Source organism: Mycobacterium sp. NGS51 (genome assembly GCF_059812525.1).
Genome location: NZ_JCALCV010000001.1, coordinates 392,448 through 447,593, shown reverse-complemented (window position 1 = coordinate 447,593; position 55,146 = coordinate 392,448). Strand labels below are relative to the sequence as shown.

Below are 55,146 nucleotides of genomic sequence, written 5' to 3'. Positions count from 1 at the left end.
CGAGCACGCTCACGAATGCGTTCTGAATACCCAGCATCCGCACGGTGCGGGTCACTCCACCGCCACCGGGCAGCAGCCCCAACGTCGCCTCGGGCAAGCCGATCTGGCTGCCCTTGACGTCGGCGGCGATGCGGTGGTGACACGCCAGCGCGATCTCCAGGCCCCCGCCTAGCGCGGCCCCATTGATGGCGGCGACGACGGGTTTGCCGAACGTCTCCAGGGTGCGCAGATCCTTCTTGACCCGCTCGACGGTGTCGAAAGCCTGCCCGGCGTCTTCCGGACCGAGGTTGATCATGCCCTTCAGGTCACCGCCGGCGAAGAAGGTCTTCTTCGCGCTGGTGATCACCACACCGGTGATCGAATCCGCCTCCGCGACAAGACGTTCGACGGCTTTGGTCATCGACTCGGCGTAGTGCTCGTTCATTACGTTGGCCGACCCGGTCGGGTCGTCCAGGGTCAGCGTGACGATGCCGTCGGCGTCCTTGTCCCACTGAATCGTGTTCTCAGGCATGTGAGTTAAACCCTCTCAGACTCGTTCAACGATCGTCGCGACGCCCATGCCGCCGCCGATGCACAACGTGACCAATGCGCGCCGGGCGTTGCGGCGCTCCAGTTCGTCGACCATGGTGCCCAGGATCATCGCGCCGGTAGCACCCAACGGGTGACCCATCGCGATCGCACCGCCGTTGACGTTGAGCTTCTCGTCGGGGATGTCCAGGTCCTTCTGGAACTTCAGCACCACCGAAGCGAACGCCTCGTTGAGCTCGAACAGGTCGATGTCGTCGACGGTCAGCCCGGCCCGGTCGAGCACCTTGCGGGTGGCCGGCGTCGGGCCGGTCAGCATGATCGTCGGCTCCGACCCGCTGGTGGCCGTGGCCACAATCCGGGCCCGCGGGGTCAGCCCCTGCGACTGGCCCGCCTTCTCGCTGCCGACCAGCACCAGCGCGGCGCCGTCGACGATGCCGGAGCTGTTACCGCCGGTGTGCACGTGGTCGATCTTCTCCACCCAGTGGTACTTCTGCAGCGCCACGTCGTCGAAACCGCCCAGCGCCGCAACGCCTTCGAAGGCGGGCTTGAGCTTGGCCAGGCCCTCCATCGTGGTGTCGGGCCGCATGTGCTCGTCGTGGTCGAGGATCAGCAGGCCGTTCTGGTCGCGGACCGGCACCACCGACTTGGCGAAGTAGCCGCCCGACCACGCCGCGGCGGCCTTCTCCTGGCTGCGCAGCGCGTAGGCGTCGACGTCCTCGCGGGAGAATCCCTCGATGGTGGCGATCAGGTCGGCGCCGATGCCCTGCGGCACGAAGCCCAGGTCGTAGTTGGTGGCCGGGTCCAGCGCCCAGGCGCCGCCGTCAGAGCCCATCGGCACCCGGCTCATCGACTCCACGCCGCCGGCCAATACCAGGTCGTCCCAGCCGGAGCGCACCTTCTGGGCGGCGGTGTTGACCGCTTCCAGGCCCGACGCGCAGAACCGGTTGAGCTGCACACCGCCGGTGGTGTCGGGCAGGCCCGCGGCCAGCACGGCGGTGCGGGCAATGTCGCCGCCCTGGTCGCCGACCGGCGAGACGACGCCCAGGATCATGTCGCTGATCAGGTTCTCGTCGAGGTCGGGGAACCGGTTGCGCAGCTCGTCGACCAGGCCGACGACCAGGTTCAGCGGCTTGACCTCGTTCAGCGACCCGTTGCGCTGCTTGCCTCGCGGGGTGCGGATGGCTTCGTAGACAAAAGCTTCTTCGGACATGGCTGATTCCTCTTCACACGTGGGTTTCGGATCCGTCCATCGGGGACGCTAGTCCTCTGCAGGCCAGCCTAACAGTACGGCCGATCAACCTGTTGGTTGGGAGATCGTGCGACGCCGAGCGTGAAGTTGGGTTCACTTTCGGCGTCGAGCGTGAAGCTACGTTCACGCTCGGCGCTTTAAGCTCGACGACCATGACGGTGTCGCGGCTGCGGCCGTATGCGACGACGGTGTTCGCCGAGATGTCGGCGCTGGCCGCGCGCATCGGCGCGGTGAACCTCGGGCAGGGCTTTCCCGACGAGGACGGGCCGCCGGGAATGCTCAAGGCCGCGCAGGACGCCATCGCCGACGGCGTCAACCAATACCCCCCGGGCCGGGGTATGGCACCGCTGCGAGAAGCCGTCGCCGCGCAACGCAAACGGCACTTCGGCATCGACTACGACCCGGACACCGAGGTGCTGGTCACCGTCGGTGCCACCGAGGCCATCGCGTCGGCGGTGCTCGGCCTGGTCGAACCCGGCTCCGAGGTGATCCTGATCCAGCCGTTCTACGACTCCTACTCGCCGGTGGTGGCCATGGCGGGCGCCCAGCGGGTCGTCGTGCCGTTGGTGCCCGACGGCCGCGGCTTCGCGCTGGACACCGACGCACTGCGGCGTGCAGTGACACCGCGGACCAAGGCGCTGATCGTCAACTCGCCGCACAACCCGACCGGCATGGTGCTGACCGAGTCCGAACTGACCGCCATCGCGGAGATCGCCGTCCACGCCGATCTGCTGGTCATCACCGACGAGGTCTACGAGCATTTGGTCTACGACGGCCGCCGGCATCTGCCACTGGCCGGCTTCGACGGCATGGCCGAGCGCACGATCACCATTTCCAGTGCCGCCAAAATGTTCAACTGCACCGGCTGGAAGATCGGATGGGCTTGCGGCCCAGCCGAGCTCATCATCGGGCTGCGAGCGGCCAAACAGTACTTGAGCTACGTCGGCGGCGCGCCATTTCAGCCGGCGGTGGCTCACGCCCTGAACACCGAAGAGGGCTGGGTGGCTGCGCTGCGAGCCTCGTTGCAGCAACGACGCGACCGGCTCGCCAACGGGCTAGCTGAGATCGGCTTCGAAGTGCACGACAGCTCGGGCACCTACTTTCTGTGTGCCGACCCGCGCCCGCTCGGCTACGACGACAGCACCGCATTCTGCGCGGCGTTACCGGAGCAAGTCGGCGTGGCGGCGATACCGATGTCGGCGTTCTGCGAACCGGACGCCGGCAAGCTTTGGAATCACCTGGTGCGCTTCACTTTTTCCAAACGCGAAGACACTCTCGACGAGGCGATCCGCCGACTGGCGGTGCTGGGCGACGGTCCCGCTAGCTCGGCGCGCTCTCGCCACCCATGACCCGCTTACGCAGGCCCTCTGTCGCCGCACCCAACACAATGTTGCTGGCCCGCTTGACGATGAACTCCGGGACCGGTCCTGAGGGTTCGACGGTGATGTCGAAGCGCACCCGCGTCTTGTCGACTCCCTCACGCGTGAGGCTGTATTCGACATGCTGTCCGCGCTGCTGGAAAGTCGCTTCAGCATCCCAAACCACCCAGTCGGGACCCCAGTGATATTCCAGGATCTCTTTGTCGACCAGCCCGAAAATCTTGATAGTTGCCCGCACATGATGCGGCCGACCGTCCTCGTAGCGGTCGAGCACTTCGACGCGTCGGTGCACCGTTGACCACGACGTCAACGTGCTGACATCGGCAAGCGCCGCCATGACGACGTCCGGCGGCGCGTCGATGATGATTTCCCGCGACGCTTGTACGGCCACCGGTCCGGCTCTCAGCCCTGCTGATCCGGCCGGCCGACACCCATCACTCGCCTGCGCAGCCCCTCGGTCGCGGCGTGCAGGATCCTCTTGCGGGCGCGGTTGACCAGAAACTCGGGCAGCGGGGCCGACGGCTCCAGGGTGATGTCGAATCGCACGCGCGTTTTGTCGTCGCCTTCGCGTTGCAGCGTGTACTCGACGTGTTGGCCATGTTGTTGGCCCGTTTTGCGCGCATCCCACACGACCCAATTAGGGCCCCAGTGGTATTCGACTACTTCCTTGTCGACAATGCCGACCACCTTGACGGTGACCTTCACGTGGTGGGGCCGACCGTCGGGATAGCAGTCAAGCACCTCGGCCCGTTTGTGAACCGAGGACCAGGACGGCACCGAGCCAATGTCAGCTAGCGCGTCGAGGATCGCATCCGGCGGCGCGTCGATGACGATTTCGCGTGATGCTCGTACGGCCACTGGCACCAAGCTTATAACCGCAGCGGGTCTGTGACCGTGATTACCAGCCGATGCCCTCCAGTGGTGTCGTCCCGGTCGGCGGCGGCTGCACCGGACCGGCCGGCGTGCGCCCGCCAAGGGCCCCGCCGTCGCCACGGCGTCAGCCCTTCTTGACTTTGAGCACCTGTTTGCGCAGTCCGTCGGTGGCGGTTTCCATGCCGCCCTTCATGGTGCGTTTGAGCAGAAATCCGGGGATCGGCACGGACGGATCCACGTCCATGTCGAATCTGACCTTGGTCGCCTCGCCCTGGGGCGTCAGCGTGTACTTGGCGTCCTGGGCCTTCAACTGCCCCGCGGACACCAAAGTCCAACTGACGCTGTCGGCTGCCCAGGTGTATTCGACGACCTGCTCGTCGGTGAGGCCGGCGGCCTTGATTTTCATCTTCACCCGACGCGGCCGACCGTTGTCGTGGGTGTCGAGTATCTCGGCGCTCTGGTACTGCGGCGACCAGGACGGCGTGTTCTCGACGTCGGCGATGACGTCGAGAATCTCCTCCGGGCTCGCTTCGATGACGACTTCGCGGGAATCCTGCACTGCCATGGTCGCCCACCATAGCGAGGCAGCGTCTTGCCCGGTGGAGTTTTCGGCGCAGCGTAGCGTCGGTCTGGTGACTGCCTATACCGTCGGTGACTACCTGCTGGACCGCCTCGCCGAACTGGGCGTCGGACACGTCTTCGGTGTTCCCGGCGACTACAACCTCGAATTTCTCGACCACATCGTCACCCACCCCGACCTTCGTTGGGTCGGTAACGCCAACGAACTCAATGCCGGCTATGCCGCCGACGGCTATGGCCGGCTTCGCGGAATGGCAGCTGTGGTAACGACGTTCGGGGTCGGCGAGCTATCTGTGGCCAACGCGATCGCGGGCAGCTACGCCGAGCACGTTCCGGTGGTGCACATCGTCGGCGGCCCGTCCAAAGACGCCCAGGGCACGCGGCGGGCACTTCATCATTCGCTCGGCGACGGTGATTTCGAGCACTTCCTGCGGATCAGCCGGGAAATCACCTGCGCCCAAGCCAGTCTCATGCCCGCAACGGCGACCCGCGAAATCGACCGGGTGCTGTCCGAAGTACGCGAGCAGAAGCAGCCCGGCTACCTGCTGCTACCCACCGATGTGGCGCGCTTCGAAACCGAGCCGCCCACGGCGCCGTTGCCGCGTTACACCGGCGGCACCAGCCCGCGCGCGCTGTCATTGTTCACCGTTGCCGCAACCGAACTCATCGCCGAGCATCAGCTCACGGTGCTGGCAGACTTCCTGGTGCACCGGCTGCATGCGGTCGACGAACTCGAGGCGCTGCTGGCCGCCGATGTGGTGCCACATGCCACGCTGATGTGGGGCAAAAGTCTGGTCGACGAGAGCTCGCCGAACTTTTTAGGTATCTACGCCGGCGCGGCCAGCGCCGAGCCGGTACGCCGGGCGATCGAAGAGGCGCCCGTTCTGGTCACCGCGGGTGTGGTGTTCACCGACATGGTCAGCGGATTCTTCAGCCAGCGCATCGACCCGGCGCGAACCATCGATATCGACGCCCAGCAAAGCACCGTGGGCACACAGGTTTTCGCTCCGGTGGAGTTGTCCGCGGCGTTGGAGGCACTCACCGAAATCCTGGCCCGGCGCGCCGTGAACTCGCCGGCGGTCGTGCCCACGTCCGACGATGTCAGCCGGGATCCGCCCGAGCGGGACCGGCCGTTGAGCCAGGAAATCTTGTGGGACAGGCTCTGTGATGCGCTCACGCCGGGCAATGTGGTGCTCGCCGATCAGGGCACCTCGTTCTACGGTATGGCGGCGCACCGGCTTCCGCGCGGGGTGACCTTTATCGGACAGCCACTGTGGGGGTCGATCGGTTACACGCTGCCCGCCATGCTCGGCGCCGGGCTGGCCCATCCGGATCGCCGACCGGTGCTGCTGATCGGTGACGGAGCAGCCCAGCTCACTGTGCAAGAACTCGGCGTCATCTCCCGCGAGGAGTTGTCCCCGGTGGTCGTGGTGGTCAACAACGACGGCTACACCGTCGAACGGGCGATACATGGAAAGACAGCCCCCTACAACGACATTGCGCGCTGGGACTGGTCGCAAGTCGCCGGCGCGCTCGGTGTGACCGACCACCTGACATTCCGGGCGGAAACCTACGGTGAACTCGACGACGCCCTTACCGCCGCCGCCGAACATCAAGACCGGATGGTGCTCGTCGAAGCCGTCGTCGGTCGCTTCGACATTCCGGAGCTGCTCACCGAACTGGCGCGGCCCACGTCGCCGGACGGCACCGCGCGCCGCTAGCGGCGATCGCAAGCGCCGGGTAGCCGGTCGCTGCCGGCCGCTTCGAGAATGGCACGCAAGGTGTGCCGGCAACGACCGCAGTCGGCGCCCGCGCCGCACGCACCGGCAATTTCCTTGGTGGTCGACGCTCCGTCGGAGACCACCTCGGCCACCATCTGGCTGGTGATGCCGTTGCACAGGCAGACGAACATGCAGCGGTCCGTTCAGTCCTCGATCCGCATCATGTCCATGAACCTGCCCACGAACAACGGCGGATAGGCTCCCCTCCCCCGGCCGGTCATCCACTGCGCGGCAGCGTCAGGATGGTCGATCCAGCTCCGCACACTGTCCTCGTCGTCGAGTTCCTGCAGGATCATCACTTCCTGCCCGTCGTCGAAAGCCTGGAAAAGCCAGGTCTTCCGAACGCCCGCAGTGGTGAAGTTGTCGAGCGCGCGACGTACGTCCAGCGTCATCGCCGGCACGTTGTCGACGGCTGCGATCGCGGCGACCACCACACCGGGTGCCCGCGGCTTGGCCGGCGGCGACGATTCGAAACGATCGACGATCTCCCCGGCGAAGACCGCTGGAATGTCGTCGACGCCCACGGCATCGAACCACTCGAAGAAGACCCGCGACCGTAGCAGCTCCACGATCGGCTCTCTGCTGTGCACTCCGATCATCACCAGCACGCGCCCGTAGTCGTGGATGGACTTGTAGACCAGCACATGGTGCGCGCCGATATCCGCGAGTGCCGATTTGCGTCGTTTCAGCAGCGGCCACACCCGGTCTGGATTCGGAACTCGGTAATCCGATGCGATCACCATCGAATGCGGGTGCGGCTCGACGGCGCTCACCGAAGTTTGTCCTTCATCACCTTGCCGGTGGCGTTCAGCGGCAGCTCGTCGAGGAATTCGATGTATCGCGGCGCTTTGAAGCCGGCCATCCGCTGCCGAGACCACGCGAGCAAATCACCTTCGGACACCGGTGTTTTCGGCACCACGAAGGCTTTGCCCACCTGGCCGAGTCGCTCGTCGGGAACACCGATCACAGCGGCCTGGGCAACTGCGGGATGTTCCAGCAGAAAGCCCTCGATCTCGGCCGGGTAGGCGTTGAACCCGCCCACGATGAACATGTCCTTCTTGCGCCCGTCGATCCGTAGCCGACCCGCCGCGTCAAGCGTACCCATATCGCCGGTGTGCAACCATCCTTCGGCGTCGATTGCCTGCGCGGTCGCCGCGGGCTGGTCCAGGTAGCCCTGCATGACGCCGTAACCGCGGGCCAGCACTTCGCCGTCGTCGGCGATGCGCACCTCGACGCCCTCGCAGGGCAGGCCCGCCGTTGTGGCCACGGCCTCGAAGGAATCACCGGGCCGGGACAAGGTGACGTTGCCGGCCTCGGTGAGGCCGTAACCGGTCATCAACGTCTCGAAGGGCAGTTCATCGTGTATCCGACGGACCAGTTCGACGGGGATGTCGGCGGCGCCGGTCACGCCTGCCCGCAACGTCGACAGCTTGGCCTTGTCGGGCACTGCCAGCAACGAGTGGTAGAGCGTCGGTGGCCCGGGCAGCATCGTGATGCGTTCGCGGTCAATCAGATCCACGATCGTGCCGACGTCGAACACCGCGACCGGAATCATCGTCGCGCCGCGGAGGAACGATGCGACGAGGCCCGCCTTCAAGCCGAACGTGTGAAAGTAGGGGTTGATCATCAAATAGCGGTCGGCCTCGCGGAGATCTGCGAGAGTGGCCCACTCTTCGTACATCCGCAGCGTCTGTTGATGATTCATCATCGCGCCCTTTGGGCGGCCGGTCGTACCCGACGTGAAGATGATGTCGGCGATGTCGGTGCCGCTCACCGCCCGCTCGAACGGAGAACCGTGGGACAGCATGTCGGATTTCAGATCGACCACCGGTACCCCCGCCGGTGCGGTGTACTCCTGGCCCAGGAAGCCCTGCTGCACCAGGACCGCCTTGGCTTCGCTGCGGGCGATAATGTCGCCGGCTTCATCGGCCTTGAACCGCGTATTGACCGGCACCAGCACACCACCGGCGGTGAGAAGCCCGAACGCCGCGATGATCCATTCCGCGCAGTTCGGCGCCCAGATGGCCACTCGATCGCCCTTGTCGATACCGAAGTCAGCGAAAGCGCCTGCCGCGCAGCGGATTCGATCGACAACCTGAGTGAATGTCAAGCGCAGCGGACCGTCGACAATCGCTTCCGCGTCGCCGAAGCGTTCCGCCGCGCTCACAACCATCTCGGGGATGGTCCGCCACCGCGCGTGATAAGTCACACCGTGACGAGCCGACCGAGGTTGCCGCCCATGATCTTTGCCTGGTCGTCAACTGACAGGTGCGCCAGCGCGTTGACGTAGTAGGTCGGCTCCGCCAGTCCTTCCGGGTGCGGCCAATCCGAGCCGTACAGCACCTGATCCACGCCGACGAGGTTCACCAGATCGTCGATGCCGTCCTCGAAGAACGGGCTGACGTGGATCCGGTTCTTGACCATCTCGACCGGGTCGCTCGGGAAAGCTTCCGGGGCCTTCCGGAACACCTCGGCCAAGCCGTCCAGCAACGGCGTCATCCACTTCGAACCGGCCTCGACGATCGCGACCTTCAACTTGGGATGGCGGTAGAGCGCGCCGTGGATCACCCACGAGCCCACCGAATCCTGGATCGGTCGCCACTCGTTGAGGATGCCCATCGCGTTGGTTTGGAACGGCAGCATCTCCTGGTCGGCACCGTCCCATTCGGAGGTGTACCGGGAATAGCCACTGTCGCTGGAGTGCATCCCCACCAGCAAGTCGTGCTCGACGACCCGCTCCCAGAACGGGTCGAACTCGGGCAGCGCAAACGACCGCGGGCCACGGAAGCCGGGAACCGGCGCCGGGCGGACCAAAATGCAGCGGGCACCACGCTTGACCACCCACTCCAGCTCCTCGATCGCCTTCTCCACGATCGGCAGGGTGATGACCGGGGTGGTGAAGATCCGGTTCTGGTAGTTGAAGCCCCAGACCTCATCGAGCCACTGGTTCAGCGCATGGATCAAGACGTGGATGGCGACCGGATCGTCGCGCAGCCGCTCCTCGATCAAGCTGGCCAGCGTGGGGAACATCAGGGTGCGGTCCAGGCCCAGCTCGTTCATCTTCTCCAGGCGCGGACCGGGCTCGAAGAAGGCCGGGATCGCGCGCATCGGCTCACCGAACAGCTCGCGCTTACTCTTGCCGTCCGGGTTGCCGTACTTGAAGTACTCCTCCCAGGCGCCCGGCCTGGCGACGACCTCGAAGGTCGGGTTGGGAATGTAGTTGCTGATCACGCCGCGCAGCGCGATCTTGGTCCGCCCGTTGATCTGCACGTACTGGACGAAGTTCTTGTACTCCTTGGGCAGGAACTTGGTCAACGCTTCCGGCGGCTCGTAGAGATGGTTATCCGCGTCAAAGATCGGAAACGGGACATCTTCCCGATGCGACAACTGCCCCATGAAATCCTCCTTCGCAGTTTGCGAGAATACTATTCTCACCCAGAGGTTAGCGCAATGCTCTCCCGGACCAGCCTCTTCTGCACCTTGCCGCTCGCCGTGCGCGGATAGTCGTCGGCCTCGAGTAAAACCTCGGGCCACTTCTGCCGGGCCACTCCCCGCTCGGCGAAGTGGTTGCGGACTTCTTCGACGCCCTTGGGATCACTGGTCGTGCCGGAGGTGACGGCGATCAGGCCCGGTCCGGCGGGATCGGCGGCGCCGATGCCGCGGGCGTGCAGCCCGGCCGCCAGCCGACGGGCCACCCGCTCGACGTCGCGGAAGGTTCCCGACCACGGTCGTACGGCCGAGTAGACCCGAAATCCCGCGTCGGGCGTCTAGCTTGCGGGCCAGCACCTGTCCGATGGTTTCGCGCGTCCACCAGCCCGCCTGCTCATACCGCGCGACGAGTTCGGCGGGAATTGTGCGCATGGGGGGCTCCGACCGGCAAAATGTTGGGATCCTTCGACAGGCAGGGGCGGTGTTATTCTCCTGCCAGGAGAATGCCAATATCGCGATGGAGAGCCGCACATGGTGGACCTGGAGTTTGACCAGGGTCTTGCCGTGCTCACCATTGACCGGCCACACGCCCGCAACGCCATCGCCCTGGACACCATGGACCAGTTGGACAAGGCGATCGACGCGGCCGAGGGCGCCAGCGCGCTGGTCATCACCGGCGCGGGTGATCGGGCGTTCGTGTCGGGCGGAGACCTCAAAGAACTCAGCGCCATCAGGACCGAGGACGACGCCGCGGCGATGGCGTGGCGGATGCGGTCCATCTGCGATCGCCTCGCCGGATTCCCCGCGCCGGTGATCGCCGCCCTCAACGGGCACGCGCTCGGCGGCGGGGCCGAAGTCGCCGTGGCCGCTGACATTCGGCTGGCCGCCGACGACATCCGGATCGGCTTCAATCAAGTAGCGCTGGAGATCATGCCGGCCTGGGGCGGCGCGGAGCGGCTGGCCGCACTGGTCGGCAAAAGCCGGGCGCTGCTGCTGGCTGGAACGGGCACCGTGCTGGACGCTGCCGAGGCCGAGCGCATCGGATTGGTCGATCGGATATTGCCGCGGTCCAGCTTCGACGATGATTGGCGGCAGATCGCCGGCCAGTTGGCACACCGCGCGGCCGGTGAGATCAAACGGGTGGTGAAAGGGGTGTCCGCCGACGATGCGGTGAAAGCCTTCGCCCGACTGTGGGTCAGCGACGCCCACTGGGCGGCCGCCGATCTGGTGATGAACCGCAGCGCCAAAGGAGGTGCGAGATGAAATCTCTGCTGGGTGCAGGATTGGCGATGGTGGTGACCGCGACAACATTCGCCGCGCCGTCACAAGCGGACGACCCAATGCATGAGGTCAGGTACGTCATCACGTCAGCCAATCCGATCTATGCCGACATCTATTACCTGGATCAGCAGCCGCCCAAGTTTTCCGACTACAGCCACAACCCCTACCAGTTCACTCCCCACGTGAACGCCGATATCGCGCCGGGTCACCCCTGGGTTTCGCCTCCGGTCATGCTCTCGACGCCCGACGTGTACGCCATGGTCGTAGTCAGCACCGGTACCGAACCCGGCACGCCACAGTTTCACTGTGCTCTGATCATCGACGGGAAGGTGGTCGTCTCGAACGACGGCGCCAAGGGCGTGATCTGTTCGCAGCGCACCTGGTGACCCAGGCGCCCGTTACCGACTTGCGCGGCTGTTGGCTCGCCGGCAACTGACAGCGGCCTCACACCACACGTCACGTCGGCAAGTGTGTATTGGCAACCGGTGAGTAGCACGTGGTGCTACACAGTGCTACCGCGGTCGCGTGACTGCGCAACCCGAAATCACTCAACGCGACTTGCGCACACGATCCAAGGAGATCATGAATGCATGCAGTCCCCGACCGCTGGCCACCGGGCAGTCATACCCGACGGGTTCTGCTGCGATCGAATCAACGACGAACCAGTGCGATGGAGCACCGGTCAGCCGCCGGCATCGGCGGACGCGGTGTTGTGGGCGACAGGGCGGGTGCGGGACAACGACCCGCTAGCACAGCTCAACTCAACCAGCGCTCAGTGAGTCAGGGAGTCGCCGACGCACCGTCCGGGACGGGATCGCCCTCGAGGCGCTGCAGGTAACCCTCCACGAACGCCGCGGTTTCAGCGTGGCCCGCAGACATACCCAGCGCTTGTTCCATGACCAGCACCCGGGACACGCTCGTGATCAACACCGACCATACCAACGGCGGCACCTCGGCGACAGCCATGCCGTAGCGCTCCATCACCGCTGACACCGCCTTAGCCTGCTCTTCACGGAAACGCTCTGCGTAGTAAGCGATTTCGGCTTTGAGTGCCTTGCGATGATTGGCCAAGGCAACGTACTCCATGGTCACCGCGGTGGCCGCCGGATCGAGACTGAACCGCCACAACGCCCATAGCGGTTGCGGCGACGCCAACGCCCGCGCATGCAACTCGAGGCCTTCTTCACCACGGCGGCGAAACGCCGCCAGGAACAGATCGTCCATTGTGCGGAAGTAATAGTGCACGAGTTGCGGTTTCAGCCCGGCCTTCTCGGCGACACGGCGAGACGTGACTGCGGCATAACCTTCTTCGAGCATGAGCTGCTCCGCCGCGTCGAGCAGTACGCCGCGGTTTTTCGCGTCGGGCGCTCCGATTCTGCGTGCGGACGTCATCCCTCTCCCGATCCTTGATGAACTCGCCGATCGTAGCGTCGACCTTGACCACGACCTTAACGCCATGCTAAGCAGTTGCTCAGCACTTTGACGATCTCGTACGCGGGCGGTGCTACGTCTCGCCGCGACACACAGCCCAAGTCTGAAGGAGACGCGTAACACCATGACCACCACCTTCGAGTCGATCGACTTCTTCACCGACCCGTCCCTGGTCCCCGATCCTTACGCTTACTTCGACTACCTCCGCGACCAAAACCCGGTGCTCAAGCTCCCGCACTACAACGTCGTCGCCGTCACCGGCTGGGAAGAGGCGAACGCGGTCTATAAAGACACCGACTCGTTTTCGAACTGCGTGGCGCTCGGAGGGCCGTTCCCGCCGCTGCCGTTCGAAGTCGATTGCGATGACCTCAGTTCGCTGATCGACTCCCACCGCGACCAGTTTCCGATGTTCGAGCACATGGTCACCATGGACCCGCCAGACCACACCCGCGCCCGGTCGCTGCTGAGCCGGCTGTTGACGCCGAGCCGGCTCAAGGAGAACGAGGACTTCATGTGGCGGCTCGCGGACCGTCAGCTCGAGGAGTTCCTCGGTGAGGGCAAGTGCGAATTCATCGCCGAATACTCAAAGCCCTTCGCCACCTTGGTGATCGCCGACCTGCTCGGAGTCCCAGAAGAAGACCACCAGGAATTTCGCACCATCCTGGGAGCGGATCGTCCGGGCGCACGGGTCGGTGCGCTCGACCACGAATCGGTCGGCGTCAACCCGCTGGAGTGGCTCGACGACAAGTTCTGCTCCTACATCGAGGAGCGGCGCAGTGCGCCCCGCGACGACGTGCTGACCGCGTTGGCGACGGCGAAGTATCCCGACGGAACTACGCCTGAGGTCATCGAGGTGAGCCGATCGGCAACCTTCCTGTTCGCGGCCGGTCAGGAAACCACAGCCAAGCTGCTCTCCGCGGCACTGCAGGTGCTCGGCGACCGGCCCGACATTCAGCAGCAGCTGCGAAAAGACCGCAGCCTGATTCCCGGCTTCATCGAGGAATCGCTGCGGATGGAGAGCCCAGTCAAAAGCGACTCAAGGCTGGCACGCAAGCCCGCCACGGTGGGCGGCGTCGACATCCCCGCTGGCACCGTCGTGATGGTGTTGCCCGGTGCGGTCAACCGCGATCCGCGCCGGTTCGACAATCCGCACGAGTTCCAGCTGGACCGCAAAAACGTTCGCGAGCACATGGCGTTTGCCCGTGGCGTGCATTCTTGTCCCGGTGCGCCACTGGCGCGGGTGGAGGGCCGCGTCTCGCTCGAGCGCATCCTGGACCGGATGACCGACATCGCGGCCAGCGAGGCAAAACACGGGCCGGCCGGTGAACGCCGCTACACCTATGAACCGACCTACATACTGCGCGGGCTTTCCGAACTGCACCTCACGTTTACCATGACGGGGTGAGCCGCGCCAGCCGGCGAGAACGTCGTCCGCGGTTCCTGGGCGTCATGTACCGCACGCCGGTGCGGCATCTCACGTCGACCGCCGAACAGGCAGCAGATCAACTGATCTGGCGTTCCACCGGCACGCCCGGTGTCGACTGGAAAAGCGGCGAGCACTATCTGAAGCGCCACATTGCGAAAACGAATAGACATGCCCACGATGCCGAACTGAGCCGCAACCTGTGGGACCGCAGCCTCGCCATCGTCGACAGCTAGTGAGCGGGCGTCAAAATCTGCGTGGCTTCCGAGCGTCCACGCAGCACCGTGGAACCATGAGCCACCCAGTGCTGCCGCTCGGCCTCGTCGGCACGTGTAAGGGCGGCATCCGAACAAAGCACCCGGCGCTCCGAGGTTTTCGCGAGGTCGGCCAGTCGCGCCGCTTCGTTGACCGCATCGCCGACCACCGTGTATTCATAGCGGTTTTCGGCACCGATGTTGCCTGCAAAAACCCGGCCGGCCGATATCCCGATACCGAAGTCCGCCACCGGCAACTCGCGCAACCGCGTCTGCAAGGCGCGCGCAGTTGCCAAAGCAGCCGACGCCGCCCTGCTGTTGCGGAGCGGCGCGCCGAAGACCGCCAGCGTGGCGTCACCCTGAAACTTGTTGATGAAGCCCTGCTGTTGGTCGACCGCTCCGACTACGATCCGGAAAAATTCGTTCAGCACACCGGCGACCTCATCAGGCGGTCGACTGGCCGCCAGCTCGGTCGAACCCACGAGGTCCACGAACAACACCGCCGCTTCTCCTACTTCGCCGGATAGCGATGCACCTTCTTCTACTGCACGACGCGCGACGTCGACCCCGACATGCCGGCCAAACAAGTCGCGGAGCCGGTCCCGTTCGGTGAGTCCGCCAACCATACGGTTGAATCCGCTTTGGAGAAGCCCGATTTCGGAACGCTCGTAAACCCTGACGAACGTGCCAACTTGCCCATGCTCGATTTCTGCCATGGCGTCGACGACGTCGCGTACGGGGTCCGAAATTGATCGGGCCACCAGAATCATCCCACGCAGGCCCAGCATCACCGCGACAAGGGCAAGCACCAAAACGGCGGTCTCGACAGACGCGGTCTTCGGGATGATCCAGCCGTTCGACCGCAAGATGATCAGCGTCGCAATCCCCAACGTCGGGAGCCCGCTGGATAGCAACCACATGCCTATGAGTCTGGCCAGCACGCCCGGCGCCGTCACAAAACCCTCGAAATCCGTTGTGGCAGCTGCAACAATCGGCCGGAGCGGACGTTGGCTGAGTAGTACGGCGGTGCCTGTCGCTGCGGAGCCGCCGAAAACGATGGCCATACCAGTCGCCACCGCGACTGTGAGGCCGCCGTCATCGCGGTTGAGCAATACGAAGATCGCGCCGCTGGCCGCCCACGTCGACGCTAAAATTACCGACTGATTCCGGACCAGGTCCATCGCCGCACGCCGTTGATCTGGGTCAGGCTCGTGGTGGGGAACGAACCAGCGCAACGAAGGAATGATCAGCAGGAACCCGGCGGCCAACACGGCAACCGTGCCCAGGGCGATCACTGTCACCGATGTGATGATGTACTTCGCATCGAAGTCCGGATGGAATGAGCCGAGCGTGTGACCGGTTAGTGCGACGACGACGATAAGAACCTCGGCGACGCTGAGCAGGTGCGCGAACGCCAGGCCGACCGCATACCGAGTCGATGATCTGGCAAATGTGCTTCGCGTCGCGTCGGCCAGCCTGCTCACACGACGAAGATAGCGAGGCTACGCGTCGCCGCGCACCCTGTTGTTGCCGCAGAGACCGGATTGCTGAGTTCGGTCGACCTCCCGTTGACAATCCGGCGCACTGCGTTTGTCACGCAACCAGCGCCGGATGGCGCAATTGGTTAGTCCTAGTAACGCACCAACGAAAACGGGAAGCTCACGGTCCCGCCCGGAGCACCTCCGCAGCCGGCGTCGAAAGTCGAGTCCACCGAACCGGCCAGCGTCACCGGATCCCAGGAATACGTGTCGTGCGATGGCAGAAAGTACACCGTGCAGCGCACTCCATCGGGCACATCGATGACCATCGTGTAACGACCATTCGCGAGGTTTGCGTCGGTATTCCAGGGCGCCGCCTGGCCATTGGGTCTCGGCAGGGCGTCTACATGGACGCAGTCCGTGGTGGGCACGACCGTATCGCGGGCGCACGGCGCGACCGACCAGATCCACGAGTGGCCCGGATCCCGCGGGGTCTGTAGGACGAAGTTACCGAACGGCATCCTGGCCGCGGCAGTCGGCGCGAGGGCTAAAGCGGTTGAGACGAGCACGACACTGACTACTGCGATCTTCGGGGTCTTCACGGTCTCTCCGTTCTTTATCGCCCGCGGGCTTTGGCCGACTATTGGGTGCGGACGGCAAAGACTTTTCCGGCTATGTGTCGGCCCGCACCCAAGTAGTGACACCGTCATGCCCTATGCACACCAGGAAGAGACCATCAGGCGCCTGCGCAACATAGTTCTGGTACCGCAGCCCGCATTCGGCGCCTTCGTCCTTGATTCCGGCCATCGGAGGTGACCGGAACCATCGCGGCTGATATTGCCTAGGCGAGCCGCAGAACATCAGCCGTCCAGGTTGGGTGGCGGGCACATAACCCCCGGAAACGCCGAATACGTAATAAGTGGTGTTCTCGCACGGAGCGCCGAGAACCATATTCGGGGCGATGCCCGGAGTGCAGGCCGGATAGTCGCACACGGTGGGCCCCGCGGCAGCGGGCGGAATCGACATGCCGACACCGATCAGCGGGGCGACCACTGCCACGATGAATCGCACCAAGCTAGCCTGGCATAGCCGATAAGAAAATTCTCTTTTTTGGAGAAGGTCGGCTCCGAATGCAGCGCCCCACCCGCCGCGTGTTCCTGCAGGACCGCAACTGCGCTATGGCCGCAATGGCACGTGCTCAAAGATCTGGACATTGGTGATGGCTTCCGTGCTCTGACACACGTGCTGGTAATGTCATTCTCCGTGCGTGGTTGGAAGTTGTCAGACCGCCACGACTCGGTTGCGCCGGCGATGGTTGGAGGCAAGTGACCGATTCCGATACGGACCCCGCGACCGGCCCCGAGCTGTCCGCCTCGCTAGCTGAAGCCGAGGAAGAGGTCATCCGTGCAGAGGCGCGCGCCGAGGCGGCCCGCGCACTCGCAACGCAATTACGCCAAGATGCCGAAGCCGACTGCGGCGACCAAACCGGCAACGTCGAGGAGACCGAAGACGACGCTGATGTGGACGGGCCAACATTGGTAAGAGCGCGACGTTGGCGCCCACCACGGGTCCGTCGCCCTAGCCGGAAAGCGGTGGCTGTCGGTGTCGGGATTGTGCTCATCTGCGCCTCGCTCGGCGCTAGCGGCTATATGGTGTGGCAGGACCACGCCATCGCGCACAAACAGCAGCTCGCCCCGGAGTTCGCTGCGGCCGCACGTTCTGGGGTCACAGCGTTGATGACCATCGACCCAAAGCACGCCAAGGATGACATTCAGCGCAGCATCGACGCGTCCACCGGCGAGCTCAAGACCCAACTGGAAGCGCGATCGGGATTCATGGCTCAGCGGGCCGAGGAATCGAAGGTGATCAGCAAGGTCACGGTGGAAGCCGTCGGTGTCGAGTCATGGACCGAGAATTCGGGCGTCGCACTTGTCTCGGTGAAATCCGACGTCACCGATCCGGACAACTCGAAACGGCCCCCGATGTTGTGGCGGATCAGCGTCAAAATCGAGCGGGACGGTGGTCAGCTCAAGATGTCCGGAGTTGATTTCCTGCAATGAGTGTCGAGCAAGAGTCGTCGCCAGACAGCGTGGAAACTCCGCCCATCGGCGAGGCGGAGGAAGTATCCGCTGGCGAGGGATCGGTGCGCGCCAGCGGATCGTCAGCCACCGGGCGCCTCGCCCGCCGATGTCTAGCGAGGTGGCGTCCAATTTTTGTGACGGCGTTGGTCATTGCCACGATCGCGGTTGCTGCCGGTTTGTTCTTCTTCCAGTACCGTCCGGCTCAGCGGATCGGCGGCGCGGCCACACATCAGGCAGTCCAGGCGGCTTCGGACGGTGCCGTCGCGGTGCTGTCGTATTCCTATGACAATCTGGACCACGACTTCGCCCGGGCCAAGTCACTTTCGACCGGAGAATTTCTGTCCTACTACAGCAGGTTTAGTCAGGACTTCATCGCGCCCGCGGCGCGGCAGGGGCATCTTATTGCGACGGCCAAAGTGCTGCGGGCAGCCGCAATTGAGATGCATCCGGATTCGGCGATCGTCTTGGTGTTCATGAACCAGAACACCGCAAGCAAAGAAAAACCAGAGCCGTTGACGACAGCCAGCAGCGTCGTGGTGACGCTGACGAAAGTCAATGGATCCTGGCTGATAGCGAAGTTAGATCCATTGTGATGGCCGCGACGGTCGGTTATGCGGATCGGCGACTTAGCGGCGAAGCTGGTGTTACTCTTCACGCTCAGCGACGCCGCTGCCGGCACCGGAAAGCCCGTATCTTCTAGTTGGGTCAAGGAACACGCAATGCGTTCAATGGAAATAACCGCCGCCGCGATGCTGGTGGCCGCCAACGTATTCGGTACTTTCGGCCCTGCCTCACCGGCGGGGGCGACTACCAAGGAGGACGTCGCCCTCAACGGGACGTATCAAGTCACGTCCAACGGCAATTTGGCCAAGATCAACCGTCAGTTCAATCAAGAGGCGGTCGTCACCACCACGTGGACGATCAGCTCAACCTGCACCACCTTCGAGGAGTGCACCGGTACGGTGCACAGCGCGCAGGGTTGGACTGCACCGATCCACATACGTGACGGTCTCATGTGGTACGTCACGCACGACGTGCCCGACTGGGAAAAATGCGAGGACGGTACCGCATTCACCGGCCGCCAGGAATTCACTTTCTGGCCGGTCGACCCGAACGGAAGCGGTCAAGTAGTGACCGGATCACCGACGCTGGCTGGCAAGGACAAGACAATCGGGCCAAGCGGCGCCTGCGGCCAGAACCAATGGCTCACCGTCGAGATGCCGGTGCGGCTCGACAAGATCGGCTAATCGAGCATTCGAGCCCGGGCTTCAGGTCGGCAGCATGTCCCGCCACGTTTTGGGCGCAGCCGGCTTCACCAAATCTGACTGCTGGTATACGTGGCCGTCACGACTGACATATCGACCGGTACGCGGATCGTATTGTGCCGTCGCGACGGCCGCCAGCGGGCCGGCTATCTTGGGCGCGAATGAGCTGTGAGCCGCCCGCGGCTGATCACCATTGACTTTGTCGGGTGGTGAGGGAAGCGGGGCCGGCGCGGGTACGGCCGCGGGTTGCGAAACTTCGCCCGGCGCAGGAACATCCAGCGGCGCTATCGGCGGATAATCGGCCGCCTGTGTCGACATGTAGCCCGACGACGGCACCGGCGGCGAAGCATGCCCCGGCCCCGGTGGTCCGTACGTTCCGCGCGGACCCGGCGGCGTGCCGCGCGGGACCGCCCCCGGCGGCAGCGGTGTCCCCTCGAGTGGCCCGAAAATTCTCTGGTCCGAGGTGACTCGGTCGTCGGGCGGAATGCCCTGCGACAGTAGGTTCGGGTCCAGCGGAGAGGGACCCAGAACGTGTTGGCGCATCGCCAGCGGCATGTATGGCTTGTCGCTTTTGCAAATTTCGACGGTCGGTGCACGCTTTCCGGGCTTGTCCATGCACGGATAGTTACGGGCGCCGCGCACCGAGAGCGGTGAGTCCTGCGGCAGTTTGCAATACAGCCCGTCCGGAGTGTCGATGTCGGTTTCGTCGTCCGGCGATCGCCAACTGCTCTGCGGCAGGAAGCCGACCGTGCAGATCGGCGGATCGTCGATTGTGAGTGCGAAGTCGCCATGGGCGAGACCGTTCGGCCAGTTTATGCCGTTGGCCGTTTGCTCGATGGCGACCAGTGGCGGCAGTAGTACCAGCAGTTGTTCCAGCCCCGGGTGGTAGGTGACGCCGATCTGACCGATGGTGGTGAGGTTGGCCAGCAGAACCGGCAGCGTCGGTTTGACCTGCTCGAGAAGCCGTGACGCCTCGTTCGCGGCCTCGGGGCCATTCTGCAGCACCGTACGAACTCGCGAGTCATCGTTGGCGAGCACGTCCGAGATACCGGCGAAGCTGCGCGCCCACGTTCGGATCGCGTCGGTGGTCTGCGCCTGGGAGTCCAGGAACGGTCCGCTGTCGTCGATCAGGGTTCGGGTGCGGTCGGCAATAGCGTTGGAGTAATCCGCAATTCGGGAGGTCGAGTCCGAGAGTGATCCAACGTCGTAACCGGAGCCGTTGAATGCCTGGAACGTCTCGTCGAGTAATTGGCCGAGCTTTTGCTTGGGGATGCTATTGACGAGCGCACTGACTTGATCGAGCATGGGCCCGACCGCCTGTGGAATCGTGGTGTCGCGCATGACGATTGTTGAGCCGTTGCGTAGGTACGGGGCCGAGTTGGTTCGTGGCCGCAAGTCCACGTACTGCTCGCCGACTGCCGAGACGCTGCGCACCTCGGCTTGCAGGTCTGCCGGGATCTTGGGCGAAGCGCCAAGAGACAGCGTCGCTTTCGCGCCGTTGGGCGTCAGGCTCACCGCGGTCACCTTGCCGACTTGCACTCCGCGGTACGTCACGTTGGAAAACCGGTAGAGGCCGCCGGTGGCGGGCAGCTCCAACGTGACCGTCATCCGTCCGATGCCCAGCAGGGTCGGCGCTTGGATGTAGAAGAGAACCATCGCGACCACACCGATGATCCCGACCGTGGCGAAGATCGCCAGCTGGATTCGGACGAAGCGCGACAGCATCTATCCGCCACCTTCCGTCGGCGGGATTCCCGGCGGCGAAGCAGCGGGCCCCGGCGGGGGAGCAGGCGACGGCGCATCCGCCGGGGACCCCGGTGGCGGCCCGGCCGGTGGCGGAGGACCAGGCAGCGGCACAGCGTTAGGCGGCGGCGGAGCGCCCGGTGGTGCCGCACTCACGCCAGCATGCAAGGGATCGAGTGTGTAGTTCAGGTAAGGCGGCTCACCAGGCGCCGGTGGTTCGCTGGCGCCCAGCTGTCCCCAGTGGGTTCCCAAGAACGGTCCTTGCTTGAGCCGGGGAATCGTGAGGTCGAGCTCCGGAGAAACGTTGAAGTAGTCACCGCGAACCGCGCGATCGATGAAGTTCTGCCCGAACGGGAAGACCGACGCCCACGCGATAGCCGCGTCGAGATCCGGTCCGACGTCGGCAAGCGCACGTATCGTCGGCTCCAGGTTTTTCAGGTTCCTGACGAGGTCGGCCTGGCTGTCATTGACCAGCTTGGTAGCGGTATCGCTGAACACCCGAAGTTTGTCCAGGGCTTCCGTCAGGCGCGGCCGCTCTTTGATCAGCACCTCCAACGCCGGGGGGATCTTGTGCAGCGCCGCAGTGATGACCTCGCGTTGCCCGGCGAAGCTGTCGGCAAGCCGGTTCAGCGCCTGGATGGACGCCACGATATCGTCGCGCTGTTGGTCGAGCGTGCCCACGAACTTGTCCAGGCGGGTGAGCAAATCCCGCACGGCGCCCGCCCGACCGGACAGGGCCGCGCTGAAATTGTGGACGATCTCACCGAACTGCCCTAGCCCGCCGCCGTTGACGACCACCGATAGCGACGAAAGGGTTTGCTCTGTCGTCGGATACGTCGACGCCCGGTTCAGCGGGATCGTGGCGCCCGGTTGCAGTCGCCCGACCCCCGGCTGACCGAGCGGCGGATTGAGCTCCAAGTGCATCGACCCCAGCAGGCTTGTTTGACCGACACTTGCTACCGCGTTGGCGGGGATGACGACATCGCGTTTTACCGAGATCTGGACGTCGGCGTGCCATCCCTTCACGGTCATCGGGCCAACACTGCCGACCACGACATCGTCGATCATCACCGGTGAATTCGACTCCAGCGTAGCGACATTAGCGATCTCAACGTGGTAGGTGTCGGCACCTGCCCCGCGTCCCACCGCGCCGGGCAGTGGCAGTGAATTCAGGCCGTGGAATGCGCATCCGGTTGCGGTCAGCACCACGCAACAGCCAACGGCGAGCACTCGCCGAACGCCAGCCCGGACGGTCATGGCTCCGGCCGTTCTGCCGGCAGCGGGCCAGGTGGCGGAGGTGGTGGTGGCGATTCCATCGGCACTGTCGGCGCCGGCGGCAGCGGCATCGCCGCTCCGGGTATCCGTGGGAGCGGTACCGACGGCGCCGGCCCGGGCACAACCGAGTCACCGCTCAATCCGGTATAGGCGGACACCGCGGGCGGGATCTCGGGCGGTCCGGGCTTGGGGCCTTCACCACCGGGCGCCAGGCGGGGCTCGGCATAGATGATGTTTTCCGGGTTCGCCGACGGCATGAGGACTGGGTTGATGGGGATCGGCGACTCGTTGTAGTTCAGCACCCGCAATCCGGGGCCGAGAAACAGGGCGCACAACTTGCCCGATTCGACCGCGGTGACAGTCTCGACGGCTGCCATCATCGAGCAGCCGGGAATCGGCAACGGGAGAATCGCACCCGACGCCGTGGAATTCGCGAAGGGTACGATTCCGAACCCGCCGTTGATGGTTCCGGTGTCGGGGTTGTAGTCGTTCATGAAGTTAGCGATCGCCGTCGGGGCGAGGTGTAGAAGGTTTTCCAACGCCATGTGGTTGTCGACCAACGGCTGGGTGACGTTGGCCAATCGCGTTATCTGCTCGCTGGTCTGGTCACGGGTTTCCGCGATGAACCGCTGCACCTCGCCGACCGCCGTGGACAGGTTCGTCACCGCCGCGTCCAAATCGGATTTGCTGTCGTCGACCACGCTGGTAAGCGTGGCCAGCCGATTGTTGAACTGCACCAGTTGGACGTTGCTGTCGCGCAGCGCGGTGACGAAGGTCTGCAGATTCTTGATGATGTCGACGATGTTGCCGCTGCCGTCCGCCAGGATCCGGCCCACCCCGGACAGTTGGGCCAACGCCTGATGTAACTTCTCGCCGTTGCCGTTTCCCAATGCGTTGGCGGCGCTGTCGATGAACCGGCCCACCGATGTGTCCGAAACGCCGCCTTTTGGCCCCAGATCCGTTGCCAGCCGCATCAATTGGGTCTTGACCTCGTCCCACTCGACCGGTACCGCGGTACGCTCGACCGGTATCGTCGCGCCGTCGGCCATGACGGGTCCGCTGTCCCGGTAGGCGGGTGTGAGCTGAACGTAGCGGGCAGCAACCAGGTTCTGCGCGACGATCACCGCTTTCGCATCCGCTGGAATCGGCACGTCATGGTCGACGTGCAGGGTCATCTTGGCCCGCGTGCCCTCGGGTTGGATGGACTTGATCGTGCCGACTTTGACGCCGGAGACGCGCACTTCGTCACCGGGATAGATCGCGGTCGTCGTCGTGAAGTACGCGGTGACGGTACGCGGGCGAAAGAAGATCTCGCGCACAACCACCGCCCCGCCGGCAAGGACGAGTCCCACCAAGGCGATGGCGAGCCACATTGACAGCCTGGTGCGCCGCATCATTGCGTCCCTCCGATCCGTCCGCCCAACGTACAACCAGGGCACTCTGGAATCCCGTTGTAGGGGAAGGGGACCAGCGACCGCGGTAGGGGCGACGGGAAGCCAGGACCGCGAGCCGGGTCGAAGGTGCGGAACCCCCACAAATATTCCATGAACGGCCCGAAGATTTGGGGGACAGACAGGTTCGGCACGAACGCTGAGTAGGAAAACATGCTGGAAACGGCCTCGCCCAACGTAATCGCAAACTTTGCGGCACCCGGCAACGCCTTGGAGATGTTGTCGCGGTTCTTCTCCAACATCGCGGTCACCGAATTCAGCTTCTCCAGCGTCGGCGCCAGCTTGCTCTCGTTGTCGTGTACCAGTCCCGACAACTGCTGGGCCACCGCCGACGTGCTGGCCAGCAACTCGACGATCTCCTGTCGCCGCGCGACCAATATTTGGAGCAGATCGTCGGAGTTGAGGATCAGCTGGTTCACTTGCTGGCTGCGTTCGGAGAGAATGTCGGTGACATCGCCGGCACTTTTGAGCAGCTGGCCCAGTGATTGGTTGCGGCCGTTGAGGGTTCGCGACAGCCGGGTCAGGCCGTCAAAGGCCGGACCCAGTTGCGGCGCGATCTGGTTGAGCGTCGCAGCCAACGTGTCCAGCGACTGGTTCAACGATTGGGTGCTGGTCCCGGTGGTGTTGGTGGTGAGGTCGCTGACTGCCTCGCTCAACGAGTACGGCGACGACGTCCGCGACACGGGGATTACGTCCATCGGATGCATCACGTTGCTGCCGGCCGACTCCAGAGTCAGCATCCGCGCGCCGAGCAGCGTACCGGTCCTGATGTGTGCGGTGGTGTCGGCGCCGAGGGGGATGTTGCCCTTCAGCGTGAACGTCACCAGTGCATCGCCATGGCGCAGAGCGACACTCGATACCGAACCGACCTTGATGCCGGACACTGTCACGTCGTTGCCTGGCGCCAGACCGCCGGCTTCGGAAAACAACGCCTGGTATTTAACGGCCGTCGCCATCGACACCAGCCGGTCGGGCGACAAGCCAACCAGGATCACAAGCGCGATCACGACAGCGCCGATGAATCCGGCCTTGATCAGCCCAGCTCCGCGGTACTTATGCATTGGGTTCCTTGCACCTTCCCGCTTCAGACTTGAACAGTGGGGCCACTACGGTCTTGCCTTGCAAATCCGTACCCCGGAGCGTTAGCAAGCAGAAGTAGTACGGGATGGTGGCACCCATGACGCCCAGTCGTGTCAGCTTGCGGAAGTTCTTCGGCATCCGCTGGATTGCGGCGTCGATTCGGTCTTTGTCTTGATCGAGCAGCGGCGCCAAGCGACTCAACTGATCCACCGTGCCGGCCAGCGGAGGCCGTGCATTGGACAGCAGATCGGCGAGTGATGCGGTTCCCTGGCTCAACGAGTCGATCGCCGTACCGATGGTGTCGCGGTCCCCCGACAATCCGGTGACCAATCGCTCAAGGCGATCGATTGCGCCCGAGAATTCGTCGCCATCTTTTGCGAGGGTGGCCACCACGGTGTTGAGGTTGTCGATGAGATTCTGGACCGTTTGATCGTTGTCGGCCAGGGCATTTGAGAACGATGTCGTTTTCGAGAACAACGACTGCAAGTTTTCGCCTTCGCCCTGAAAGACCTCGATGAGCGATGCAGTCAGCGCATTCACGTCTTGCGGATTGAACCCCTGGATAACGGGTTTCAGCCCACCGAGCAGCAAATCGAGATCAAGCGCCGGCGCGGTGCGGTCGACCGGGATCTGCCCCCCGACCGGCAGTCGTTTAGTGGATCCCGGGCCGTCGACGAGCTCCAGATAGCGGTCACCGACCAGGTTGAGGTAGCGAACCGCTGCCCTGGTGCCCTCGGTGAGCATGATATTGCGGTCAGCGTCGAACTTCACCGCAACCTTCTTGTCTGGGCGCAGCGAAACACCGTTGACAGTGCCCACCCGGATTCCGGCGACCCGCACCGAATCTCCGACCTTCAGACGTGAAGCATCGTTGAAGATCGCCGAATATCCAGTGACCGCGCCGGTGCGGTACTGGCCGAAGATGAAGAACAAGAAAGCGGTCAGCACCGTCATCACGATCCCGAAGACCGCGAACTTGATCACCGTCGCACGCAACGAACCTCTCATCCTTGTTGTCCAACCTGAGCGGGGTTGCGCGGCGGCCCGTCAATCGGCCCGTAGAGCAACTGCTTGAGCCCGTCGAAATTCAGCAGCATCTGTGGGTTCCCGTACTTCCACGGGTTGGCACCGGTGTCGCCGACCACATACTTCGCCTTGGTGTTGAAGGGCAGCTTCGGAAGACCCGTACACTGCGGGCCACCGGTGGCCGCAACCTTGGGCAAGTCCGTCGGGTACCGATAACGTTCAGCGCCGAGCAGTAACGTGGCCGATAGGTGAATAGCCGGTTCGAAGAGCGGCGGAGAGTGTGACAACGTGGCGAGTCCGCCGAAACCGCAGTTGAAGGCCTTGTTGTAGGCATTGGTGAGATCGGTGGTCGGCACCAGCAGATGTAACGCATCCGTCAGCGACTTGCGGTTGGTGCCGATGACATCGTTGCCGGTGTCGGCCAAACCGATCGCGCTGATCAGCAGCGCGTCCAAATTGTGTTGCTCCTCGACGATCGCCTTACTGATCGTTGTCGCATTGGCGGCGGTTTTCACGAGGTTCGGCGCCGCGTCGGCGTAGGCGTCGGCTATCGCGGGGAGGACAGCGGTATCGTGGCTCAGTGCGGAGAGGCTTGGATCCAGCTTCTCCAGAAAAGAATCCAGGTCGCTGAGCGCCTGTCCGATCTTTTCACCGCGGCCGCTGAACGCCTTCGCTAAGGCGCCAAGGGTTGCGTTGAGCTTGGCCGGATCGATCCTGTCCAATACCGACGTGAGTCGTTGGAAGACGGTGTTGATTTCGACCGTGACGTGTTGGCTGTCGAGCACCTGGCCGGCGTGCAGGGATTGCGCTGACGGTTGCGCCGGCGGTACCAGATCGACAAACTTGGCGCCGAAAACTGTTGGCGACGTGAGGTCGACGAGCACATTGGACGGAATCAGGTGCATCTCGGATGGATACATCGCCAAGTGCAGCACCGCCTGGCCGTTCGGCCGCGCCTCGATCGAATCGACCTTCCCCACTTGCACGCCGCGCATCTTCACCTTGGCGTCCGGGTTCATCACCAAGCCGGCACGCGGCGAAAGCACGGTAACCGGCACACTTTCGGTGAAGCTGCCCTGGAACAAGCCCACCGCAGCGGCGACAATCGCGGCGATAATCGCCACGGTCACCAGACCCGTCAGTGCGCGTATCCCAGTGTGTTCCATCGGATCCTTTCCTATCCCGAGAGGTTGAAGTTTCCGTTCGAGCCGTAGATCGACAGTGAAACCAGCAGCGTTACCGATATCACGACGATGAGCGAGGTGCGGACGGCATTACCCGTAGCCACCCCGACACCCTCCGGTCCACCTGAGGCGAAATACCCGTAGTACGTATGTAACAACAGGACGGCGACCGCCATCAAGACCGCCTGCAAGAACGACCACAATAAGTCGATGGGGTTCAAGAAGGTATCGAAGTAGTGGTTGTAAAGGCCACCCGATTGGCCGAACAAGACAACCGTGGTGAATTGGCTGGCCAGGAACGACAAAATAACCGCAATGCTGTAAAGCGGTGTGATCGCGAGCATCCCGGCGATGATCCTGGTGCTGACCAGGTACTCGACGGGCCGGATCGCCATGGATTCCAGTGCATCGATCTCTTCGCTGATCCGCATGGCGCCCAGTTGTGCGGTCACACCGGCACCGAACGTGGCCGCCAACCCGATCCCGGCAATCACCGGCGCCGCGATGCGGACGTTGATGAATGCCGCCAGGAAGCCGGTCAGCGCTTCGATGCCGATATTGCCCAGCGAGCTATAGCCTTGGACGGCGAGTGTGCCGCCCGCGGCCAGCGTCAGGAATCCAACGATTACGACGGTTCCGCCGATCATCGCCAAAGTTCCAGCACCCATGCTGATTTCGGCGATAAGGCGAATGACTTCGCGCCGATAGTGGATGACTGCGTGCGGCATCCCGGCGATCGCCCGGCCGTAGAACAACGTGTGATCACCCAGCTCGGCCAAAGCGCCGACCGGCCTACGCCATTGGCCGAGGGCACGGGTCGTCCGGGGATAGGTGGCTCGCAGCGTCCGCGCAGTCATGACTTGCTCGAGAATCGGATGCCGATGGCGGTGACCACCACGTTGATGACAAAGAGCGCCATGAATGCGTACACCACAGTCTCGTTGACCGCGTTGCCCACCGCCTTGGCCCCCCCACCGGAGATGGTCAGGCCCCGATAGCACGCGACCAAGCCGGCAATCAGTCCGAAAAGTGCTGCCTTGACGCAGGAGATGATCACCTCGGGCACGCCGGTCAACAACGTGATGCCGGCGGCGAACGCGCCGGGATTGACGTCCTGGACGAACACCGAGAAGATGTAGCCGCCCAGAATTCCGATGATCACGACGAGGCTGTTGAGCAGCAGGGCCACTAATCCCGATGCCAACATGCGCGGGGTCACCAAGCGCTGCACCGGGTTGATGCCCAGTACCTCCATTGCGTCGATCTCCTCGCGGATGGTTCGCGACCCCAGGTCGGCACACATTGCCGTCGCTCCCGCCCCGGCCACGATCAACACGGTCACCACCGGACCGACCTGGGTGACCGCCCCGAACGCGGCACCCGCGCCGGACAGGTCGGCAGCACCTAGTTCACGCAGCAAGATGTTGAGAATAAAGCTGACCAGCACGGTGAACGGTATGGCCACCAACAGTGTCGGCGCCAATGAGACCCGCGCGACGAACCACGACTGTTCCAGGAACTCGCGCCATTGAAAGGGCCGGCGGAACACGAATTTCACTGCGTCAGCAGACATCGCGAAAAGCCCTCCGACGGCCTGCATTGCGCCGGAAAGGCCATTCGGCAAGCTGATTCCGGTGGACCAGCGCTCCGCCCCCTTACTTGCCATCGGCGCCCGGTCCTTCCACAATGGTGACGGCCGATACTGCCGTCGGACCACCGATATTGTGCGCCAGTCCAATACGCGCACCATCCACCTGATTGGCAGCCTCACCGCGGAGCTGCTCGAAAAGCTCCACGCATTGTGCCACCCCGGTCGCGCCCGGCGGATGTCCTTTGGACTTCAGGCCGCCGCTCGGGTTGACCGGCAGTGCGCCGCCGACGCTGGTCACTTGCTCCTCGACGAGTTTGTGCGCGCCGAACCGCTCGGCGAATCCGAGGTCCTCGTAGCTGATCAGCTCGATACCCGTGAAGTAGTCATGGACTTCGGCGACGTCGACGTCCGCCGGCGTCAGGCCGGCCATCGTGAACGCACGCTTGGCAGCGCGCACGGTGGCCGGAAACGTCGTCATGTCCGGCTTGTGCTGGTGCATCACCGAATCCAGTCCGAGGCCGACACCGCGGATCCACACCGGCCGGTCGGTGAACCGGTCGACCACATCTTCGGCGGCGAGCACGAGTGCCGCAGCACCGTCACTCTGCGGCGCGCAGTCGTAAAGACCGAACGGGCTGACCACGGTCGGCGCAGCCAACGCCTGCTCGAGGGTGATCTCGAAGCGCAGTCGCGCCTTGGGATTACTGACTCCGTGGTGGTGGTTTTTGACCGCCACCATGGCCATGTGCTCCTTGGTGGCCGCCGACTCGTGCAGATAGCGCGCGACGTGCAGGGCAAATCCGGCGGGCGCGACCAGGCCCAGCGGATAGTCCCATGCCATGTCCCGAGCCATCGCCTCCCACTCCCACAGCAGGTCCTTCGACGCGGTTTCGCGGAGCTTATCCGCGCCCATGACCAGTGCGACGTCGAATGCGCCAGATGACACCCCGAAAAGCGCATTGCGTACAGCGTCATTGCCGGTGGCACAGGAGTTCTCCACCCGGGTGACGGGGACGTCGGTCAGGCCCAGAGCGTCGGCCAGGATGCCCGACGGGAATCCGTCGGTGGTGCCCATCGCGCCGAACCAGGCGGCCTGCAGATCGGTTTTGGCCAGACCCTTGTCGACGCTGGCCGCGCAGTCGGCGAAGGCCATCGGCAGCAGGTCCTTGATGCCCAACGCGAAGTGTTCGGCGAACGGCGTCATGCCCGCGCCGACGATGGCCACTGGCCTCATGCGCCGCTCCTCAGCATCGCTGCGTCCCCCTCACCGCTGCGCGGCTGGGGGTGCCCCCGCTGCATCGTCGCCGGCCGCCTCATGCCGCCGCCTCCTCGGGTTCGAAGGCGTAACCGTAGTCGGGAACACCCGACCGCACAGCGATTCTGCGCAAAACCAAACGCCCGTGATCGCCGATCGCGATCGTGTCCGGCTCGGCGCCGGTCACCTTGACCAGTGCGCGCACCTCCGAGTCGTCGAGCTCGACGATGGCCAATGCGTAGGGCGTGCGCAGGCCGGGCACCGGCATGTGCACCGAAACCGCGGTGTAGACGGTGCCGGTGCGCGGCAGCGGCACCAACTCGTAGTCGGTGGCCAATGTCCCGTCGTCGCCGACCTGGTAGCGCGGCGGAAAGTCCAGTTCGTCGCTGTCCGCGTGTTTGCCTGCCTCCCAGCGGACTTTGGCTTCGAAGGCGCGTTCGTAGGCGGCCAACGAAATCGCCAGATCGCTACCGGCGATGAACGTGGTCTCGGGCATCACCCGGGCAACCGGCTGATGACGGTAGATCCGCGCCTCCCCGCCGACCACCGTAATTCCGGACAGGCTGGCCTGTTCGACGGCGACCAGGCGCCCGGTCATCTGCGCGGCTGACAGGTCGGCCAGCGCAAACAGCCCAGAACTCGAGCCGACCGTGGGCAGCCGGGGCTGCTGACCGGCGGACAGCTCAACGGCCTGCTCATGTTCCACGCCGGCGACGGCCAGCGGGGTGTCGACCCAGGCCGCCTTCAATGAGGCCACCACGCCGCGCTGCTGCAACAGCCGCGGGTCGCCGTAGTCGTGCACCACTCCCACGGCGTTGCGGGTGCGCACCGGCAAGCTGCGAGCGATGCGGGCGGCGGTGCGGACATGCAATCCGTCCTCGGCGGTGACAATCGCCGCCGCGCCGGCCGGGTCGAGATCCACGCCGATGATCAGCGTGCGCGGACGGGCCGAGCTCAGCGCGTCAAGCGTCGCCGGCGCTCCGCCCAGCCGTTCGTCAACTTCCAGCTCGGGATCCAGGCCCAACCCGGCCAATAACACCGCGGCGTTGCTGCTTTCGGTCAGCGGCAGGCTGCGGCTGACCACGATGACCTTTTCCACGGCGCCGCCACCACGTAGCGCTGCGCGGCCGGCTTCGACGGCCAGCGTGATGGCGTCCTCGTCGTCACCCGCCGTCCGGTGATAGGGGGTGCCCCAGCACGGCAGGTAGGTGCCAATCGCAGCGACGTGCGGCATCGCGGGTCCCCTCAGGTGACGGCGCCGGCCGTCTTGAGCTCGATGATCCGGTCCCAGTCAAAGCCGAGGTCCGCCAGAATCTCGTCGGTCTGCTCGGCGAATCCGGGCGCCGGCCCCGATGCGGGCGCCGCGACGTCGAACTGTACCGGGTTGGCGACCAGTTCGAGTTCGCCTGCCTGTATTACATATTCATTAGCCCGGATCTGGGCGTCGTCGGCCGCCTGCAAGGTGTCCTGCACCGGCGCCCACGGGCCCGCCAACGTCGCGAAGCGCTCACTCCATTCGACAAGAGTGCGGGCGGCGATCGCGGCACTCAGGATCTCCACGGCTTCGGGCGTGTGTGTGGCGATGTCTTCGACGGTGCCGAAACGAGGATCGTCGGCCAATTCGGGGCGATCGATGTGCTGGCACACGTCGGCCCAGAACTTGGTCGGTTGCATCATGACGAAGGAAATGTAGCGGCCGTCCTTCGTCGCATACAGCCCCACCAATGGGTTATTGGGGGCGCCGTGCACACCGGGCGGCAGCGCCTCCAACCGCTGTCCGAGATGGACGGTCAACGCCACCGTGTGCCCCATCGACCACAGACCACTACCCAGCAGCGAGACGTCCACGACCGACGGCTCGCCGGTGCGCTCGCGTTTGAGCAACGCCGCCGCGATGCCCCCGGCCAGGTTGGTGCCCGAGATGGTGTCGCCGTAGGCCGGTCCGGGTGGACCGATCATTCCTTCCATACCCGCCGGGGTGATGGTGGCCGCAGTTCCGGCCCGGCACCAGAAGGCGGTCATGTCGTAGCCGCCCTTCTCCGACTCCGCCCCGCGCGGGCCCAGCGCGCTGCCGCGGGCGTAGACGATCTTGGGGTTGACGGCGCGGATGTCGTCGACGTCGATGCCGAACTTCTTGCGGTGTCCCGGCAGAAAGCTGGTCAAAAAAACATCGGAGCGGCGAGCCAGCTCGTAGAGCACTTCCTTGCCCTCGGGAATCGACATGTCCAGCCCAAGACTGCGTTTGCTGCGGTTGGCGTGCTCGATGTTGGGATTGGGGTCGCCCTCCACCCGCAGCATGCCGGTCTGGCGCAGGCCACGCTGCGGGTCGCCGGTCACCGCGTGCTCAACCTTGATCACGTCGGCGCCCCATTCGGCCAGCACCGCACCCGCCGACGGGACGAACCCGTACATGGCGACCTCGAGAACTCGGATACCCTCCAGCGGCCTCATGCCGGCGCCCCCACGACAGGCATCGCGAACGTCTTGCGTTCGAGGAACTCTTCCAGTCCGGCCACCCCCATCTCGCGGCCCACACCGGACTGTTTGAAGCCCCCGAATGGACTGTCGGCGGCGAAGTAGTTGCCGCCGTTGATCGAGAACGACCCGGTCCGGATCCGGCGGGCCACCGCCAGCGCCCGATCCTGGTCGGCGCTGAACACCGCGCCGGCCAGACCATAGATGGAGTTGTTGGCGATGCGCACGGCGTCGTCGTCGTCGTCGAAGCTGATGACCGCCAGCACCGGTCCGAAGATCTCTTCCTGCGCGATCTCGCTGTCCGGATCGACGTTGGTCAGCAGCGTCGGCGCATAGAAGTAGCCCGGATCCAATCGCTCGCCGCCGGTGACCAGGGTCGCGCCGGCGGCGACGGCCCGCTGCACCATGCCGTCGACCTTGTCCCGCTGGCGGTCGTTGATCAGCGGCCCCATGTAGGTTTTCGGGTCGGCCGGGTCGCCGTGGCGCACGTTGGCGAAGTGCTGCGCGATCAGCTCGACAATCTGATCGTGGTGCGTTGTGGGCACCAGCAGCCGGGACGTCAAGGCGCAACCCTGACCGGCGTGGGTGACCATGGAGAAGGCTGCGAACATGCTGGCCATGGTGAAGTCGGCGTCGTCGAGCATGATCACGGCCGACTTGCCGCCCAGTTCGAGGAAGACGCGCTTGACCGTCTCACTGGCCGCGGCCATGATCTTTCGGCCGGTGGCGGTGGAGCCGGTGAAGGTGATCGCGTCCACGTCGGGGCTGGTGGTCAGCGCGGCGCCGACGGCGGGGTCAGACGAGCTGAGCACGTTCACCACGCCGGGCGGGATGTCGGTGTGGTTAGCGATCAGCTCGCCGAGCGCCAGTGTGATCAGTGGTGTGTCCGGCGCGGCCTTGAGCACGACGGTGCATCCGGCCGCCAGCGCGGGCGGCAGCTTGGCCAGCGCCAGCTGATTGGGGTAGTTGTAGGCGATGATCGCGCCCACCACCCCGGCGGCTTCCTTTTCCACCCAGCGGTGATGCTGCATGCCGCGCGATTCGATTTGCCCCAGGTCCTCGCTCATCGGGTAGGTCCGCAGCAGGTCGGCGTAATACCGGACGATGCGGATCGGCTCATCGAGCTGCGGGCCGTGGGTCAGCGCGCGAGTGGCACCGACTTCGGCGATCGTCAGGGCGCGTAGCTCCTCGGCGTGGTCGACCAATGCTTGGTGCAGCTGATCGAGACACCGGATCCGCAGCTCGACGTTGGTGGACCAGTCGGTGGTGTCGAAAGCACGCCGCGCCGCGGCGATCGCGGCCTGCGTGTCGTCGATGCCGGCGTCTGGTGCGTGGCCAAGCACTTCGCCGGTGGCGGGATTGACCGAGGGGAAGGTCTGTTGTGCGGTGACGAGGCGACCGTCGATCAGGAGTCTGCGGTCGGCCGCCGATGACTGCGCGGGGCTATCGCCGGGGACGGACTGCCGATCTCCCTCGACCGTCGCCACGGTGTCCTGCGCACCCATTTCACCCTCCTCGACACATGGATAATTGCATTCTCATACCGGGCGAATCATACATTCCAGGTACGAGAATTCAACCAAACGGGAGAAACGAGACTGCCGTACTCGTGGGGGTTCACGACGCCCCAACCCCGCACTGTCTTCGCAGGCCGAGCGCGGTTTCTGCCCAGCCTTGCGGCCAACCTCAGTCTGAGAGTAGGGTTCTCATAATCGGAAGGGAGATTCTTGGTGTTCGAGACGGTCTCTGACGGAGTCGGGACGTGAGGACCGCCGTCGTCACCGGCGGCGGATCGGGTATCGGCCTGGCCGTCGCGGAGCGGTTACGCGCGGGCGGCTACCGGGTTGCCACCGTCGACCTCAAACCGTCCGAGACCGAGTACGCGTTCACCGCCGACGTCACCGACCGAGCACAAGTCGACGCCGCGTTGTCGGCGATCCGCGAGCAACTGGGCCCGGTGACCGTCCTGGTCAACGCTGCCGGTCTCGACGGGTTCAAACGCTTCACCCAAATCGAGTTTCCGGACTGGCAGCGGATCATCGACGTCAACCTCAACGGGGTTTTCCATATGATCCAGGCGGTGCTGCCGGACATGCTGGACGCCGGCTGGGGCCGCATCGTCAACATTTCGTCGTCGAGCACACATTCCGGCACCCCCTACATGTCCCACTACGTAGCGGCCAAGTCCGCGGTCAACGGGCTCACCAAATCGCTGGCCCTGGAGTATGGGCCCAACGGAATCACGGTCAACGCGGTGCCGCCGGGTTTCATCGATACCCCGATGCTGCGCAAGGCCGAAGAACACGGTCATCTCGGCGATGTCGAGAAGAACATCGCCGCGACACCGGTGCGCCGAATCGGCAGGCCCGAAGACATCGCCGCGGCGTGCGCCTTCCTGATCTCCGAGGAAGCCAGCTACATCACCGGTCAGATACTCGGTGTCAACGGCGGTCGCAACACGTAACCGGAAGGAGCACTTGTGGGTCGGGTAACAGGGAAGGTCGCGTTCGTCACCGGCGCGGCCCGCGGCCAAGGTCGCAGCCACGCGGTGCGGTTGGCCGAGGAGGGCGCCGACATCATCGCGGTCGACCTCTGCCGTGACATCGAAACCATCGGATATCCGATGGCTCACCCCGAGGATCTCGACGAGACCGCCCGTCTCATCGAGAAGACCGGCCAGGCTGCGGTGATCGCCCAGGCCGACGTGCGCGAGGCCGCTGAGTTGCGCACCGCTTTGGAGAGCGGTCTGGCCGAGTTCGGCAAAGTCGACATCGTGGTGGCCCAGGCCGGCGTCGCGGGTATGAAAGGTCAACCGCCGCTGCAGGCTTGGTGCGACGTGATCAACACCAACCTGATCGGCACCATCAACGCCATTCAGGTGGCGCTGCCGCATCTGCGTGAAGGCTCGTCGATCATCGCCACCGGCTCCACTGCGGCGCTGATGGACACCGCCAAGAAAGACAACCCGGGCAACGACCCCGGCGGCATGGCCTACGTGCACTCCAAGCGCGCCCTGTCGACCTACGTGCACGATCTGGCGACCGAGCTTGCGCCGCTGGGGATTCGCGCCAACGTCATCCACCCGACCAACACCAACACGCCGATGCTGCAGAGCGACCCGATGTATCAGTCGTTCCGGCCGGACCTGCCGAACCCGACCCGCGCCGACGCCGAGCCGGTTTTCGGTGTGCAGCAGGCGATGCGGATTCCGTTCATCGAGCCTGAAGACATCAGCAACGCCGTGCTGTGGCTGGCCTCCGACGAGGCCCGGTACGTCACCGGTGTGCAATTGCGCGTCGACGCCGGCGGCTACCTGAAGTGGTACGACTTCAGCAAGTAAGGGGAGAAACGTGAAGGTTTGGGTCGACCCGGACCGCTGCCAAGGACACACGCTGTGCGCCATGATCGCGCCGGACTCCTTCGTGCTCGACGACATCGAGGGACATTCCTCGGCGGTCACCGAAGACGTTCCGCCCGAACATGAAGCGCAGGTGCGAGAAGCCGCCCAGTCTTGCCCGGAGCAAGCCATCTGCATCGAAGAGACAGGGAATTAAGGGCCTTGAGCGTCGACGACGTCGTCAGCGACAGTGATCGCAAGAAGAACACGTATCACTTCGACCGGCACACGCCGGAATACCGAACCCAGTTCGAAACGATCACCGAGGAGATCCACGCGAAATGCCCGATCGCGTGGAGCGAGACCTACGATGGTCACTGGGTCGCCGGCGGCAGCCAGGCCGTCTTCGAGCTGGCCCGCTGCCCGCATGTCTCCAACGACCATGACGTCAACGGCGAACGCCGGGGCTACCAAGGCATTTCGATCCCGAAAGCCAAGCGGGCAAGCGGCGTACGCGGCGGCATCCTGGAGATGGACGAGCCCGAGCACCGCAACTACCGCAATGTGCTCAACCCGTACCTGTCGCCGGCCGCGGTCAAGCGTTGGGCGCCATTCATCGACGATGTGACACGGGCTTGCCTCGACGAGAAGATCGAGGAAGGCCGCATCGACTTCGTCGACGATCTCGCCAACATCGTGCCGGCGGTGCTGACCTTGGCGATGATGGGTATCCCGCTGAAGAAGTGGGCGATCTACAGCGAGCCGACCCACGCCGCGGTGTACACCCCGGAGCATTCGCCAGACCTCGAGCGGGTCGTCGCCATGCACCGCCAGATGGGCCTTGATCTGCTCAACAACATGATCGAAGTCCGGGACAATCCCCGTCCCGGCATCGTCAATGCGCTCGTCCAGGCGCGGATCGACGGAGAACCGGCACCAGATTTGGAGATCCTGGGCAATCTCGGCCTGGTGATCGGCGGCGGGTTCGACACCACTACCGCGCTGACCGCGCATGCCATGGAATGGCTTTCGCAGAATCCCGACCAACGGGAGTCGCTCAGTCGTCAGCGGGATACCCTGCTCGATTCCGCCACTGAAGAATTCCTGCGCTACTTCACCCCCGCGTCCGGCGACGGACGCACCTTCTCCGACGACGTCGAAATCGAAGGAACCCAATTCAAAGAGGGTGAGCGGCTATGGATCTCCTGGGCGATGGCCAACCGCGACCCGGCGGTGTTCACTGAGCCAAACAGGATCCTTCTGGACCGGAAAGGCAACCGGCACTTCAGCTTCGGGCTTGGCGTGCACCGCTGTATCGGCTCCAACGTGGCACGCACGGTGTTCAAGTCCATGCTGACCGCAGTGCTCGACCGGATGCCGGACTATCGCTGCGACCCCGACGGCACGGTGCACTACGAAACGATTGGGGTCATCCAGGGCATGCGGCACCTGCCGGCCACCTTCAGCCCTGGGCGTCCGCTGGGCGCCGGTCTCGATGAGACGCTGGAGAAGTTGCAAAGAATCTGCGACGAACAGGAACTCGCCCGCCCGATCACCGAGCGCAAGGACGTCGCCGTCATCGACTAGGGCTCTCCCTCGGTGGGCCTTAGCCCACCACCATGCGCAGCCGCTCCCAGCCTCGTACGGTCGAGGTCGGTGCCAGTTGTGCGGTCTGGTAGTCGATGTCCCAGTCCGGCCAGCGGTTGAGCAACTCGTCGAGAGCGACGCGGCCTTCCAAGCGCGCCAGGTTCGATCCGAGGCAGAAGTGCACGCCCTTGCCGAAGGTCAGGTGTGGGCCGTCGTTGCGGTGGATGTTGAACGTAGCGGGATCGGTGAATCGGCGCGGGTCGCGGTTGGCAGCGCCGAACAACAACAGCATCGCGCTGCCGGCCGGCACCGTCGTGCCGTAGCACTCGAAATCCTTTGCCATCCAACGTGCCACGTGCGGACCGGTCGGCTCGAACCGCAGCGTTTCGTTGATAGCACGGTTCAGCAACGACCGGTCCTCGAACACGTCGCGGCGTTGCTCGGGGTGCTCGGCGAACACCTTGGCCAACCAGCCGATGAGCCGTCCGGTCGTCTCGTTACCCGCCCCGGCGACAACCTGGGTGTAACGCAACACTTCGTCGCGGGTCAGCTTGCGGGTCACACCGTGTTCGTCTTCGAACTCGACGTTGAGCAGCACCGTCATCAGGTCGTCGGAGGGATTTTTCGCCCGCCAGTCGATGTAGTCGGCGTAGATCCGCCCGTCGGCGATCCGGTCGGCGTCCATCACCTTCATCGGCGTTCCCGCTTTAGTGCGCAGGTTGGCATCGTTGGCGTCCCGGACGCTGACTTGGTCAGCCTCCGGGATACCCATCAACATGCCGATTACCCGCATTGGCATCATCGAGGCCAGTTCCGCGATGATGTCGAATCCGTCGGAGCCGACGTGCGGATCCAGGCAGCTCGCGCAGAACCGCCGGACCTGGTCCTCGATCTCAGCCATCCGGCGCGGTGTGAAGACCCGTGACATCACTCCGCGCAGCATGGTGTGCAGAGGCGGATCCTGGAACATCATCACGCCCGGCGGCATGTCGAAATCGGATTGCACGAGTTCGAGAATGTCGCCGCGGCTGTTGGAAAACGCTTCCCAATTCGACAGCGCCCCCTCGACGTCGGCGTATCGCGAGAGCGCCCAGAAGTCGTAACGCTCGTTGTAGTAGATCGGCGCCTCTTCGACGAGCCGAGCGTAGACCGGGTAGGGATCGACGACGATGCTGACGTCGTACGGGTCGTAGTAGACGTCGGTATCATTCGCGATTGTCACGGTGAGTTTCCTTTACTTCAGGCAGCTTCCGGCGTCGACGGGAAGCGTGACGCCGGTGATGTAGCGGGATTCATCGGAGGCCAAGAACAACACCGCGTTGCTGATGTCCTCGGCGTGCACCCACGGAATCGGCAGGACGTGATACGTCTGGCAGACCGGTGCGAGATCGTCGGGACCGGGGTGGTCCAGCTCCGGCCGAAAACCGCGGTAGGTGCCCTCGTTCAACAACAGCGGTGTGCAGACGTGCGTGGGATGCACACAGTTGACGCGGATCAGCTGTGGGCCCAATTCCACGGCGAACGTGCGCATCAGGCCGACGACGCCGTGTTTGGCGGCCACGTAATGGCCCATGTAGGGGTAGGCCTTCAAACCGGCCACTGAGCTGGTCAAGATGATCGAGCCGCCTCGGCCACCGGCCAGCAGATGCGGAACGCCGGCCTTCACCGTCTTCCACACACTGCTCAGGTTGACGTCGATCATCTCCTGCCACACCGGTTCGCTGGTCTTGTGCAATTTGTCGGCCATCGTGCCGATGCCGGCATTGGCGACGATGATGTCGAGCCGGCCAAACTGCTCCACGCCGCCGTCCAGCGCGCTTGAGAGGGCGTCGAAGTCGCGCACATCGACCTCGGCGGTCACGATACGTCGGTCGAGGTTCTTGACCAGCTCGGCCGTCTCGGCGAGATCCTCGAGTGTCGAGCCCGGCGCGGGCGAGTTGGCGAACCCCTCGCAGATGTCCACGGCGATGATGTCGGCACCCTCCTGGGCCAGACGTACCGCGTGACTGCGGCCCTGCCCACGCGCCGCGCCGGTGACAAACGCGACCTTGCCTTCAACACGACCCGCCATTACGTCCTCTCCTTGTTTGGGCGATCGCCCAATTATTATGCTGAGCCCATGTCTAGCAGCCCTTCCGCCGGGCGGTCAAGAGTTGGCGTCCGCGATTCGTCGACCCGACGCTCGCTGATCCGGGCGACAGCCGAAGTGATCATCGACGAGGGCTACGCCGCCGCGACGTCGCGGCGGATCGCCACCAAAGCCGGCGTCAGGCCGGCGCTGGTGCACTACTACTTCCCGAGCATGGATGACCTCTATGTGGCTGTCCTGCGGGCCGGGGCAGAGGCCACCCTGCAGCGTCAAAGTCAAGCCATGACCGGCGACGCTCCGCTGCACACGTTGTGGCGGCTCAACAGCACACAGGGCGCCCAGTTGATGCTGGAGTTCATGGCGCTGGCCAACCACCGCAAGGCGATTCGCAGCGAGATCGCCGCCTACGCCGAACGGTATGGCGACATGGAGTCGGCCGCGTTGGCCGAGGCAATGGCCGCCCACGGCGTCGACATGAACGAGTTCCCGCCGGTGGTGATGTCGATGATCTTGACGAGTCTGGCGCGCATCATGTTGCTCGAACAAAGCCTCGGCATTACCCGCGGCCACGATGCGACCCGTGACTTCATCGAACGCTATCTCGACCGCTTCGAAGTGCGCTCCGCTGACTAGCGCGGCAGGCCCAAAACGCGCTGGGCGATGATGTTGCGCTGGATCTCCGACGTGCCACCGGCGATGGTGCCCGAGAAGCTGCGGGCATAGCGCTCAAACCAACTCGCGAAGTAGTGATCGAGGTTCATCGGCGCATACGGTCCGGTCAGCGCAGGATGCAACAGTCCGTCGGCGCCCGCCGACGACAACGCATGCTCGCTGGCGCTTCGCTCTGCCTCGGAGCCAAGCAGTTTGAGCACGGAGATGACCGCCACGTCTTCCTCGCCGCGCGCGGCGCGGGCCAACGCCACCGAGCCCAGCAGTCGCAGGGCTTGGTGATCCATCGCCAACGTGGCGTACTGGTCACGCTCAAGCGCCGTGGCGGGGCGGAAATCGGCGAGCAGGTTATCCAGCCGATCAGCGAAACCCAGCCACATCATCGTGCGCTCGTGGCCGAGAGATCCGTTTGCCACCCGCCAGCCCTGGTTCTCCGGCCCGACCAGGTTCTCGGCCGGCACCCGCGCATCGGTGAAGAACACCTCGTTGAAATCGAGATCATCGATCGAGCAGATCGACGGGAACGGGCGGCGCGCCACTCCGGGAGTATCCGTCGGGATCAATAACGCGCTGATTCCCTTGTGCTTTGGAGCGTCCGGATCGGTGCGCACAAAGGTCAGCAACACGTCGGCATCGTGCGCCCCTGACGTCCACACTTTCTGCCCGTTGACGACGAAATGGTCACCATCGCGCACCGCGCGGGTACGCAGTGACGCCAGATCGGAGCCCGCGCTGGGCTCGCTCATACCCAGCGACGCGGTGATTTCGGCCCGAAGGATTGGCACCGCCCAGCGCTGCTTTTGTTCGTCGCTGCCGAACGACAACAACGATGCGGCAATGATGTTCACGCCCTGCGGATTGAAGCTGTGGTAGATGCGCCGACGGCACAGCTCCTCGAGGTGGACGAACTGCTGCAACACCGTCGCGTTGCGGCCGCCGAATTCCGGGGGCTGACCGGGCAGCAGCCAGCCGTTGTCGAACAGCAACCGCTGCCAACGTCGTGTCCATGCCGGCATGTGCGACACCGACCGTGGGCGCTCCAGCGTTTCGGCTTCGGCAGGCAGATGCTCGTCGAGGAAGGCCGAGAAGTCGGCGCGGAACGTCTCGACGTCGGGATCAAAGGTGAGCTGCACGGTATTCCTCTGCGATCATTGCGCGATGCTCGGCGGCGCCGCCGAGCATGTGCTCGCCGGCCTTGGCGCGCTTGAGCGCGAACTGCAGATCGTTCTCCCACGTGAAGCCCATCGCGCCGAACGACTGCAGTCCGTGCCGGAACACCAGCGACTGACACTCGCCGGCCGCGGCCTTGGCCATCGCCGCGGCCAACCGGCGGCGCCGATCGTCTTCAGCGATCGTCAGCGCGGCGAAATAGCCCAGGGCACGGGCGCGTTCGATTGCGACGTGCATATCGGCGGCCTTGTGCTGGATCGCCTGGAATGAACCGATCGGCACTCCGAACTGCTGACGGCTGCGGACATGCTCGAGGACCAGATCCAAGATGCGTTGGCAGGCACCGACCATCGTCATGGCCATACCGGTCAGCGCGACATGACGCGCCCGCTCGGTGTCGATGCTGACCCTGTCCGTGTCGGGGACCCGAGCGCCGGCGAACGTCACGTCGGCGACATGCAGCACCGGGTCGAACACCGAAGTGCGCCGGGCGGTTACCCCGCCGGCGTCGACGATGAACACCGCTGCGTCGGTGACCACGGCCAGCCGCTCGGCGCGATCCCCGTCCAGCACGTGGCGGGCGGTGCCGTCGAGCACCCATCCGTCGTCGTCGCGGCGCGCGGACACGCCGGTGTAGACCGCAGTCCCGGAGCGATGCGGGTCGAACCGATCGGCTGCCAACGGCGCGAACTGGGTCATCGTCGCCAGGAACGGGGTGGGGTCGGTGGCGCGGCCCAACTCTTCGGTCGCGATGGCGAGTTCCACCGCGCTGGCCGCATCGTTCAGTTCGGTCCAGCCGAGATCGACGTAGACCTTCCAGACCGGGCTCGGGTCAGCGTCGTCTTCAGCAACGCTTCGCACCAACGCCGGCGGACACTGCTTGGCGACGACATCGCGCACGGTTTCCTGCCACAGCCGCTGATCAGCATCGAACTCCAAGAGCATTCGCGCGCCTCCTTGCTGCTGTGGCCAACCGTTCGAGAATAGCATTCTCGTTATCGAAAGTAACCATCTCAGCTGCGGCGAAACCGCTTGTGGTCGAAGCATCGGCATGCACCGCGGCTATCAGGCGAGAAGCCCGCGCGACGTGGACCGGCCGTCGCAGGCTGGATCAGAATGCTATTCTCGGATTGGAAGAATTTTGCTTACAGCAGGTCTCCGGCAGCAGCCCCATGATTAATCGAATCGCTTACCGGAAATCCGTTGATTGGCGGTAAACGAGAATGTTAGATTACCTATCGACAGGCAACATGGGCCCGGCCGGTCAAACCGCTGCAGCCGGAAGGTGGCCTTCGTGATCGAGCACGCTGACGGGACACGAACACCGGTTATCGACGCGAGTGTGCACATTTTCTCCGCGTCGACGCCCGACCTTCGCGAGTTCCTCCGTGAGCCGTTCAAGAGCCGCGGCTTTCCCGACTACGAGATGGACTGGTACGGGGCACCCGGCGGCGAGTACGCGCAGGGCACCGGCGGGCGTGAACTCGGCTACCCGGGCTCAGACCCCGCGGTGGTCGGCAACCATCTGTTCGCCGAACGCGGAGTCGACGTCGCAGTGCTGCATCCGATGAGCCGCGGGATCATGCCCGACCGGCACCTCGGCAGTGCACTGTGCGCCGCGCACAACGAGATGATGGTGTCGCGCTGGTTGGAATCCGCCGAGTTCGGCGATCGGTTCCGCGGCACCATCCGGGTCAACCCCGACGACATCGCCGGCGCACTGCGTGAGATCGCCAAGTATCAAGACCACCCGCAGGTGGTGCAGATCGGCGTCCCGCTGCAGTCGCGCGAGCTCTACGGCAAACCGCAGTTCTGGCCGCTGTGGGAAGCGGCAGCCGACGCGAACTTGCCTGTGGCCGTGCACATCGAGGTGGGGTCGGGCATCGCCTACCCGCCCACACCATCCGGTAATACCCGCACCTATGAGCAGTACGTCAGCTTCATGGCGCTGAATTACCTCTACCACTTGATGAACATGATCGCCGAGGGTGTGTTCGAGCGGTTCCCCACGGTCAAGTTCGTATGGGCCGACGGGGCTGCGGATTTCGTGACGCCGTTCAGTTGGCGGATGGACTGTTTTGGCCGGCCGCACCTCGAACAGACGCCGTGGGCACCGAAGATGCCGAGCGACTATCTGCCCGGCCATGTGTATTTCGTGCAGGGCAGTCTCGATGGCCCTGGCGATGCGGAATTCGCCGGCGAATGGTTCGGCTTCACCGGAAAGGACGACATGGTGATGTTCGGCTCCAGTTACCCGCACTGGCAGTGCAACGACGTGAAGGTCCCCAGTGCCTTCACCTCCGAGCAGCGCGACAAGTTGTGCTGGCGCAACGCGGCAGAGCTCTACGGCATCGACGTCCAGGCCAGCGTGGCTGCACAGTAGAAGTTAAGCAAGGGAGACCACGATGACGACGATTCAGACTCAAGAGCGGGTGCCCGCAGCCGAGCGCATCGCTGTCCGGTGCGTCGACTCCGATGTCCATCCGGTGCCCAAACGTGGTGAGCTGACCCAGTACATCCCGGAACCGTGGCGCAGCAAGTATTTCCTCGCTCGCAATATCGGTGAGCAGATCTACTATGACGCTCCCGATTACGCCCATGCCTACGCGATGCGTGTCGACACTTTCCCCTCCGGCGGCGAGTTCCCCGGCAGCGATCCGGACATGGCGTTCCGGCAGCTGATCATGGAAGCCGGCTCGGACATCGCGATCTTGGAACCCGGCGCCTACCCGGCACGTCTACCCGGAGCGCAGCACGCGATGTCATGCGCTTTGAACGACTGGCAGGCCAACCATTGGCTCGATAGCCACAACAACTGGCACGAGCGGTGGCGCGGGTCGATCTGTGCCGCCATTGAGGAGCCGGAAGCGACCGTTCGCGAGATCGAGCGGTGGGCCGGGCACCCCTACATGGCGCAGATCCTGATCAAAGCCGAGCCACGCCCGTCGTGGGGGGATCCGAAGTATGACCCGATCTGGGCCGCGGCGACCAAGCACGACATCACGGTGAGCTGCCACTTGTCGCGCAGCCACTTCGAAGAGCTACCGATGCCGCCGGTCGGATTCCCCAGCTACAACCACGATTTCATGGTGACCTACTCGTTGCTGGCCGCCAATCAGGTGATGAGCCTGATCTTCGACGGTGTCTTCGACCGCTTCCCCACCCTGCGGATCGTGTTCGTCGAGCATGCCTTCTCCTGGGTGTTGCCACTGATGTGGCGGATGGACGCAATTTACGAGGCCCGCAAGTCGTGGCTGGACATCAAACGCAAGCCCTCGGAAATCCTCAAGGAGCACATCAAGTTCACCACCCAGCCACTGGACTACCCGGAGGACAAGACCGAGTTGACCCGTGCCCTGGAGTGGATGGAGTGCGACAAGATCCTGCTGTACTCGTCGGACTACCCGCACTGGACGTTCGATGACCCGCGCTGGCTGGTCAAGCACTTGCCCAAGGCGGCGCGCGAGGCGATCATGTTCAAGAACGGCATCGCGACTTATCATCTGCCGGAAACGGTTCCGGTGCTCGAAGGTCAGGTACGGGTGCTCTGAATGCCCGAAGAAGTCAAGCGGCCCCGGCTAGCACAGGGTCGCGAGCATGTCGTCGCGACGGTAGACGAAATCCCGCCGGGCACACACAAGTTGGTGCCGATCGGACGCCACGGTGTTGGTGTCTATAACGTGAACGGCACGTTTTACGCCATCGCGAACTACTGCCCGCATCAAGGTGGTCCGCTGTGTTCGGGACGCGCACGGGGCCGCAGCATTGTCGACGAGAGTGTCCCCGGCGACGCAGTGATGGTCCGCGACCTCGAGTACATCTACTGCCCCTGGCATCAATGGGGTTTCGAGCTGGCCACCGGGACCACTGCAGTCAAGCCCGAGTGGAGTATCCGCACTTACCCGGTCCGGGTCGTCGGCAATGACGTTCTGGTAATGGCCTGAGGTTGAGGAGAACGCGCGTGTCGTCCATCGAGATCAACGGCGGTGATGTCGTCTACGAAATCCTCGGCGCTTCGGGTGATCTCATTGTCCTGACGCCAGGCGGTCGGTTCAGCAAGGAAATACCCGGACTTCGCCCCCTGGCCGATGCGCTAGTCGACGGCGGGTATCGGGTATTGCTGTGGGACCGGCCGAATTGCGGGGCCTCCGACGTGCAATTCTATGGTCAGAGCGAGTCGCACATGCGGGCCGAGACCCTGCACGGCCTGTTGACCAAACTCGATACCGGGCCGTGCATCATCGCCGGTGGTTCGGGCGGAGCGCGAGACTCGATACTGACCACCATGCTCTACCCCGAACTCGTCACCAAGCTCGTGGTGTGGAACATCGTCGGCGGTATCTACGGAACCTTCGTCTTGGGTTCGTATTACGTGGTTCCGAGCATTCTCGCGGTACGCGGCAGCGGGATCGAGGGACTGCTCAAGGTCCCCGAATGGCGTGAGCGCATCGAGGAGAACCCGACCAACAAGCAGCGGTTGCTCGACCTGGACCGCGACGAGTTCCTCAAGGTGATGCTGCGCTGGCTCAATGCGTTCGTCTCCAAGCCGGGCCAAACCATCCCCGGCGTCGACGACGAGATGTTCGACCGGATCACGGTTCCCACCTTGATCATCCGGGGCGGTGAGAACGATTGGGATCATCCCAAGCGGACGTCACTCGAAGTCAATTGCCTGATCAAGGGTTCTAAGCTCATCGATCCGCCGTGGCCGGAGGATGCCTGGGAGCGGGCCGGCGAAGAGCGAGCCGCCGGAAAGGTGGATCGCTTCAACATGTTTGACACCTGGGTGCAGGCCGCGCCCGCAATTCTGGACTTCTTGGGCAGCCGATGACGCTACGTGGTGAGAATGTGGACCTCAGAGTTGAGGGCGGATTCCAGTGCGGTGTGAATACGGCTCTCCGGCATCCGGTCCAGGTCGGCCTGCCGCAGCGTCACATAGACAACGTCGAATCCATCGTCCCCCGGTACGCGCTCGATCTCGCCGGTGATCCCGAATCCCGCCAGTACGCCGTGCGCATCGTCGTCGGTTCCCCGGCTGACGTAGGTCACCACACCGGCAACCGGATCGGTGCCGAACGCCTTGCGACACAGCTCGACTGCGGTCTGCTTGACCACCTCGACATCATCGCCGGCGATCAACAGTTGCACCTCGCGACGACCGATCGGCATGGCGCCGAGGCTGATGTCCAGCATGTCGGCGCCGGCTGCTTGCACGAGCTCCAGGAGCGTGGCCATGCCCTGGTCTAACTGCGCCGGTGTGAGCGCACCCAACGGGTCGACACCTACCCGCACCACCGCGGTTCGCATGCCCACCAGCCTAGCGATGGAGGGTTGATGGAAACTACTGCCACCGCATCGGCCGTCACCGTCGCCATTTGGCCCGGCTGCGAACCGCGATTGCTGCGCGATCACCCGGGGCGCGAAGACTTTGCGGCATATCGAGAATCGGGCGGCTACCGTCACCTCGAGTCCGCCGACGATCTGCTTGACGACGTCGAACGCAGCGGGTTGCTGGGCCGCGGCGGCGCCGCTTATCCGCTGGCAGTCAAGCTACTCGCGGTGCGGGACAACGGCCGACGCGGTGGAGCCGGCACCGTTGTCGTGGCGAATGGCGAAGAGGGCGAACCCGCCTCGATCAAGGACCGATGGCTGCTGCGCAACCGGCCGCACCTGATTCTCGACGGGCTGCGGTTGGCCGCGGCAATCGTGGCCGCCGACCAGGTCTACGTGTACATGTCCGATCCGGAATCGGCCCGCAGCGTTGAATCCGCCCTGAACGAAATTGGCACCGGCACGCTGGGCGACATCAGCGTCGGCATTCGGGTGGTCGATCCCGGATATGTCGCCGGCGAAGAGACCGCAGCAATCCGCGCACTTAACGGCGGCCCGGTCAAGCCGACCGACAAGCCTCCCCGACCATTCCAGCAGGGAGTCAGCGGACGCCCGACGCTGGTGAGCAATGTCGAAACCCTGGCCAATCTGCCCTACCTACAGCGGCACGGCGCGGCAGCGTTTCGCGCGCAGGGCACGGCGCTGTCGCCCGGGACCTTCTTGATGACGATCACCGGGGCCAGGCGGCCCGCGGGTCTCTACGAGGTTCCACATGGCGTTGCATTTCCCGACCTGCTTGCGCTGCACGGTGTTTCGCCCGACCAAGTCAAGGGCGCGCTGATGGGCGGCTACTTCGCCGGCCTGCTCAACCGCACCGTACTGGATGCCACCATGGACCACGAGACGCTGCGCGGGTTGGGCATCGGCTTGGGCGCCGGCGCCGTCACGGTGCTCACCGATGACTGCGCGGTGGCCGTCGCCGCCTCGGTGCTGGCCTATTTCGATCGCGAAAACGCCGGGCAGTGCGGCTCATGTTTCAACGGCACCGCGGCGATGGCAGCCGCCGCCGGTGCGCTGCGCGACGGTGTCGCCACCGACGAAGACCTGGTCCGGCTGCGGCGCTGGTCGGTGGTGCTGCGTGGCCGCGGCGCCTGCGCGACGCTGGACGCCGCCTGCAATGTCACGGCAACGCTTCTCGACCAGTTTCCGCACGCTATAGAACGGCATCGCGAAAACGGCTGCGCTGCATGCCAAGCCGACGCATTCCAAGCCCGGCGGCCCTACGAGGTGGAGCCGGCATGAGCGAACGCATAAAGATCCGCCTCGACCGCACCATCTGCGACGGGTTCGGCATCTGCGCCAAGCATGCGCCGCAGTATTTCTCGCTCGACGACTGGGGATACGCGTCCCTGATCGGCGACGGCACCGTCGCCGAGGAGGACCACGACGCGGTGATGCGCGCCCTGATGGACTGCCCCGTACACGCCATCATGGAGATCGGTGAGCGTAGGCCCGACGACAGCCGTCCGCCGGCGGACTGCGCAGAGGATCCCGCCGCAGACCTCAAAACCGAAGAGAATGAAGCCGAGTGGGGGTTCACACGTTGAGCGGACGACCACTGCCGCTGATCACGGCGGAGAATGAGTTCTTCTGGAGGTCAGGCGCCGACGGCACCTTGCGGCTACAGGAGTGCACCGACTGCGCGGCGCTGATCCATCCGCCCGCACCGGTGTGCCGGTACTGTCGCTCACACCAGATGGGTGTGCGGGCAGTGTCCGGTCGCGCGACGCTGGCAGGGTTCACCATCAATCATCGATTCAGCCTCCCCGATCTGCCGGCTCCATATGTCGTAGCGCAGGTAGCGATCGATGAAGATCCGCGGGTTCGGTTGACCACCAACATCGTTGACTGCGACCCCGATCGACTGGAGCTGGGCCAGCCCGTCGAGGTCGTCTTCGAGCAGGTCGACGACGTGTGGCTACCGTTGTTTCGTCCCGTCGAGGGTGCCGCGACGTCATTGCCGGTCGACGAGATCGCCCCCGAGCGCTTCGGTGAGCATGTCCGGCCGATGCTTACGCAGGAGAAGTTCGAGGACAAGGTCGCCCTCACCGGTATCGGCATGTCGGAGATCGGCCGCCGGCTGATGGTGCCGCCGCTGGCGCTGACGGTGCAGGCCTGCGAAGCCGCCGTCGCCGATGCCGGTTTGACGCTCGACGACATCGACGGCCTGTCGACCTATCCCGGCGGCGGCAACCTGGGCGGGTTCGGTGAGGGCGGCATCACCGCCCTGGAGGCGGCGCTGGGTATCCGGCCGGTGTGGCACAACGGGGGCATCGAGACGTTCGGTCCGGGCGGCTCGGTGATCGCCGCAATGCTCGCCGTCGCCGGCGGATTGGCCCGCCACGTGTTGTGCTTCCGGACGCTGTGGGAAGCGACCTACAACGAGTTGATGAAGCAGGGCAAGATCGCGCCACCCGGTGGACGTACGACCAGCTGGCTGATGCCGTTCGGCGCGACCTCGGCAGCGCACACCTTGGCGCAGAACGCACAGCGCCACTTCCATCGCTACGGGACCACGAAAGAGACACTGGGCTGGATCGCGTTGAACCAGCGCGCCAATGCCGAACTCAATCCGTCGGCGGTCTACCGTTCCCCGATGAGCATGCAGGACTACCTGGACGCGCGGCCCATCACCACACCGTTCGGGCTCTACGACTGCGATGTGCCGTGTGACGGGGCGATCGCCGTCATCGTCTCCGCCGTTGATGCCGCCCGCGACCTGCCCAAGACGCCGGTCTTGGTGGAAGCGGTGGGAACGCAGATCATCGAGCGAATCGACTGGGACCAGAGCACTTTGACTCATGAGCCGCAGGTGTTGGGCCAGTCGGCGCACATGTGGTCGCGCACATCGCTGAAACCCGATGAGGTCGATGTCGCCGAGCTCTATGACGGGTTCACGATGAATTGTCTGTCCTGGATCGAGGCATTGGGATTTTGTGAGATCGGCGGTGCCCGCGAGTTTCTGGACGGCGGCAAGAACATCGCCCGCGATGGCCAGTTACCGCTCAACACCCACGGCGGTCAGCTGTCACATGGTCGCACGCACGGCATGGGTCTGCTGCACGAAGCGGTCAGCCAACTGCGCGGCGAAGCCGGCGATCGGCAGGTCGCCGACGCCCGCGTCGGCGTGGTCAGCAGCGGCGGCTTGACGCCCAGCGGCGTTCTGCTGCTACGGACGGACGCATGAGCCCGCGCCGGCGACGATGCAGAGCGCGGAGCGCGATGAGGAGGAGCGGCGCATGAGCCTCCGCCCGAGGGTGGTGATCGTCGACGGGGTGCCGATGTCCGCGCTTGTCGCCGAAGCACCAGAACCACGAGCGACGGTCATCGCCCTGCACGGCGGCGGCACCACCGCCGCCTATTTCGACTGCCCTGGCCATCCAGCGCTGTCGTTGCTGCGCACCGGTGCTGCGCTCGGCTTCACCGTGATTGCGCTCGACCGACCCGGGTACGGCAGTTCCGCGCCGTATCCTGAGGCGCTGGCAGAACCAGAGCAACGGGTCCAACTGGCGTATGGCGCGGTCGACCGCATCCTCGGCCAACGGCCCTCTGGGGCCGGGCTGTTCGTGATGGCGCATTCGAACGGCTGCGAGTTGGCGCTGCGGATGGCCGCCGATGACCGCGGTCACGGTCTGCTCGGCATAGAGATGTCCGGTACCGGTCTTCATTACCACCCCGCGGCCCGGGAGGTGTTGAAGACGGCCAGCCCTACGCACCGGCCACCCGGACTGCGTGAACTACTGTGGCACCCGGCGCATTTGTATCCCGCCGAAGTGGTGGGCGGAATCACCAACGCCGCCACCGGCGCACCGTACGAGGCCGCGATGGTCACCGACTGGCCCCGTCACGATTTCCCGCGCGTAGCCGCCCAGGTGCGCATCCCCGTACAGTTCAGCGTCGCCGAGCACGAAAAGGTCTGGCAGTCCGACCCGGCGGCGCTGGCTGAGATCGCTGCGCTGTTCTCCGCCGCACCGAGGTTCGAGATCAACGAACAACCCGACGCGGGACATAATCTCAGCCTCGGTCACAGCGCCGCGGCCTATCACGAGAAGGTCTTTGCGTTCGTCGAGGAATGTCTCGCTACCCAAGCTGATTTGGAGGCCGGTTAATGCAGGTGGGATTCATCGGGCTGGGTAGTCAGGGCGCACCCATGGCCAGACGGATCGTCGAAGCCGGATATCCAACGACGTTGTGGGCACGCAGACCTGCCTCGCTCGAGCCGTTCGGCGACACCGCAGCCAAGCTCGCCGAGTCGCCGGCTGAGCTCGCTGCCGCCAGCGACCTTGTCTGCCTGTGCGTCGTCGGTGACGCCGACATCGAAGAAATCACCGGTGGCGAGAACGGCCTACTGGCCGGACTCAAACCGGGCAGCGTGATCGCCGTCCACAGCACCGTACATCCGAAGACATGCCGTGAATTGGCCAAAAGAGCCGATGCACAAGGTGTCTCGGTAATCGACGCCCCGGTGAGCGGCGGCGCGCCGGCCGTCGAGGAGGGTCGTCTGCTGGTGATGGTCGGCGGCGACGCGGAGGTGGTCGAGCGCTGCCGTCCGGTGTTCGAAACCTACGCCAACCCCGTCGTGCACCTCGGCAATCTGGGTTCTGGTCAAACCACCAAGCTGCTGAACAACCTGCTGTTCACCGCGAACCTCGGAACCGCGGCCAGCGCGCTGTCGCTCGGCGAGGCACTCGGCGTGTTGCCGGACCGTCTCACCGAGGTCATCTCGCGCGGCAGCGGGAACAGCTTCGCGCTCAATGTTCTTGGCGGTGACACCGGCGGTTTGGATCGGCTTGCCGGCCTCGCGGGCGCACTGCTGCAGAAGGATGCCCGCTTGGTCGCCGACCTTGCCGATACCGCCACCGTTCCCGGCGGGGCCGTGCTCGATGCCGCCGACGCCACTCTGACCCTGATGGACCACCCACGGTGAAAATCGGCTTCATCGGTGCAGGGCGGATGGGACGGCCGATGGTGGGTCGCCTCGTCGACGCCGGCCATGACGTCCGAGCATTAGGCCGATCCGACGAGAAGCGGGCCGCCATCACCCAATTGGGCGCGACGGGCGTGTCCGAGGTAGTCGAGTTGAACGCCGGCGCCGACGTCGTCGTGGTCTGTGTTTTCAGCGACGAGCAAGTGCGCCAGATTTGTCTGGACAATAATTTGTCCGCCACGATGGCAGCCGGTTCGACCCTGGTAGTACATACCACCGGAAGTCCGCGCACCGTCGAAGCGATCGCAGCCTCATCAGATGTCGAGGTGGTGGATGCCCCGGTCAGCGGTGGCCCGCACAACGCCGCGGCCGGTGAATTGACTGTGTTCGTGGGCGGAGCCGATGACACAGTCGCTCGGGTGCGTCCGGTGTTGAGCTGCTACGGCGATCCGGTCTTGCACGTCGGCCCGTTGGGTGCCGGGCAAAAGGTGAAACTGGTCAACAACGCGCTGTTCGCCGCGAACATCGGGCTGCTGTCCGAGTCCGTCGAGCTCGGGCGGCGCCTCGGCGTGCCGGAGTCGACGCTGCTGTCCGCACTTCCGCACGGCAGCGCAGCCAGCCGCGTGCTGGACCTGATCGCCGGTGGCGGTTCCGTCGCCACATTCACCGAGATGGCCGGTGAATTCGTGGGCAAAGATGTCGCGATAGCCAGAAGTATCGCAACCGAACTCGGCAGTAACCTCGGCGTCCTCGACAAGGTCATCGACGCGGCGTCGAAAGGATAAATGGGTGTTTCATTCCCGCCACGAATGATTTACCGTTAGCGTTACAGTCACGCCTTCCGTCGTAACGATTCCAGCCGCAGGGCCGCTGCTGAGGAGATGCAATGACCAAACCGAAGGTTGTCTTCGATCCGTTCTCTGAGGACTATTTCACCAATCCCTTCGAGACGTACCGACGGATGCGCGAGGACGCGCCGCTGTACTACGACGAGCAAGAAGACTTCTACGCGCTGACGCGACACGAAGACGTGGCGGCCGCATTCAAGGATTTCGAGACCTACTCGTCGGCTCGTGGTTGCGACCTGGCGATGGTGCGTTCGGGCGAGGTGCCCCAGAAATCGATCATCTTCATGGATCCGCCCGACCATCGCCACATGCGCAGTCTGCTCAACAAGGCATTCACCCCGCGGGCCATCCAATCCCAGAAGGAGACCGTCCTCGAGCTGGTCGAGAAGTACTTGGGTGCGGCCAATCCCGATCAGTTTGACGTTGTCCAAGACTTCTCCGGCCCATTCCCCGTCGAGGTCATCACCAGGATGGCCGGAGTGCCGGAGGAATTTCGTCAGCAAGTGCGCCACTGGATCGACACCAGCCTGCACCGCGAACCTGGACAGGTCGGGTGGAGCGAAGCTGGGATGCAGGCCAACCTCGACAGCGCGATGTATTACTTCAGCCTGATCCAGCAGCGGCGCGAGGAGCCGCAGGAGGACATGATCAGCCGGCTCATCGCCGCGGAGATCCCGGGCGATGACGGCCAAATGCGTAAACTTGACGATATCGAAATCACCGGTTTCGCAGTGCTTTTGGGTGGTGCGGGTGCCGAAACCGTGACCAAGCTGGTCGGCAACGCGGCGGTCATCTTCGCCCGCAACCCGGACCAATGGCAGAAGCTGCTTGATGACCGGAGCAAGGTCCCGGCGGCGGTGGAAGAGCTGTTGCGGTACGAAGGGCCGGTCCAATACAACGTCCGCTACACCATTAAAGAGGCTCACGTCAGCGGTGGAACGATTCCCGCCGGCAAGCCGGTGTTTTTGATCGGCGCCGCGGCGAACCGGGATCCCGACGCCTTCACCGACGCCGACACATTCGACATCGATCGCGACCAGACCCAGGCGCAGCACCTCGGCCTTGGGTACGGGATTCACAGCTGCCTTGGCGCGGCGTTGGCCCGGATGGAAAGCCGGATCGCGTTGGAGAAGTTGCTCGACTTCATGCCCCGCTACGAAGTGAATTGGGATGGCCTGCAACGCGTCCACATGCAAAACGTCGCGGGATGGCAGAACGTTCCGGTGAAGGTGATTCGGTGAAAGTAGAAGTCGACTACGGATTGTGCGAAAGCAATGGCGTCTGCATGGGCATCAATCCGGAAGTCTTCGATCTCGGCGACGACGACAATCTGACGATTCTCAAACCGGACGTCACGCCCGAGACCGAGGAGGACGTGCGGCAGGCGATCCGCCAGTGCCCGCGTCAGGCGCTGTCAATGACGGAGTAGCTGCCGGGCTTGTCGCGGTGGTTTGGAACACGTCAGGTGACTCGCATCGGGTAATACCCCCACCGGTGTCCGGCGATACTTGAGGCTTTTACCAAAACATGCAGCATGTGCATGGCATGCGCATGTGATACTTTGTGGCCATGGCAGTTGCGATACAGATCAAAGATGTCCCCGAGGAAGTTCGCGACGCGCTGGCGGCCCGCGCCGAGGCGCGCGGTCAGTCCACCCAAACGTATCTGCGATCGCTGTTGGAACGGGAGTACCAGGCTCAACGCAACCGGCAGCTCTTGGAGGCGTTGGCTGGTCATCGCAGTCTCACCATGACAGCCGAGGAAGTGGCGACCGTCATCCGCGCCGACCGCGACGGGTGAGCTTCCTCCTGTGATCGTGGTGGACGCAGGCGTGCTGGTGTTGGCGCTCACAAGCAGCACTCCCAAAGCCGACGCGGCACGCGCGGCCCTGGAGGGCGACGATGGCTGGCTCGCGCCAGCGCACATGCCAGGCGAGGTGCTACGCACCCTGCACAAGGCCGTATTGCGAAAGCAATTGGAACCTGAGGACGCCGAGGCTGCCGCCGACGCCGTCACCGCGCTCGCTATCGAATACGTACTTCCTGATGCACTGCTCCTGCGCACCGCCTGGGCTTGGCGGCACAACATCTCGATCTACGACGGCTTGTATGTCGCTGTCGCCGCCGAACACTCCGCCGCCGTGATCACCGTCGACAGCCACTTGGCCAGTGCCACTGATCAACTCGGTATATCTGTCGCGATCACTCTGCTCTAGGTCCGCCAGAGATGCGGGGCGCACGACTCGTAAAGGGGTTTAGGTTCCCGACTTGCAACAAACCTCAAATGCCTTGTGCCGAGCTCGGCATACTGGGTTCGGATCACGACCGCAAAGACAGCAAAAATCCGTTACATAGGCGGTAGCGTCATTGGTTGCCGGCTGGGCCGTCGACGGCATTTGCCATCCCACGCCCTCGGCAACGCCTCAGCGGCGACGTGACGGGAGACGACCATGAAGCGCTGCATCGTCGGAGGACTGGCCGCCCTGTTGACGGCGACAGCGCTGATCGGCGCAGCGCCGCCGGCCAGCGCCGGCTGCCAGTACGGCGGACCCGTGATCAGCAAGTGCGACGGACCCGTCCAGCCTGATGGCAGCTGGGAACGTTGCGTGGCCGTCGCCCAACTGAGCTATCGCGGCGCCAGCTCCTTCCTGGCGCCCGACAAGCGTTGCGATGTGATGGGTCCAGACCAGCACCCTGGCGATCTCGGCTTCGCCGACCCACCGACGCACATCGACGATTGAGCTCGCGAACCCTCACCGCACCCGCACGGGGACATGTGACCAGCCGGCGACGTTTTGCATGCTGACGCGTTGACAGCTCTCCCAGCGAACTTCGTAGCGGGGCATGAACTCCAGCATCTTCTCCAGCGCGATGACACATTCCATCCGCGCCAGCGCCGCGCCCAGGCAGCTGTGAATCCCGTATCCGAACCCTAGGTTCTGCGCCTCGGCGCGGTCGCGGTCGATGTCGAACGTATCGGGATCGGTCCAGGCTTCGGGGTCGCGATTGGCCGAGCCA

59 protein-coding genes and 3 pseudogenes (2 of these 62 running past the window's edge) are annotated in these 55,146 nt (G+C 64.4%); 30 read left to right on the top strand and 32 right to left on the bottom strand.

Going from position 1 to position 55,146, the window contains the following annotated elements; genetic code table 11:
* Together AC5Y5W_RS02335 and AC5Y5W_RS02330 are read right to left on the bottom strand one after the other, a co-directional pair.
* A protein-coding gene (locus tag AC5Y5W_RS02335; RefSeq protein ID WP_500022006.1) for a 3-hydroxyacyl-CoA dehydrogenase NAD-binding domain-containing protein crosses the window boundary here: on the bottom strand, positions 1-511 show its start. 1,622 nt of this gene lie to the left of the window's left edge; the window shows 511 of its 2,133 coding nt (coding positions 1-511); the start codon lies at positions 509-511; its stop codon lies beyond the left edge, outside the window.
* 15 nt (positions 512-526) lie between these two features.
* A complete protein-coding gene (locus tag AC5Y5W_RS02330; RefSeq protein WP_500022005.1) occupies positions 527-1,738 on the bottom strand; it encodes an acetyl-CoA C-acetyltransferase in 1,212 nt (403 codons plus the stop codon).
* 191 nt (positions 1,739-1,929) lie between these two features.
* Between AC5Y5W_RS02330 and AC5Y5W_RS02325 the strand changes: the two genes are divergently transcribed.
* On the top strand, positions 1,930-3,126 hold the full coding sequence (locus AC5Y5W_RS02325; protein WP_500022004.1) for a pyridoxal phosphate-dependent aminotransferase: 1,197 nt from the start codon (positions 1,930-1,932) through the stop codon (positions 3,124-3,126).
* Here AC5Y5W_RS02325 and AC5Y5W_RS02320 read toward each other — a convergent pair.
* The 3 genes from AC5Y5W_RS02320 to AC5Y5W_RS02310 form a co-directional block, all read right to left on the bottom strand.
* Entirely contained in the window at positions 3,098-3,547 is a 450-nt protein-coding gene (locus tag AC5Y5W_RS02320; protein WP_500022003.1) for an SRPBCC family protein, read from the bottom strand. The two genes, AC5Y5W_RS02325 and AC5Y5W_RS02320, sit on opposite strands and share 29 nt — an antisense overlap.
* A gap of 11 nt (positions 3,548-3,558) precedes the next feature.
* The gene (locus tag AC5Y5W_RS02315) at positions 3,559-4,014 is read right to left on the bottom strand and encodes an SRPBCC family protein (RefSeq protein WP_500010026.1); all 456 of its coding nucleotides are present in this window, start codon (positions 4,012-4,014) and stop codon (positions 3,559-3,561) included.
* Positions 4,015-4,153: 139 nt separating this feature from the next.
* Complete coding sequence (locus tag AC5Y5W_RS02310) at positions 4,154-4,594, bottom strand: SRPBCC family protein (protein WP_500022002.1); 441 nt, start codon at positions 4,592-4,594, stop codon at positions 4,154-4,156.
* Between the two features lie 67 nt (positions 4,595-4,661).
* Between AC5Y5W_RS02310 and AC5Y5W_RS02305 the strand changes: the two genes are divergently transcribed.
* A complete protein-coding gene (locus AC5Y5W_RS02305) occupies positions 4,662-6,329 on the top strand; it encodes an alpha-keto acid decarboxylase family protein (protein WP_500022001.1) in 1,668 nt (555 codons plus the stop codon).
* On the opposite strand, the gene AC5Y5W_RS02300 is transcribed toward AC5Y5W_RS02305, so the two are convergent.
* The 5 genes and pseudogenes from AC5Y5W_RS02300 to AC5Y5W_RS02280 form a co-directional block, all read right to left on the bottom strand.
* Entirely contained in the window at positions 6,326-6,520 is a 195-nt protein-coding gene (locus tag AC5Y5W_RS02300) for a (2Fe-2S)-binding protein (protein ID WP_500022000.1), read from the bottom strand. The two genes, AC5Y5W_RS02305 and AC5Y5W_RS02300, sit on opposite strands and share 4 nt — an antisense overlap.
* Positions 6,521-6,532: 12 nt before the next feature.
* Positions 6,533-7,132, bottom strand: a complete 600-nt coding sequence (locus AC5Y5W_RS02295; protein WP_500022047.1) for a fatty-acid--CoA ligase — start codon at positions 7,130-7,132, stop codon at positions 6,533-6,535.
* Positions 7,133-7,158: 26 nt separating this feature from the next.
* The gene (locus AC5Y5W_RS02290) at positions 7,159-8,562 is read right to left on the bottom strand and encodes a FadD3 family acyl-CoA ligase (protein WP_500021999.1); all 1,404 of its coding nucleotides are present in this window, start codon (positions 8,560-8,562) and stop codon (positions 7,159-7,161) included.
* Between the two features lie 32 nt (positions 8,563-8,594).
* Positions 8,595-9,785, bottom strand: coding sequence for an amidohydrolase family protein (locus AC5Y5W_RS02285; protein WP_500021998.1), 1,191 nt, complete (start codon positions 9,783-9,785; stop codon positions 8,595-8,597).
* Positions 9,786-10,030: 245 nt separating this feature from the next.
* Positions 10,031-10,250: pseudogene (locus AC5Y5W_RS02280) on the bottom strand (AMP-dependent synthetase); the annotation flags it as partial.
* A 99-nt stretch (positions 10,251-10,349) separates the two neighbouring features.
* On the opposite strand from AC5Y5W_RS02280, the gene AC5Y5W_RS02275 reads away from it, so the two are divergent.
* The 3 genes and pseudogenes from AC5Y5W_RS02275 to AC5Y5W_RS02265 form a co-directional block, all read left to right on the top strand.
* Positions 10,350-11,081, top strand: a complete 732-nt coding sequence (locus tag AC5Y5W_RS02275; protein WP_500021997.1) for an enoyl-CoA hydratase/isomerase family protein — start codon at positions 10,350-10,352, stop codon at positions 11,079-11,081.
* A complete protein-coding gene (locus AC5Y5W_RS02270; RefSeq protein WP_500021996.1) occupies positions 11,078-11,485 on the top strand; it encodes an Rv2576c family protein in 408 nt (135 codons plus the stop codon). The genes AC5Y5W_RS02275 and AC5Y5W_RS02270 overlap by 4 nt, the downstream gene beginning before the upstream one ends.
* A gap of 222 nt (positions 11,486-11,707) precedes the next feature.
* A pseudogene (locus AC5Y5W_RS02265) lies at positions 11,708-11,839 on the top strand (pyridine nucleotide-disulfide oxidoreductase); the annotation flags it as partial.
* Between the two features lie 40 nt (positions 11,840-11,879).
* Here AC5Y5W_RS02265 and AC5Y5W_RS02260 read toward each other — a convergent pair.
* The gene (locus AC5Y5W_RS02260) at positions 11,880-12,491 is read right to left on the bottom strand and encodes a TetR/AcrR family transcriptional regulator (protein ID WP_499896430.1); all 612 of its coding nucleotides are present in this window, start codon (positions 12,489-12,491) and stop codon (positions 11,880-11,882) included.
* 163 nt (positions 12,492-12,654) lie between these two features.
* Between AC5Y5W_RS02260 and AC5Y5W_RS02255 the strand changes: the two genes are divergently transcribed.
* Complete coding sequence (locus tag AC5Y5W_RS02255; RefSeq protein ID WP_500021995.1) at positions 12,655-13,935, top strand: cytochrome P450; 1,281 nt, start codon at positions 12,655-12,657, stop codon at positions 13,933-13,935.
* The gene (locus AC5Y5W_RS02250; protein ID WP_500021994.1) at positions 13,932-14,189 is read left to right on the top strand and encodes a hypothetical protein; all 258 of its coding nucleotides are present in this window, start codon (positions 13,932-13,934) and stop codon (positions 14,187-14,189) included. Before AC5Y5W_RS02255 ends, AC5Y5W_RS02250 begins: the two co-directional genes overlap by 4 nt.
* On the opposite strand, the gene AC5Y5W_RS02245 is transcribed toward AC5Y5W_RS02250, so the two are convergent.
* The 3 genes from AC5Y5W_RS02245 to AC5Y5W_RS02235 all read right to left on the bottom strand — a co-directional run bounded on the left by AC5Y5W_RS02245 (position 14,186) and on the right by AC5Y5W_RS02235 (position 16,711).
* The gene (locus AC5Y5W_RS02245; protein WP_500022046.1) at positions 14,186-15,625 is read right to left on the bottom strand and encodes an adenylate/guanylate cyclase domain-containing protein; all 1,440 of its coding nucleotides are present in this window, start codon (positions 15,623-15,625) and stop codon (positions 14,186-14,188) included. The two genes, AC5Y5W_RS02250 and AC5Y5W_RS02245, sit on opposite strands and share 4 nt — an antisense overlap.
* Before the next feature lie 212 nt (positions 15,626-15,837).
* Positions 15,838-16,206 (bottom strand): hypothetical protein, encoded by a 369-nt coding sequence (locus AC5Y5W_RS02240; protein ID WP_499896793.1) that lies wholly within the window; start codon positions 16,204-16,206, stop codon positions 15,838-15,840.
* Positions 16,207-16,357: 151 nt separating this feature from the next.
* Positions 16,358-16,711: a hypothetical protein gene (locus AC5Y5W_RS02235; protein WP_500022045.1), complete on the bottom strand. Its 354-nt coding sequence runs from the start codon at positions 16,709-16,711 to the stop codon at positions 16,358-16,360.
* Positions 16,712-17,010: 299 nt separating this feature from the next.
* Here AC5Y5W_RS02235 and AC5Y5W_RS02230 point away from each other — a divergent pair, with 299 nt between their 5' ends.
* The 3 genes from AC5Y5W_RS02230 (at position 17,011) to AC5Y5W_RS02220 (ending at position 19,013) form a co-directional block, all read left to right on the top strand.
* Positions 17,011-17,745, top strand: coding sequence for an Rv1363c family protein (locus AC5Y5W_RS02230; RefSeq protein ID WP_500021993.1), 735 nt, complete (start codon positions 17,011-17,013; stop codon positions 17,743-17,745).
* Positions 17,742-18,359: an Rv1363c family protein gene (locus AC5Y5W_RS02225; RefSeq protein WP_500021992.1), complete on the top strand. Its 618-nt coding sequence runs from the start codon at positions 17,742-17,744 to the stop codon at positions 18,357-18,359. The genes AC5Y5W_RS02230 and AC5Y5W_RS02225 overlap by 4 nt, the downstream gene beginning before the upstream one ends.
* Before the next feature lie 126 nt (positions 18,360-18,485).
* Positions 18,486-19,013 (top strand): Rv2253/PknI dimerization domain-containing protein, encoded by a 528-nt coding sequence (locus AC5Y5W_RS02220; protein WP_499896794.1) that lies wholly within the window; start codon positions 18,486-18,488, stop codon positions 19,011-19,013.
* Positions 19,014-19,034: 21 nt separating this feature from the next.
* Here AC5Y5W_RS02220 and AC5Y5W_RS02215 read toward each other — a convergent pair whose 3' ends face one another.
* From AC5Y5W_RS02215 to AC5Y5W_RS02160, 12 genes are all read right to left on the bottom strand, one after another.
* Complete coding sequence (locus AC5Y5W_RS02215) at positions 19,035-20,756, bottom strand: MCE family protein (protein ID WP_500021991.1); 1,722 nt, start codon at positions 20,754-20,756, stop codon at positions 19,035-19,037.
* Complete coding sequence (locus AC5Y5W_RS02210) at positions 20,757-22,031, bottom strand: MCE family protein (protein ID WP_500021990.1); 1,275 nt, start codon at positions 22,029-22,031, stop codon at positions 20,757-20,759. It lies immediately after the preceding gene.
* Positions 22,028-23,446, bottom strand: coding sequence for an MCE family protein (locus tag AC5Y5W_RS02205; protein ID WP_500021989.1), 1,419 nt, complete (start codon positions 23,444-23,446; stop codon positions 22,028-22,030). Before AC5Y5W_RS02205 ends, AC5Y5W_RS02210 begins: the two co-directional genes overlap by 4 nt.
* The gene (locus tag AC5Y5W_RS02200) at positions 23,443-24,561 is read right to left on the bottom strand and encodes an MCE family protein (protein ID WP_500021988.1); all 1,119 of its coding nucleotides are present in this window, start codon (positions 24,559-24,561) and stop codon (positions 23,443-23,445) included. The genes AC5Y5W_RS02205 and AC5Y5W_RS02200 overlap by 4 nt, the downstream gene beginning before the upstream one ends.
* On the bottom strand, positions 24,554-25,588 hold the full coding sequence (locus AC5Y5W_RS02195; RefSeq protein WP_500021987.1) for an MCE family protein: 1,035 nt from the start codon (positions 25,586-25,588) through the stop codon (positions 24,554-24,556). The genes AC5Y5W_RS02200 and AC5Y5W_RS02195 overlap by 8 nt, the downstream gene beginning before the upstream one ends.
* Positions 25,585-26,772 (bottom strand): MCE family protein, encoded by a 1,188-nt coding sequence (locus tag AC5Y5W_RS02190; RefSeq protein ID WP_500021986.1) that lies wholly within the window; start codon positions 26,770-26,772, stop codon positions 25,585-25,587. The genes AC5Y5W_RS02195 and AC5Y5W_RS02190 overlap by 4 nt, the downstream gene beginning before the upstream one ends.
* A gap of 11 nt (positions 26,773-26,783) precedes the next feature.
* Entirely contained in the window at positions 26,784-27,647 is an 864-nt protein-coding gene (locus AC5Y5W_RS02185; RefSeq protein ID WP_500021985.1) for an MlaE family ABC transporter permease, read from the bottom strand.
* The gene (locus AC5Y5W_RS02180; RefSeq protein WP_500021984.1) at positions 27,644-28,456 is read right to left on the bottom strand and encodes an MlaE family ABC transporter permease; all 813 of its coding nucleotides are present in this window, start codon (positions 28,454-28,456) and stop codon (positions 27,644-27,646) included. The genes AC5Y5W_RS02185 and AC5Y5W_RS02180 overlap by 4 nt, the downstream gene beginning before the upstream one ends.
* On the bottom strand, positions 28,446-29,615 hold the full coding sequence (locus AC5Y5W_RS02175; protein ID WP_500021983.1) for a thiolase C-terminal domain-containing protein: 1,170 nt from the start codon (positions 29,613-29,615) through the stop codon (positions 28,446-28,448). Before AC5Y5W_RS02175 ends, AC5Y5W_RS02180 begins: the two co-directional genes overlap by 11 nt.
* A gap of 79 nt (positions 29,616-29,694) precedes the next feature.
* Positions 29,695-30,870, bottom strand: a complete 1,176-nt coding sequence (locus tag AC5Y5W_RS02170) for a Zn-ribbon domain-containing OB-fold protein (protein ID WP_500021982.1) — start codon at positions 30,868-30,870, stop codon at positions 29,695-29,697.
* An 11-nt stretch (positions 30,871-30,881) separates the two neighbouring features.
* Positions 30,882-32,087: a CaiB/BaiF CoA transferase family protein gene (locus AC5Y5W_RS02165; protein ID WP_500021981.1), complete on the bottom strand. Its 1,206-nt coding sequence runs from the start codon at positions 32,085-32,087 to the stop codon at positions 30,882-30,884.
* Complete coding sequence (locus AC5Y5W_RS02160) at positions 32,084-33,616, bottom strand: aldehyde dehydrogenase family protein (protein WP_500021980.1); 1,533 nt, start codon at positions 33,614-33,616, stop codon at positions 32,084-32,086. Before AC5Y5W_RS02160 ends, AC5Y5W_RS02165 begins: the two co-directional genes overlap by 4 nt.
* A 257-nt stretch (positions 33,617-33,873) precedes the next feature.
* Here AC5Y5W_RS02160 and AC5Y5W_RS02155 point away from each other — a divergent pair, with 257 nt between their 5' ends.
* The 4 genes from AC5Y5W_RS02155 to AC5Y5W_RS02140 are packed head-to-tail and all read left to right on the top strand — an operon-like array spanning position 33,874 to position 37,035.
* On the top strand, positions 33,874-34,575 hold the full coding sequence (locus tag AC5Y5W_RS02155) for an SDR family NAD(P)-dependent oxidoreductase (RefSeq protein ID WP_499896469.1): 702 nt from the start codon (positions 33,874-33,876) through the stop codon (positions 34,573-34,575).
* Positions 34,576-34,590: 15 nt separating this feature from the next.
* Positions 34,591-35,451: a mycofactocin-coupled SDR family oxidoreductase gene (locus tag AC5Y5W_RS02150; protein ID WP_500021979.1), complete on the top strand. Its 861-nt coding sequence runs from the start codon at positions 34,591-34,593 to the stop codon at positions 35,449-35,451.
* Positions 35,452-35,461: 10 nt separating this feature from the next.
* Positions 35,462-35,665: a ferredoxin gene (locus AC5Y5W_RS02145; RefSeq protein ID WP_500021978.1), complete on the top strand. Its 204-nt coding sequence runs from the start codon at positions 35,462-35,464 to the stop codon at positions 35,663-35,665.
* Between the two features lie 5 nt (positions 35,666-35,670).
* Positions 35,671-37,035, top strand: coding sequence for a cytochrome P450 (locus tag AC5Y5W_RS02140; protein ID WP_500021977.1), 1,365 nt, complete (start codon positions 35,671-35,673; stop codon positions 37,033-37,035).
* A gap of 19 nt (positions 37,036-37,054) precedes the next feature.
* Here the strand turns inward: AC5Y5W_RS02140 and AC5Y5W_RS02135 are convergent, their stop codons facing one another.
* Complete coding sequence (locus tag AC5Y5W_RS02135) at positions 37,055-38,257, bottom strand: cytochrome P450 (RefSeq protein ID WP_500021976.1); 1,203 nt, start codon at positions 38,255-38,257, stop codon at positions 37,055-37,057.
* Between the two features lie 12 nt (positions 38,258-38,269).
* A complete protein-coding gene (locus tag AC5Y5W_RS02130; RefSeq protein ID WP_500021975.1) occupies positions 38,270-39,106 on the bottom strand; it encodes a mycofactocin-coupled SDR family oxidoreductase in 837 nt (278 codons plus the stop codon).
* 48 nt (positions 39,107-39,154) lie between these two features.
* Here AC5Y5W_RS02130 and AC5Y5W_RS02125 point away from each other — a divergent pair, with 48 nt between their 5' ends.
* A complete protein-coding gene (locus AC5Y5W_RS02125; protein ID WP_500021974.1) occupies positions 39,155-39,757 on the top strand; it encodes a TetR/AcrR family transcriptional regulator in 603 nt (200 codons plus the stop codon).
* Here AC5Y5W_RS02125 and AC5Y5W_RS02120 read toward each other — a convergent pair.
* Together AC5Y5W_RS02120 and AC5Y5W_RS02115 are read right to left on the bottom strand one after the other, a co-directional pair.
* Positions 39,754-40,926 (bottom strand): acyl-CoA dehydrogenase family protein, encoded by a 1,173-nt coding sequence (locus AC5Y5W_RS02120; protein WP_500021973.1) that lies wholly within the window; start codon positions 40,924-40,926, stop codon positions 39,754-39,756. The two genes, AC5Y5W_RS02125 and AC5Y5W_RS02120, sit on opposite strands and share 4 nt — an antisense overlap.
* Positions 40,910-41,908 carry an acyl-CoA dehydrogenase family protein gene (locus tag AC5Y5W_RS02115; protein WP_500021972.1) on the bottom strand — a complete coding sequence of 333 codons (999 nt, stop codon included), beginning with the start codon at positions 41,906-41,908 and terminating at the stop codon, positions 40,910-40,912. Before AC5Y5W_RS02115 ends, AC5Y5W_RS02120 begins: the two co-directional genes overlap by 17 nt.
* A 349-nt stretch (positions 41,909-42,257) precedes the next feature.
* On the opposite strand from AC5Y5W_RS02115, the gene AC5Y5W_RS02110 reads away from it, so the two are divergent.
* The 4 genes from AC5Y5W_RS02110 to AC5Y5W_RS02095 are packed head-to-tail and all read left to right on the top strand — an operon-like array spanning position 42,258 to position 45,794.
* Positions 42,258-43,346, top strand: coding sequence for an amidohydrolase family protein (locus tag AC5Y5W_RS02110; RefSeq protein ID WP_500021971.1), 1,089 nt, complete (start codon positions 42,258-42,260; stop codon positions 43,344-43,346).
* A 22-nt stretch (positions 43,347-43,368) separates the two neighbouring features.
* Positions 43,369-44,514 carry an amidohydrolase family protein gene (locus AC5Y5W_RS02105; RefSeq protein WP_500021970.1) on the top strand — a complete coding sequence of 382 codons (1,146 nt, stop codon included), beginning with the start codon at positions 43,369-43,371 and terminating at the stop codon, positions 44,512-44,514.
* A complete protein-coding gene (locus AC5Y5W_RS02100) occupies positions 44,515-44,907 on the top strand; it encodes a Rieske (2Fe-2S) protein (protein ID WP_500021969.1) in 393 nt (130 codons plus the stop codon).
* A gap of 17 nt (positions 44,908-44,924) precedes the next feature.
* A complete protein-coding gene (locus tag AC5Y5W_RS02095; RefSeq protein ID WP_500021968.1) occupies positions 44,925-45,794 on the top strand; it encodes an alpha/beta fold hydrolase in 870 nt (289 codons plus the stop codon).
* 2 nt (positions 45,795-45,796) lie between these two features.
* Here AC5Y5W_RS02095 and AC5Y5W_RS02090 read toward each other — a convergent pair whose 3' ends face one another.
* Positions 45,797-46,270, bottom strand: a complete 474-nt coding sequence (locus AC5Y5W_RS02090; protein WP_500021967.1) for a hypothetical protein — start codon at positions 46,268-46,270, stop codon at positions 45,797-45,799.
* 27 nt (positions 46,271-46,297) lie between these two features.
* Between AC5Y5W_RS02090 and AC5Y5W_RS02085 the strand changes: the two genes are divergently transcribed.
* From AC5Y5W_RS02085 to AC5Y5W_RS02035, 11 genes and pseudogenes are all read left to right on the top strand, one after another.
* Positions 46,298-47,596: an NADH-ubiquinone oxidoreductase-F iron-sulfur binding region domain-containing protein gene (locus AC5Y5W_RS02085; RefSeq protein WP_500021966.1), complete on the top strand. Its 1,299-nt coding sequence runs from the start codon at positions 46,298-46,300 to the stop codon at positions 47,594-47,596.
* A gap of 8 nt (positions 47,597-47,604) precedes the next feature.
* On the top strand, positions 47,605-47,901 hold the full coding sequence (locus tag AC5Y5W_RS02080; protein WP_500022044.1) for a ferredoxin: 297 nt from the start codon (positions 47,605-47,607) through the stop codon (positions 47,899-47,901).
* Positions 47,898-49,541 (top strand): thiolase C-terminal domain-containing protein, encoded by a 1,644-nt coding sequence (locus AC5Y5W_RS02075; protein WP_500021965.1) that lies wholly within the window; start codon positions 47,898-47,900, stop codon positions 49,539-49,541. Before AC5Y5W_RS02080 ends, AC5Y5W_RS02075 begins: the two co-directional genes overlap by 4 nt.
* A 52-nt stretch (positions 49,542-49,593) precedes the next feature.
* Positions 49,594-50,463, top strand: coding sequence for an alpha/beta hydrolase (locus AC5Y5W_RS02070; protein WP_500021964.1), 870 nt, complete (start codon positions 49,594-49,596; stop codon positions 50,461-50,463).
* The gene (locus tag AC5Y5W_RS02065) at positions 50,463-51,281 is read left to right on the top strand and encodes an NAD(P)-dependent oxidoreductase (RefSeq protein ID WP_500021963.1); all 819 of its coding nucleotides are present in this window, start codon (positions 50,463-50,465) and stop codon (positions 51,279-51,281) included. Before AC5Y5W_RS02070 ends, AC5Y5W_RS02065 begins: the two co-directional genes overlap by 1 nt.
* Positions 51,251-52,066, top strand: a pseudogene (locus AC5Y5W_RS02060) (NAD(P)-dependent oxidoreductase); the annotation flags it as partial. The gene AC5Y5W_RS02065 and the pseudogene AC5Y5W_RS02060, both read left to right, overlap by 31 nt.
* 101 nt (positions 52,067-52,167) lie before the next feature.
* On the top strand, positions 52,168-53,370 hold the full coding sequence (locus AC5Y5W_RS02055) for a cytochrome P450 (RefSeq protein ID WP_500008822.1): 1,203 nt from the start codon (positions 52,168-52,170) through the stop codon (positions 53,368-53,370).
* Positions 53,337-53,558 carry a ferredoxin gene (locus tag AC5Y5W_RS02050; RefSeq protein WP_500008821.1) on the top strand — a complete coding sequence of 74 codons (222 nt, stop codon included), beginning with the start codon at positions 53,337-53,339 and terminating at the stop codon, positions 53,556-53,558. The genes AC5Y5W_RS02055 and AC5Y5W_RS02050 overlap by 34 nt, the downstream gene beginning before the upstream one ends.
* A 140-nt stretch (positions 53,559-53,698) precedes the next feature.
* The gene (locus AC5Y5W_RS02045; RefSeq protein ID WP_236981335.1) at positions 53,699-53,929 is read left to right on the top strand and encodes a FitA-like ribbon-helix-helix domain-containing protein; all 231 of its coding nucleotides are present in this window, start codon (positions 53,699-53,701) and stop codon (positions 53,927-53,929) included.
* A gap of 10 nt (positions 53,930-53,939) precedes the next feature.
* Positions 53,940-54,344 carry a type II toxin-antitoxin system VapC family toxin gene (locus AC5Y5W_RS02040; protein ID WP_500008820.1) on the top strand — a complete coding sequence of 135 codons (405 nt, stop codon included), beginning with the start codon at positions 53,940-53,942 and terminating at the stop codon, positions 54,342-54,344.
* 234 nt (positions 54,345-54,578) lie between these two features.
* Positions 54,579-54,869: a CDGP domain-containing protein gene (locus AC5Y5W_RS02035; protein WP_500008819.1), complete on the top strand. Its 291-nt coding sequence runs from the start codon at positions 54,579-54,581 to the stop codon at positions 54,867-54,869.
* Positions 54,870-54,881: 12 nt separating this feature from the next.
* On the opposite strand, the gene AC5Y5W_RS02030 is transcribed toward AC5Y5W_RS02035, so the two are convergent.
* Positions 54,882-55,146, bottom strand: partial view of a cytochrome P450 gene (locus AC5Y5W_RS02030; RefSeq protein ID WP_500008818.1) — the 3' end only. Its footprint extends 938 nt past the window's final position; only the last 265 of its 1,203 coding nucleotides appear in the window; its start codon lies off the right edge, out of view — the gene reads right to left on this strand; its stop codon occupies positions 54,882-54,884.

What these genes read in the sequence shown, in the direction of transcription:
- AC5Y5W_RS02330 (WP_500022005.1), bottom strand. Translation starts at nt 1,738, where the DNA reads ATGTCCGAAGAAGCTTTTGTCTACGAAGCCATCCGCACCCCGCGAGGC.
- AC5Y5W_RS02325 (WP_500022004.1), top strand. Translation starts at nt 1,930, where the DNA reads ATGACGGTGTCGCGGCTGCGGCCGTATGCGACGACGGTGTTCGCCGAG.
- AC5Y5W_RS02310 (WP_500022002.1), bottom strand. Translation starts at nt 4,594, where the DNA reads ATGGCAGTGCAGGATTCCCGCGAAGTCGTCATCGAAGCGAGCCCGGAG.
- AC5Y5W_RS02300 (WP_500022000.1), bottom strand. Translation starts at nt 6,520, where the DNA reads ATGTTCGTCTGCCTGTGCAACGGCATCACCAGCCAGATGGTGGCCGAG.
- AC5Y5W_RS02295 (WP_500022047.1), bottom strand. Translation starts at nt 7,132, where the DNA reads ATGGTGATCGCATCGGATTACCGAGTTCCGAATCCAGACCGGGTGTGG.
- AC5Y5W_RS02290 (WP_500021999.1), bottom strand. Translation starts at nt 8,562, where the DNA reads ATGGTTGTGAGCGCGGCGGAACGCTTCGGCGACGCGGAAGCGATTGTC.
- AC5Y5W_RS02285 (WP_500021998.1), bottom strand. Translation starts at nt 9,785, where the DNA reads ATGGGGCAGTTGTCGCATCGGGAAGATGTCCCGTTTCCGATCTTTGAC.
- AC5Y5W_RS02275 (WP_500021997.1), top strand. Translation starts at nt 10,350, where the DNA reads ATGGTGGACCTGGAGTTTGACCAGGGTCTTGCCGTGCTCACCATTGAC.
- AC5Y5W_RS02270 (WP_500021996.1), top strand. Translation starts at nt 11,078, where the DNA reads ATGAAATCTCTGCTGGGTGCAGGATTGGCGATGGTGGTGACCGCGACA.
- AC5Y5W_RS02260 (WP_499896430.1), bottom strand. Translation starts at nt 12,491, where the DNA reads ATGACGTCCGCACGCAGAATCGGAGCGCCCGACGCGAAAAACCGCGGC.
- AC5Y5W_RS02255 (WP_500021995.1), top strand. Translation starts at nt 12,655, where the DNA reads ATGACCACCACCTTCGAGTCGATCGACTTCTTCACCGACCCGTCCCTG.
- AC5Y5W_RS02240 (WP_499896793.1), bottom strand. Translation starts at nt 16,206, where the DNA reads ATGCCGTTCGGTAACTTCGTCCTACAGACCCCGCGGGATCCGGGCCAC.
- AC5Y5W_RS02235 (WP_500022045.1), bottom strand. Translation starts at nt 16,711, where the DNA reads ATGTCGATTCCGCCCGCTGCCGCGGGGCCCACCGTGTGCGACTATCCG.
- AC5Y5W_RS02225 (WP_500021992.1), top strand. Translation starts at nt 17,742, where the DNA reads ATGAGTGTCGAGCAAGAGTCGTCGCCAGACAGCGTGGAAACTCCGCCC.
- AC5Y5W_RS02220 (WP_499896794.1), top strand. Translation starts at nt 18,486, where the DNA reads ATGCGTTCAATGGAAATAACCGCCGCCGCGATGCTGGTGGCCGCCAAC.
- AC5Y5W_RS02215 (WP_500021991.1), bottom strand. Translation starts at nt 20,756, where the DNA reads ATGCTGTCGCGCTTCGTCCGAATCCAGCTGGCGATCTTCGCCACGGTC.
- AC5Y5W_RS02210 (WP_500021990.1), bottom strand. Translation starts at nt 22,031, where the DNA reads ATGACCGTCCGGGCTGGCGTTCGGCGAGTGCTCGCCGTTGGCTGTTGC.
- AC5Y5W_RS02205 (WP_500021989.1), bottom strand. Translation starts at nt 23,446, where the DNA reads ATGATGCGGCGCACCAGGCTGTCAATGTGGCTCGCCATCGCCTTGGTG.
- AC5Y5W_RS02200 (WP_500021988.1), bottom strand. Translation starts at nt 24,561, where the DNA reads ATGCATAAGTACCGCGGAGCTGGGCTGATCAAGGCCGGATTCATCGGC.
- AC5Y5W_RS02195 (WP_500021987.1), bottom strand. Translation starts at nt 25,588, where the DNA reads ATGAGAGGTTCGTTGCGTGCGACGGTGATCAAGTTCGCGGTCTTCGGG.
- AC5Y5W_RS02190 (WP_500021986.1), bottom strand. Translation starts at nt 26,772, where the DNA reads ATGGAACACACTGGGATACGCGCACTGACGGGTCTGGTGACCGTGGCG.
- AC5Y5W_RS02185 (WP_500021985.1), bottom strand. Translation starts at nt 27,647, where the DNA reads ATGACTGCGCGGACGCTGCGAGCCACCTATCCCCGGACGACCCGTGCC.
- AC5Y5W_RS02180 (WP_500021984.1), bottom strand. Translation starts at nt 28,456, where the DNA reads ATGGCAAGTAAGGGGGCGGAGCGCTGGTCCACCGGAATCAGCTTGCCG.
- AC5Y5W_RS02175 (WP_500021983.1), bottom strand. Translation starts at nt 29,615, where the DNA reads ATGAGGCCAGTGGCCATCGTCGGCGCGGGCATGACGCCGTTCGCCGAA.
- AC5Y5W_RS02170 (WP_500021982.1), bottom strand. Translation starts at nt 30,870, where the DNA reads ATGCCGCACGTCGCTGCGATTGGCACCTACCTGCCGTGCTGGGGCACC.
- AC5Y5W_RS02165 (WP_500021981.1), bottom strand. Translation starts at nt 32,087, where the DNA reads ATGAGGCCGCTGGAGGGTATCCGAGTTCTCGAGGTCGCCATGTACGGG.
- AC5Y5W_RS02160 (WP_500021980.1), bottom strand. Translation starts at nt 33,616, where the DNA reads ATGGGTGCGCAGGACACCGTGGCGACGGTCGAGGGAGATCGGCAGTCC.
- AC5Y5W_RS02130 (WP_500021975.1), bottom strand. Translation starts at nt 39,106, where the DNA reads ATGGCGGGTCGTGTTGAAGGCAAGGTCGCGTTTGTCACCGGCGCGGCG.
- AC5Y5W_RS02125 (WP_500021974.1), top strand. Translation starts at nt 39,155, where the DNA reads ATGTCTAGCAGCCCTTCCGCCGGGCGGTCAAGAGTTGGCGTCCGCGAT.
- AC5Y5W_RS02115 (WP_500021972.1), bottom strand. Translation starts at nt 41,908, where the DNA reads ATGCTCTTGGAGTTCGATGCTGATCAGCGGCTGTGGCAGGAAACCGTG.
- AC5Y5W_RS02105 (WP_500021970.1), top strand. Translation starts at nt 43,369, where the DNA reads ATGACGACGATTCAGACTCAAGAGCGGGTGCCCGCAGCCGAGCGCATC.
- AC5Y5W_RS02100 (WP_500021969.1), top strand. Translation starts at nt 44,515, where the DNA reads ATGCCCGAAGAAGTCAAGCGGCCCCGGCTAGCACAGGGTCGCGAGCAT.
- AC5Y5W_RS02090 (WP_500021967.1), bottom strand. Translation starts at nt 46,270, where the DNA reads ATGCGAACCGCGGTGGTGCGGGTAGGTGTCGACCCGTTGGGTGCGCTC.
- AC5Y5W_RS02085 (WP_500021966.1), top strand. Translation starts at nt 46,298, where the DNA reads ATGGAAACTACTGCCACCGCATCGGCCGTCACCGTCGCCATTTGGCCC.
- AC5Y5W_RS02070 (WP_500021964.1), top strand. Translation starts at nt 49,594, where the DNA reads ATGAGCCTCCGCCCGAGGGTGGTGATCGTCGACGGGGTGCCGATGTCC.
- AC5Y5W_RS02065 (WP_500021963.1), top strand. Translation starts at nt 50,463, where the DNA reads ATGCAGGTGGGATTCATCGGGCTGGGTAGTCAGGGCGCACCCATGGCC.
- AC5Y5W_RS02055 (WP_500008822.1), top strand. Translation starts at nt 52,168, where the DNA reads ATGACCAAACCGAAGGTTGTCTTCGATCCGTTCTCTGAGGACTATTTC.
- AC5Y5W_RS02050 (WP_500008821.1), top strand. Translation starts at nt 53,337, where the DNA reads ATGGCAGAACGTTCCGGTGAAGGTGATTCGGTGAAAGTAGAAGTCGAC.
- AC5Y5W_RS02045 (WP_236981335.1), top strand. Translation starts at nt 53,699, where the DNA reads ATGGCAGTTGCGATACAGATCAAAGATGTCCCCGAGGAAGTTCGCGAC.
- AC5Y5W_RS02035 (WP_500008819.1), top strand. Translation starts at nt 54,579, where the DNA reads ATGAAGCGCTGCATCGTCGGAGGACTGGCCGCCCTGTTGACGGCGACA.